Origin of the sequence: Rubrivirga sp. S365 (assembly GCF_032248475.1) — a bacterium.
Lineage (GTDB): Bacteria > Bacteroidota > Rhodothermia > Rhodothermales > Rubricoccaceae > Rubrivirga > Rubrivirga litoralis.
The window spans coordinates 2,894,869-2,952,539 of record NZ_JAVTTN010000001.1 but is presented as its reverse complement, the minus strand read 5'-3'; the positions used below and the strand labels follow the sequence as shown (position 1 = coordinate 2,952,539).

The following is a 57,671-nucleotide window of genomic DNA, read 5'->3' as shown; positions in this document are numbered from 1 at the left end:
GGGTGGGGTTCAGAGTTCTGGGGGTTCAGAGTTCGGGGTTCGGTAACGGGGGCGCCCCACTCACGCCGGCGAGGGCGGGGTGGAGGATCGGGCCTGGAACCGAGCCCTCGCAAACGAGCCCGCCCCGCCCGAGGGCGTAGATCCTCCCCACCCTGAACCTCCCAACCCCGAACCCACAAACCCCGCCCGCCCCGCCCCTACCAGAACATCAGCTTCATGCAGAACACCGACCCGCCCGACTTCAGGAACTCGTCGGTCTGGAGCTCGACGACCTCGTAGCCGGCGTCCTGGAGGAGCCGCGTGGTCTCGGTGCAGCCCTGCTGGACCAGGACGTGCGTGCCGTCGGGGCAGTGGGCGTTGCACGCGAAGAGGCCGCGGGCCTCGTCCTCGGGCGCCTCGATGACGCGGTCGAAGTGCGCGCGCAGCGCCTCGATCCCCTCGTCGTCGAACGCGCCCGGGTAGAGCAGCGCGGTCTGCTCGTCGAGCGGGCAGAGGCACGTGTCGAGGTGGTAGAAGTCGGGGTCGTCGAGCTTCAGGGGCACCACCATGAACCCGAGCGCGCGCTCGAGCCGGTCGTAGACTTGGCGGTCGGTGCGGTAGCCGTAGCCGCCCCAGAGGAGGTAGCGGCCGGGGTGCCAGAGCGCGTCGCCCATGCCCTCGAAGTCGCCCGGGAGGTCGGGGTCGAGGCCGCGGACCTCGTAGCCCTCGCCCTCGAAAAAGCGCCGGTAGTGCTCGACCTCCGGCTTCCGCTGCGCCGCGTGCATCCGGCTGATGATGGCGCCACGCTCGCCGCCCGGCGTCTGGTAGGGGAGCGTCTGGTTGGCGCAGAACACCATGTCCGGCAAGCCCGCCGCCCCGTCCAGCACGCTCACGTCCAGGCCCAGCCGCACGTACGCGTCGCGGAGCCGCTCCCACTGGTGCCGCGCGCGGTCGCGGTCGACGTCGCCCACGTTCCCGGCCATATGCGGGTTGATGACGTAGGCGACCTCGAAGTGGTCGGGCGTCGTCAGCAGGACGCGGCCGGGGCGGGGGATCGCGGGGAGGGCGCTGACCTCGAACGAGGGGGCGGCGTCAGACATGGGGCAGACCCAGAGGGCGGGGTGGGGCCGGAATCTAGCTCTATCCCCCAGCCCGTCGACGCGCCGCCCCGCTCCCACGGGTCCCGCGACAGACGCCACAAATGCAGACCGCCCCGCCCCCAGGAGCGGGGCGGGGCGGCGTATCGCCGTGGGGCGGGGCGGCTAGTCCGCGCGCGCGGCGTTCAGGAAGGCCGTCGTCAGGAACGCGTCGACCTCGACGCCGCCGTCGCGGGGCTCGACCGTGGCCCGGTCGAGGACGTCGAGCGCGGCGGGCTCGTCCTTGACGCCCATCTTGGCCGCCGCGATGCCGCCGCGGAGCGCGTCGGCCACGTCGCCCGTGTCGGTCCCGGCGCGCGTCACGACGAAGGCGCGGACGGGCACGCCGTCGTCGCCGAACGTCATCGACAGGACGACGCCGTCGGCGGCGCGCGCGGCGAGCGCCGCGGGCGGGGCGTCGGAGGGGAGGTCGCCACCCAGGCGGTCCAGGCCGCGGGCCACGAACCACGCGCCGTCCGGGTGCTGGACGCGGTCGAGGAGGGCCTGGAGCTCGGCGCTCGGCGCCTGCCCGTCCGTCCCCAGCCGGCGGATCATCTGGCCCAGCGTGGCCTCGTCGCCGCCGAGGATCATCTGGTCGTTGACGAGCGCGAACCCGCCCCGCCCGCCGTCGTCGCTCTGGGCGAGGTAGACCGGGAGGCCCTCGACGTCGGTCGCCGTCAGGTCGAGGTCGGGCTGGGAGGCCACGTACTGCTCGATCCGGTCGCGGTCGAACCGGCCATACGCCACGAACGCCGCCCGCGGGCCGCCCTCGGACGCCGCCACGTAGACGCGGTCGAGGTCCGTGTCCGGGTCGAACCCGGTCTGGCGGACGAACGTGTCGAAGTCTTGCGCGCCCCCGCCGCTCATGAACCCGAGCCCCGCCCCGCCCGTCATGGCGTCGAGCGCGGCGCTGCCGCGGGCGGCCTGGAAGTCCATCATGCCCACCATGTCGGCGGAGGCGGGCAGCAGCGTGAGCGCGTCCGTCGTCTGCGCCGTCGCGCCGACGCCCGGGGCGACGGCCGTGTCGGTGCAGCCGCTCACGAGCCCGAGGGCGGGGAGGAGGGCGAGCGCGGCGAGCGCGCGGAGCGTGCGGGTCATGGCGAGTGACGGGTTATGAGTGACGAGTGACGGGCGGGAGCTCTCGGCCAGCCTGTTCCGCTGGATGAGGGCGGGGCGGCGGAGGCGGCGGGCTCATCACCCGTCACTCGTCGCCCCTCACCCTAGTAGTCCTTGCGCGAGAAGAGGGCGAAGGCGCCCGCGTAGCACACCGCGCCAAAGGCCAGCGACGAGAGGAGCGGCGTGAGGCTGGCTACGGGCTGCCCCGTGGCGAGTTGCGGGACGAGCGACGTGCCCACGCTCCCGAACTTGGGGAGCACGGCGTAGAGCCCGACCACGAGCGGCCGCCACACGCGCGAGACCTGGTCGGCCAGGTTGGGGATCGCCAGCACCAGCGTCACGAACAGGAGCGCGAGCGTCGCAATCAGCGAGAGCGGGGCGGACCCGCTCCACACGCCGACGAGCGCGACGACGCCGTAGAGCACGGCGAACATCCCGAACACGGCCCCGATCGCGAGCAGGAACCGGGGGTTCCAGATCCCCGACTTGATCGACATCACGAGCCAGACCGCCCCGAACAGGTACACCGTCAGCGCCAGCATCACCACCCAGACGCCGGCCAGCCGCCCCGCCAGGACCTTGGAGCGCGAGAGCGGCTTCGTCAGGAGCACGTCGACCTGGCCGCGCTCGACGAGCGAGGCCACCAACCCGCCCGTAGCGAAGAGCGCGAGCAGGATGCCGATCCAGTAGGCCGCGCCGGCCACGAACGTCTGCGCGCCGAACACGAGGCTCTCGAGGAGCGAGCCGCCAAAGGCCGGCGGCGCCGCCTCGGTCATCGGCTCGCCCGTCACGGGGTCGATCACCGGCCGGCCGTCGCCGTCCAGCACGAGCGTCTCAGACGCCCCGGCGTCCTGGCCGAACAGGCGCGCGCCGGCGAGCGAGCCGTCGACGACGTCGAGCTGGAGCGCGAACGCAAGCACAACCCACACGAGCGTGGCGACGACGAACAGGCCGACAACGACCTTCCGGGCACGGAGCTCGCGGAGCGTGAGGAGGAGGAGGCCGACCATGTTGAGGAGAAGAGGGCGGAAGAGAAGAGGAGAAGAGAGAGAAAGAGAAGAGGGCAGGGCGGGGCGGAAGCCGCCTCTCCTCCTCTACACCTCTTCTCCTCTCTTCTCCCTCGGGCGGGGTGGGGCGTCGTCGTGCGTTACGACCTCGACGAACAGCTCTTCGAGCGACTGGCGGACCGGCTCGACGGCCTCTACGTCCACGCCGTCGGCGCGGAGCCGATCGAGGACCGCGCCCAGCGCGCCGCGGTCGGGGACGACGACGTGGGCGAGCGCCAAGCCGTCGGCGCGCGGGGCCGGGTCGGGATCGACCACCCCGCCCAGGGCCTCGGCCGTGGGCGGCGGAAGCGGCGTCGTCAGGAGCCGCCACGCGCGGCCGACGCGCGTGAGGTCGTCGACGGTCCCCTCGCGGACGAGTGCGCCGTCTTTGAGGATGGCCACGCGCGTGCACACGCGCTCGACCTCGCTCAGCAGGTGGGAGTTCAGGAACACCGTCACGCCGTCGTCGCGGAGCGTCTCGATGAGCTCGCGGATCTCGCGGCGCCCGACCGGGTCGACGCCGTCGGTCGGCTCGTCCAGGAACACGAGGCGCGGCCGGTTCATGAGCGCCTGCGCGATCCCCAGCCGCTGGAGCATCCCCTTCGAGTAGGTCCCCACCTTCCGGTCGGCCGCCCCGCCCAGGCGGACGAGGTCGAGGAGCGCGGGCGCGCGCCGGGCGCGCTTGTCGGCGTCCACCCCGCCCACGCGGGCGAACAGGCCGAGCGTCTCGCGGCCCGTCAGGAACGGGGGGAAGCGGTGGCCCTCGGGGAGGTACCCCACCTCGCGCCGGGCGTCGGCGTCCGAGACGGGGCGCCCGAGGAGCGTCGCCTCGCCGGCCGTGGGGCGCACGAGCCCGAGGAGCAGCTTGACGAGCGTGGTCTTGCCGGCCCCGTTCGGCCCGAGCAGCCCGAACGTCTCGCCCGGTCCCACCTCCAGGTCGAGCGGGCGGAGCGCCTCGACGGGCGTCCGGCCGCCGTACGTCTTGGCGAGGCCGGCGGTGCGGAGAACGGCCCCGTCGGGCGGGGGGGCAGACGCGTCGGTCACGGGCACACTCAATGAGGCGAGGGCGGGGCGGGGTGGCGGAGGTGCCCTCGACGGCGGAGCCGCCGCCGAGTTTCGGGCCGATCCGAAGGGCGGGACGTGCGGATGGCCGCCCCGCCCCTCACCCTGGCTGCGCCGACCTGGCGGCTGTCCCTCTCCCAGCGGGAGAGGGAACGTCGTAGAGGCCGCTCGGGCGGGGCGGAGGATGGCGCACGAACTCAAAGAACTGGCAGTACGGTGCGGACGGTGCAAGGGGCTCGGCCAGCTTGAACCGCATCCAGTACCCGGTACCTCGTACCCGGTATCCCACCCCGCCCGGGTCAGTCCGCGCCGGCGGCCGCGGCGTCTTCGGGAGAAGCCGCCGCCCCACCCGAGGAGCGGACGTAGACGGTCCGCCGCGGGAACGGGATCTCCACGCCGGCCTCGGCCAGCCGCTGCTTGACGAGCGTGCGGATCGCGCGGTCGGCCGCGAACTGCTCGCCGGGCCGGACCTGGACGATGATCCGGGCCGTCACGCCCGAGTCGTCGAGCGAGAGGAGGCCCTGGACCTCGGGGGCGTCGTCGACCATGGCGTCTTTGGCCGCGTCGGTCGCCGCCCACTCCTCGGCGACGGCCTCGAGCACGCGGAGCGCCTCGTGCGCGTCCTGCTCGTAGCTCAGGGCGACCGTCACGACCACGCGCGCGAACCCGACCGACTGGTTCCCGAACGTCCGCACCTCACCGGCCGGCACCATGAGGAGCTCGCCCGAGAACTTCCGCACCTTGATCAGCCGGAGCCCCACGTACTCGACCGTGCCCACGTCGTCGCCGATACGGATGAGGTCGCCGTTGCCGAGCGTGTCGTCGAAGAGGAGGAAAAAGCCCGAGATCACGTCCTTCACGAACGTCTGCGCCCCGAACCCGATCGCCAGCCCGGCGATCCCGGCGCCGGCCAGGAGCGCCCGGATGTCGAACCCGACCATCGACAGCACGGTGATGCCGGTCACGGTCCACACGGCGTAGCGGGCGACCGAGCCGAGAAGGTCGGCCACGGTCAGGACCCGCTGGCGCCGCTTGTCGAGCGTCGGGGCCATCTGCGCCCGCTTGACCCATCGCCGCTTGATGCGCTCAAAGAGGCCGAGCAGGAAGAGGGCCGCCGTGATCACGACGACCACCTGGATCACGGTCCACCCGATGTTGAGCCAGAACGCCTCGCTGGTGAGCCGGTCTCGGAGGCCGACGATCACCTCGGCCGCCGTCTTCGCCGCCTGCTTGACGGAATCCTGAACGGCGACCTCTGGCGAATCGGGGCGGAGCGGGTTGAGCTGCATCGGTCGGTTGGTCGGGGCGGTCCCCCAGCGTAGCGCCGCCCCGCCCCGGACGGTTCGCGGGGCGGGGCGGGCGGAAGGACGTCGTCGTCGCCCCGCACGCTCGGGCGGGGCGGGGTGGTCCTAGCGGAGCGCCGCGAGCCCGGGGAGCGTCTTGCCCTCCATAAACTCCAGCATCGCCCCGCCCCCGGTCGAGACGTGCGTGACGGTGCCGGCGAGCCCGCTCTGCGTCAGCGCCGCGACCGAGTCGCCGCCGCCGACGACGGTGAGCGCGTTGTTTTTGCGGGTCGCGTGGGTGAGCGCCTCGGCGATGGACAGCGTGCCGGCCGCGAACGGGACCATCTCGAACACGCCCATCGGCCCGTTCCAGATGACGGTCGACGCCCGCTCGACGACGTGGGCGTACTGCTCGCGCGTCTGCGGCCCGATGTCGAGGCCCATCCACCCGTCGGGGATCTCGCCCTGGATTACGCGCGTGTCCGCGTCGGCCGCGAAGCGGTCGGCGACGACGTGGTCGGTAGGGAGCCGGATCGTGTCGCTGAACTGCTCGACCAGGCGGAACGCGTCGTCGGTCCGGTCGGCCTCGACGAGCGAGTCGCCGACCGAGTGGCCGAGCCCGGCCAGGAACGTGTAGGCCATCGCCCCGCCCACGATGAGCGTGTCGACCGCGGGCGCGAGCGCCTCGATGACGCCGATCTTGTCGGACACCTTGGCCCCGCCGAGCACGGCTACGAACGGGCGCTCGGGGCGGTCGAGAGCGCGCGTGAGAAAGTCGACCTCGCGGCGGAGCAACTCGCCGGCCGCCGTCTCGGCCACGTGATGCGCCACGCCCTCGGTCGAGGCGTGGGCGCGGTGGACCGAGCCGAAGGCGTCGGAGACGAACACGTCGGCGAGCTGGGCGAGCCGGGCGGCGAGGTCGTCGTCGTTCGCGGTCTCGCCGTCGAGGAACCGCGTGTTTTCGAGGAGCACGACCGCCCCGCCCCCGCCGCCCTGCGCGCTGGCGATGCAGGCCTCGGCTTTTTCGCCGACCGTCTCGTCGCAGAACGTGACGGGCGCGTCGAGGAGCGTATCCAGGTGCTCAGCCACGGGGCGCAGCGAGAGCGCTTCGTCGCGGCCCTTCGGGCGGCCGAGGTGCGACATCAGGACCGGCGTCCCGCCCGCCTTCAGGATGGCGCGGATCGTCGGGAGCGCCGCGCGGACGCGCGTGTCGTCGGTGATCCGCCGGCCGCCGGCGCCGTCGTCCTCCATCGGCACGTTGAAGTCGACGCGGACGAGCACGCGGCGGCCGGCGAGGTCGAGGTCGGAGAGAGACTGCATAGAAGCTGGGGACTGGGGGACTGGGGACTTCCGTGGCGACGAGGGCTGTTGCCAGTCCCTTTAGTCCCTGGTCCCCGTAGTCCCTGCTACGCCATCAGGCGCTGGACGAGGTCGACGGTCCGGTTGGCGTAGCCCCACTCGTTGTCGTACCACCCGACGACCTTGACGAGCCGGCCGTCGGCCATCGTCGACGGCGAGTCGAGGACGCACGAGTGCGCGTTCCCCACGATGTCGACCGACACGAGCGGGGCGGTCGAGTACTCGAGGACGCCCTGGAGCGGGCCGCTCGCCGCCGTCTGGAAGGCGTCGTTGATCTGATCCACCGTGACGTCCTTCTCGAGGATCGCCGTGAGGTCGGTCAACGACCCGTCCGGCGTGGGGACGCGGACGGCGAACCCGTCGAGCTTGCCGGCCAACTCCGGGAGCACGAGGCCCACGGCCTTGGCGGCGCCCGTCGTCGTCGGGATCATCGAGAGGGCCGCTGCGCGCGCCCGGCGGAGGTCCTTGTGCGGGGCGTCCTGGAGCCGCTGGTCGGCCGTGTAGGCGTGGATCGTGGTCATGAACCCCTTTTCGACGCCGAACGCGTCGTTGAGGACCTTGACCATGGGCGCGAGGCAGTTCGTGGTGCAGCTCGCGTTCGAGACGACCTCCTCGTCGCCCGTCAGCTGGTCGTCGTTGACGCCGAGGACGACCGTCGCGTCGACCTCGCCGGAGGCCGGGGCCGAGATGACGACCTTTTTCGCCCCGCCCTTGAGGTGGAGCGCCGCCTTCTCACGCGTGCGGAACACGCCGGTCGACTCGACGACCACGTCGCAGTCGAGGTCGCCCCAGGGGAGCGCGGCCGGGTCCTTTTCGGAGAACACGCGGAAGCGGTCGCCGCCGACGACGATGCCGCCGTCCTCGGCCGTCACCTCGCCGGGGTAGACGCCGTGGACCGAGTCGTACTTGAACAGGTGCGCGAGCGTCTCGGCGTCGGTCAAGTCGTTGACGGCGACGATGTCGAACTGGTCGCCGCCCCGCTCGAGGATGGAGCGGAAGACGAGGCGGCCGATGCGACCGAATCCGTTGATGCCGATTTTGATGGCCATGCTGACGAGGGGCGGGGTGGGAGAGGAGAGTCAGAGGGTAAGCGGGGCGGGCGCGCGGAGGTCCGCCCGGTTCGATGAAAACGTCCGCAATAGGGCGGGGCGGGGTGGAGCGGGGCAATTCGGTGGGCGCGGCCGGCCGCCCCGCCCTCTACCTTCTGGCCGACCGTTCGTCCCGCGACTCCCGACGCCGGCGGCCTGCCGAGCTCCGACCCCGATGGCCCAGATCAACCCGCCCAAGCGGCTCGCGTCCTCCCGCGAGGGCGACCTCCGCGAGGACCACCTTACCGACGCCTACGCCCGCTCGACCTCGTTTTTCGACGAGCACCGGACGGCGATCGTCGCGGTCGTCGTCGGCCTCATCGTCCTGGCTCTCGTCGTCATCGGCTACCAGACGTGGCGGGCGGCGCAGTCCGAGGAGGCCCAGCAGTACCTCGGGGCCATCCTCGTCGAGTACGAGCGGGGCAACTACCAGGCGGCCCTCGACGGGACCGACGCGACGCCGGGCCTCCTCGAGATCGCCGACGACTACGGCTCGACGGCGACCGGCGAGCAGGCCACGTTCTTCGCCGCCGACGCCCTGTTCCAGCTTGGGCGCCTCGACGAGGCACGCGCCATGTTCGAGGACTACGACGGCGGCGGGCTCCTTGAGGCCAGCGCGCTCGCGGGCCAAGCCGCCATCTACGAGGTCGAGGGCGATCCGGCGCGCGCGGCCGAGCTCTACGAGCGCGCCGCCGGCGTCTACGACTCGCCGGCCTCCGGCCCGGCCTACCTCCTGGACGCCGGCCGCGCCCACCTTGCCGCCGGCGACGCCGCCGCGGCCGAGGGCGTGCTCCAGCGCGTCCTCGACGAGTACGGCGACGCGCCGGAGGCCGAGGCCGCCCAGGTCGAGCTCGGCCGCGCCGAGGCCGCCGCGACGGCCGCGGGCACGGCCACCGGCGACGTCCGCCCCGCCCCGGCGGCGGCCGACACAGACGCGGCGGCCGGGGCGCCGGCCCCGGGCCTCCAGGTCGAGGAGGTCCAGTAGGGGCGACCGGCGGTCGCCCGGAGACGGGCGCCGCCCCGCCCACGCAAACGGGGGCGGGGCGGCCGGGCGTGGCGGTCAGGTCGGAGGCGGGGCGGCAGTGTCCGCTCCGCCCTGCGTAGATCGCCGGCGCGGGCGGGGCGGGCACGCCCCGGCGTCGCGTTAGCTTGGGCCGCCCCCCCGACCGCCCCGCCCCGCCCGTGCCCACGATCCTCCTCGCCGACGACGAGCCCGCCAACCGGAACGTGCTCCGCCACGTCCTCGAACTCGAAGGCTACGACTTCGAAGAGGCCGCCGACGGCGAGGAGGCGCTCGCGAAAGCGCTCGGCGGCGGCATCGACCTCGTGCTCCTCGACATCAAGATGCCGAAAAAGGACGGGATGGAGGTGCTGCAAGCGCTCCACGAAGCCGAGGCGACCGTCCCCGTCGTCATGATCACGGGGCACGGGACGGTCGAGACGGCCGTCGAGGCGACCAAGCTGGGCGCGGTCAATTTTCTCGAGAAGCCGCCCGACCTCAACGACGTCCTCGTCACGGTCCGCAACGCGCTCTCGATGGGCCAGCTCCAGGTCGAGAACAAGCGGATGAAGCAGACCGTCCGCGACCAGGCGACTGGGGGGCTCACGCCGATCGTGGGCGAGAGCCTGGCCATCAGCCGCATCAAGAGCACCGTCGAGCGCGTGGCGCCGTCCGAGGCCCGCGTGCTCATCACCGGCGAGCCCGGGACCGGCAAGGAACTCGTCGCCCGGTGGGTCCACGCCCAGAGCCAGCGCGCGGACGGCCCGCTCGTCGAGGTCAACTGCGCGGCGATCCCGTCGGAGCTCATCGAGTCCGAGCTGTTCGGGCACGAAAAGGGGGCCTTCACGGGCGCCACCAAGCAGCGCGTGGGCAAGTTCGAGCAGGCCGACGGCGGCACGCTGTTCCTCGACGAGATCGGCGACATGAGCCTGGACGCCCAGGCCAAGGTGCTCCGCGCGCTCCAGGAGAGCCGGATCACGCGCGTCGGCGGCGATCGCTCGATCCCCGTCGATGTCCGCGTGGTCGCGGCCACCAACCGCGACCTCCTCGCCCAGGTCGACGAGCACCGCTTCCGCGAGGACCTCTACCACCGGCTCTCGGTCATCCTCATCCACGTGCCCCCGCTCCGCGAGCGCCGCGAGGACGTCCCGGCGATCGCCCAGTTCATCCTGGAGCAGGTCATGCGCCGCAACGGGATCGAGGACAAGGACCTCGCGCCCGAGGCGCTCGACCGGCTCCGCCGTCTGGACTGGCGCGGCAACGTCCGCGAGCTCCGCAACGTGATCGAGCGGCTGCTCATCCTGTCCGACGGCGACGCGATCACGGCCGAGGACGTCGACCGCTTCGTGGCCCCGGGCGGCGCGCGCGGCGACGCCTCGCTGGGCCTCATCGACCGCTACGAGTCGTTCTCCGACTTCCGCGACCAGGCCGAAAAGCTGTTTATCGAGCGGAAGCTCGAAGAGCACGGGTGGAACGTGTCGCAGACGGCCGAGACGATCGGCATCCAGCGCTCGCACCTCTACAACAAGCTGGAGAAGTACGACCTCTCGCGGCCCGAGTAGGGTTCTGGGTTCGGGGTTGAACAGGTCGATTCCAAGGTCCCACCCCGCCCGCCCGCCCCGCCCGTATGCCCTCCCATCCCCAAGCCACGTGGCCGGCGCAGTCCACCCCGACCTCCTGAACCCTGAACCGGCCCCGGGCGGGGCGGGGCGGACCGTCTTGGAGGCCCGTGGGCTGGGCAAGCGCTACCCCACGGCGACCGGCGGCCTCGACGTGCTGGCCGGCGTCGACGTCGAGGTCCGCTCCGGCGAGCTCGTGGCCGTCGTCGGCGAGAGCGGGACGGGCAAGAGCACGCTGCTCCACCTGCTCGGCGCCCTCGACCGCCCGACGGCCGGGACCGTCCGCTACCGCCCCGCCCCCGACGCGGGGGCGCCGGAGCCGCCCTGGGAAGACGTGTTCGCGCTGAACGACGAGGCCCTCGCCGCCTTCCGCAACCGGGCCATCGGGTTCGTCTTCCAGTTCCACCACCTGCTCCCCGAGTTCGACGCGGTCGAGAACGTGGCGATGCCGGCCCTCATCGCCGGCGGCTCGCTGGGCGGGGCGGCGCCGCGCGCGCGCGACCTGCTCCGCCAACTCGGCCTGGGCGACCGGCTCACGCACCGGCCGAGCCAGCTCTCGGGTGGCGAGCAGCAGCGCGTGGCCGTCGCGCGCGCGCTCATGAACCGGCCGGGCGTGGTTCTCATGGACGAGCCCTCGGGCAACCTCGACACCAAGACGGCCGGGCGGCTCCACGACGAGCTCCGCCGCCTCAGCCGCGCCGACGACCAGGCGTTCGTCATCGTCACCCACAACCCCACGCTCGCCGCCCTCGCCGACCGCACGCTGACGCTGGAGGGCGGCCGCTTGGTGGAAACGGCCTCGTAAGGGCGGGGCGGGGGCCGATCACCCTGCCCGCGAACCGTCTGCAGCGGATGCGCCGTGGCCTCCTCCGCTGCACGGGCGGGGCGGTTACCGTGAGGGCGGGGCCGTAGAGCGTCGCCCCGCCCGACGGTGAGCCGGCGCGCTGGGGCGGGGCGGCTTCTGCTCCCTCCGCTGTGGTGGAGGGCGGGGCGGCCCGCGCGAACCCCCGCCCCGCCCGCGTTCGTAGGGCACCGACACCCGCCCCGCCCCCGATGACCGAGACCCTCGATCTGCCCACGCTCGACCCCGCACGTTTGGCGCCCGCCGAGATCGCCCGCGTCGGGTTCGTCCGCGAGCCCGTCGACCCCGCGCTCGACCTGTTCGAGGAGATCGAGCGGCTCAAGCGGGAAAAGAACGCGGTCCTCCTGGCCCACTACTACCAGGAGCCCGACATCCAGGACACGGCCGACTTTATCGGCGACTCGCTCGGGCTCGCCCGCGAGGCCGCGCAGACGGACGCCGACGTCATCGTGTTCGCCGGCGTCCACTTTATGGCGGAGACGGCCAAGATCCTCAACCCGAGCAAGACGGTCCTCCTGCCGGACCTCCACGCCGGCTGCTCGCTCGCCGACAGCTGCCCGCCCGACGCCTTCGCCGCCTTCCGCGCGGAGCACCCGGACCACCTCGTCGTCAGCTACATCAACTGCTCGGCGGCCATCAAGGCGCAGACGGACATCATCTGCACGTCGTCGAACGCGGAGCACATCGTGCGGCAGATCCCCGAGGACCAGCCCATCCTCTTCGCGCCCGACCGCAACCTCGGCCGGTGGCTCATGAAGGAGACCGGGCGGGACATGCTGCTGTGGAACGGGGCCTGCATTGTACACGAAATATTCTCCGAGCAGAAGCTCGTTCGCCTCAAAATCAGGTATCCAAATGCCCCGGTATTGGCTCACCCCGAGTGCGAGGAGCCCGTGCTCCGTCTCGCCGACCACGTCGGCAGCACGTCGTCGATCCGGCGGTTCGCGGCCGAGTCCGACGCCGACACGCTCATCGTCGCGACCGAGTCCGGCATCCTCCACCAGATGCAGAAGGACAACCCGGGGAAGACGTTCGTGGCCGCCCCGCCCGACAACGGGTGCGCGTGCAATGACTGCCCCCACATGAAGCTCAACACGCTCGAGAAGCTCTACCTGTGCCTGAAGCACGGCCATCCGGAGTTGGAGATGGAGGAGTCGCTAAGGATCAAGGCCTTGCGGCCCATCGAACGGATGCTCGAGATGAGCGCGGGCGTGCGCTAGGACCGCCCCGCCCGCGTACAAAAAACCGCCGGCGGTCGTAGGACCGCCGGCGGTTTTCAGATCAGGCCAAATCAGGCTTCTCTACGGGGAGAAGGTCGGATCGCTAATCGCGAATCTCGCCTTGAGGAGCGTTCGAGCCGCCTGAGGCTGCCCCGCCCCCGCCGGCGGTGAAGGAGATTCCGAAGAGAGAGAGAAGGAAGGAGACCATGAGATCCAGGGAGTGGTGGGAGGACAGTAGAATGTATTCCCTAGGTGGAACGAGGAGGCCCCCAACTTGGACGATGTAGAACATCGAAGTTCCTCCAAGCCTCTTCTAAACCAAGGGAGACGGAGGGGGTGTGGTTAAGTCGCGGGATGTGCGCGGCGATACGAGACACACCCCGCCCCACTCGGTAGCCGGTTCTGAGGCTGCCGTAGGACCTGTGCTCCCACGCCTTCCCCTCGTCCTGCTCGTCTTCGCTGTTGGAGGTGCGTCGGCACAGACGCTCCCCTCCCCACGCGAGGGCACGGTGTACCGGAGCCATACATCGTCGTGGGACACATACGAGGCGCACAACCAGAACTGGGGCGTCACGCAGGGGCCGACGGGCCTCGTCTTTGTTGCCAATGGTCAAGGGGTCTTAGAGTTCGACGGCGAAGACTGGCGGCTTCACGAGCTTCCGAAAGCGGAGGCCGCGATGGTTCGGTCGGTTGCCGTTGGGGCGGACGGTCGGACGTACGTGGGCGGGGCGGGAGACCTCGGCCGGCTCGTTGCAGACTGCAGAGGGTTCCTCCAGTACGAGAGCCTCCGCGAGCACTTGCCCCGAGACGAGCAGAACTTTTCCGACGTTTGGGCCACCCACGCGACTCCTGAGGGTGTCGTGTTCCAAACCGACGAGGGGCTGTATCGGTGGGACGGCGCCCGCTTCCAATTGTGGTTCACGTCGACCCGGTTCCAGACGTCCTTCCTCGTCGATGAGGTCGTTTACGTGTGGGAAGAGAACGTGGGCATCAAGCGGCTTCAGGGAGGCGACCTCCGCCTTGTGCCCGGCGCCGAGTGGTTTGCCAACCGGAAGATTGACGGCCTGCTCCCCCATGCGCAGGGGCTCGTCGCCGTCGTCCGCGGCGAGGGCCTCGTGCGGCTCCACGACGGCCGCGTCACGCCGATGGGCGGGGCGGGGTCCGACTACCTCGTCCGCTACCGCCCCTACTCGGCCGTCGCCGTCCCGGACGCTTACGGGCGGGGCGGGAGCCTGTACGCGGTCGGGACCTTGGGCGGCGGCGTCGCCATCATCGCACCGGATGGCGGCCTCGTCCGCGTCTACCGCGAGGACGTAGGCCTTTCCGTCGAGGACTACGCGGTCGACCTCCACGCCGACCGTCAAGGCGGGCTGTGGGTGGCGACGCTCAACGGGATTACGTGGATCGACCTGTTTAGTCGGTACACTGCGTTTGACCGGGCTTCGGGACTCCTCGGCAGCGTCTACCACGTCAACGAGGTGGAGGGGGCGCTGTACGCCGGCACGGCGCTCGGGCTGTACCGGCTTGTCCCCGGAGCGCTCGGGCGCCCCGGCGGCACGCCGGCCTACGCTCGCTTCGAACCCGTCCCGGGGATACCGGAGCAGGCCCAGACGTGGCAGATTACGCCGACGGCGGCGGGCGCGCTCGTCCCGACAGACCGGGGCGTGTTCCAGGTGCGCGAGGGGCGGGGGCGCCAAGTCACCGCCGACCTTGCGTTCGCCGCGCTCGTGCCTAGCGCCCGCCCCGCCCTCGCCTTTGTCGGGCTCAAGGACGGCGTCGGAATCCTTCGGCTCCGCGGCGATCGGTGGGTGAGGGCGAGGCGGCTGGACGGAGTCGAGGGTGAGACCCGCTTTTTCTACGAGGGGCCGGGCGGGGAGGTCTGGATGGCGCAGACGGCCGGCGACGTGTACCGCGTGACCGGCCTGGACACGGGCCGGCTGCACGTCGAGCGGTTTACCGAAGCGAACGGGCTGACAGTCGGGGGCGCTCCGATCAGCGGCGTCGGCGATGAGGTGCGGATCTCCAGCCGCGAGGGCGTGTTTCGGATGCGGGTCGAGAACGAGCGGCTCCGCCTGACGCCGGTCCCGGCGTTTCGGGACGTCCAGGGCACGTACGGCCTGTTCACCCTGGGCGACCGCTCGTGGCTCTCCCAGGACGGCGTCTTCCAGACCGTCGAGGGCGGAGACGGCGCGGGCGGGGCGGCGAGCGGCCTCGCCCTCCGGGGCGTCCAGGTCCTCGGCGTCTCCGAGACGGCCGGCGGCGTCCTGTGGGTCGCGACGGCCGACGGGCTCGTCCGCTACGACCCCCGCGTGCGCCAGATTGGCCGCCCCGCCCCCGCGTTCCTGCGAGCCGTGACCGACCGCCACCGCGAGGCGCTCTGGGGCGGGGCGGCCGCGTGGTCGCCTGACCCCGACGACCCGGACGAGCGCGACCTCGTGCTCCCGTTCGGCCAGCCCGACGAACTCCGGTTTGTGGCCGCCGCCGCGTTCTTCGGCGACGTGGGCGAGGTCGAGTACCAGTTCCGCCTGGACGGCTACGCCGACGAGTGGAGCGCGTGGGGGCCGGAGCGCGTGACGACGAACACGAATCTCTGGGAGGGCCAGTACACCGTCCGCGTCCGGGCGCGCGACGGGTACGGCCGTGTCAGCGACGAGGCCCGGTTCGGGCTCCGCGTGCTGCCCCCGTGGTACCGGACGTGGTGGGCGTTCACGCTGTACGTGCTCGTCGTCTGCGGGCTCGTGTGGGCGCTCGTCGGGTGGCGGCTCCGCCAGCACCGGAAGCGGCTCGACGTGCAGCGGGCGCGGAGCGCGCGGCTCCAGCGGCTCTCGGACCGGCTGGCGGGCTTGAACGCCCGGATCCGCGACGCCGACCGGCTCAAGGTGGACCTGCTGGCCAACACGAGCCACGAGTTGCGGACGCCGCTGACGGCCATCCTGGGCTACTCCGAGATCCTCCTCGATGAGGCCGAGGGCGAAACGCGCACGCTGGCCGAGAGCATCCACCGGGGCGGCCGGCGCCTGCTGGGGACGGTCAACGGGCTGCTCGACATGTTCAAGCTCCAGTCGGGCACGTTCGAGGTCCACGCCGAGCCGGTCGACGTCGCCGCGGCCGTGGGCCAGAGCGTCCGCCTGCTCCAGCCGCTCGCCGCCGAGCGCGGGCTCGACCTCGCCGTGCTCCCCGAGGGGCGGCCCCTCCCCGCCCACCTCGACCCGGCGCTCCTCGACCGCGTCGTGACCAACCTGGTCGGGAACGCCATCAAGTTCACCGACGCCGGCCGCGTCGTCGTGCTCCTCGACGGCGACGACCACGCCGTCCGCGTGACGGTCCGCGACACCGGCGTCGGGATCGCCGAGGGCGACGTCGAGCGGCTGTTCGAGCCGTTCGAGCAGGCGTCGAGCGGGTTCGCCCGATCGCACGAGGGGACCGGGCTGGGCCTGTCGATCGTCCGGCAGGTGGTCGGGCTCGTCGGCGGGAGCGTCCACGTCGAGAGCGCGGTCGGGGAGGGGACCTCGGTCGAGGTCGTGTTCCCCCGCGAGTGGGAGGCGCCCGAGGCGCAGACGGCCGGGCTCGACCCGTACGGCGGCGACCTCGGGGGCGCCTACCTGCTGGCGCTCGACGTGGGCGACGCCGCGGCCGCCTTCTTGGACGGCCGGCTCGGACCGGCCGGTCGGCTCCGGCTCGTGCCCACGCTGGCCCGGGCGCTCCGCGAGGCGCGCACGACGGTCTACGACGTCGTCCTCGTCGGGGCCGCCCCGCCCCCCGTCGAGCGCAAGCGCGTGGCGCTCCTCCGGTCCGTCTCCGGCTACGAGCGCGTGGCCGTCGTGCGCGTGGGCGGGACGGCGCTGGACGCCGAGGGCCTCCGCCGCCGCGGGTTCACGGACCAGCTGCCCGGCCCGTTCGACGCCGCGCGGGCCGCGGTCCTGCTCGAGCGGGCGCTCGGCGAGGTCCCCGAGCTTGCCGAGGCGTAGGGCGGCCGCCCCGCCCTCGCCGCCCACCCCGCCGCCTTGCGCGCGGGCGGGGCGGTCCCGGATGGCGGCCGCCCCGCCCCGCAGCATCCCCCGAGTAGGTACGGGGTACACGGTACGGGGTACACGGTACGGGGTACACGGTGCGGGGTACGGCTCTGATACCGGCTCTGGAGGTTTGTGCGCCACCCCGCCCTCGTCCTGGCTGCGCCGACGCTGCGCGGTGTCCCTCTCCCGCGGGAGAGAGCACCTCGTAGACAGGCAGCGGGCGGGGCAGCGTACGGCGCACGAACCCAGCGATCTGGTATGAGAGAGCTTCTCGGGCCGCGTACCTCGTACCCCGTACCCTGTACCCTGTACCCTGTACCCTCGAAAGCCTAGTCCAGCACCACGCGGAGGCCGACGAGCGGCTCGAACCGGCGCTCGACGAGGAACCGGCCCGGCTCGTCTACGCCGTCGGCCGCGGTCAGGAGGCGGTAGCCGTAGCGGGAGCGGACGAAGACCTCGCCGGCCCGGCCGACGGGGACGCCCACGTCGAGGACGAGCGCGTTCTGGTCGCCCAGCGACCGGAACAGGAGGTCGATAAGGCCCCGGAACCCCTCGCGCTGGAGCTCGAACGCGAGTCGCGGCCCGCCCACCACGCGGCCCGCCACGCGGATCCCGTAGGCGCTCGCGTCGTCGGGGCCGAGGTGGCGGCGGACATGCTGCGAGACCTCGACGGACCCGAACGCGACCACGCCCAGGTCGAGGACGAGGTCGACCCCGCCGCTCAGGCTGTCGAGCGGGGTGCCGGCGAGCTCGATGTCAGCGTCGTCGTCGAAGAACGTCCGGTCCACGACGATCCGGTCGGACGCGTTGCTGACGGTGTAGAACGGGCCGACGTAGCCCGGCACGAAGTCGGCCGACGACACGAAGACGGCGGCGCGGGCGCGGGCGCGGAGGCCGTTGAGGTCCTCGGTCGCCAGGTCTACCCCGCCCCCGACCGTGCCGCCGTGGCCGAGGTAGCCGCCGGCCGTCACGAACGGCGCCGCCGAGAGCACGCCGTCGCCGAACAGGAGCCCGCGGACGGTCGCCTCGGCGCCGGTCAGCGACGAGTCGCCGGAGAGGCCCGGGGCGCCCAGGTCGTGGACGACGGTGAGCCCCAGCGCGAGGTCGCGGGCGGGGCCGAGGCGGAGGCCCGTCACGAGCGACGCCTCCCCGCCCACGACGCCGTTCAGGCGGAGGTCGTCGACGAAGGCGCCGGCCGTGAGGCGCCGCCCCGCCACGGCCGCCTCGGCGCCCAGCGTCCGCTCGTCGTAGGCCGTCGTGGTGCGGTAGCCGCGGACGAGGGCGCCCGTGCCCAGCGTCATGCGCTCGGTCGGCCCGAGGCGGGCGTAGAGGCGGCTCGTCGCCGTCGGGTTGAGGCGGACGTAGCGGACGGCGCGGAGGGCGTCGTACGCCTCGTCGGCCTCGGGGTCGTACAAACCGCCGGCGGCGGGGTGGACCGTCGTCCCGACGCCCAGGCTGAACCGCCCACGCGCCGCCTCGACCTCGGCGCGGACGGCGCCGCGCCACGTGTCGGGCAGGTAGGCCGGGCCGCCGTACACCCCGCCCACGACGACGGCCGGGGCCGGGCCGTCTCCCAGCGGCCCGCTCCCCAGTTCCATCACGTCGCTGGAGGACCCGAACGCGAGCGGCTGCCCGGCCGCGAGGGCGGGGAGGAGGGCGAGGACGACGACGAGGAGCGGGCGCACGGCGGGCGGGGCGGGGCGGGGCGGGGAAGCTACCCCGCGCGGGCGGCACGGTCGCGGCGCCACCCCGCCCGCCGGCACCTCAGAACCTCGCGCGGGAGACCGGGTAGGCACGGACCGCCCGCCGCTCCATGCCCGCCGACCGCCTCCCCCTGTTCCCGCTCGGGCTCGTCCTGCTCCCGGGCGAGCCCGTCCCGCTCCACATCTTCGAGCCGCGCTACCGCGAGATGGTCCGCGTGTGCCTCGACGGAGATCAGCCGTTCGGCGTCGTGTACGCGTCCGAGACGGCGCTGGCCGCGGTCGGGAGCGCGGCCCGCATCGCCGACGTCACGACGACCTACGACGACGGCCGCCTCGACATCGTGGCCGTCGGCGAGTCCCGGTTCCGCGTCGTCGAGGTCCACCGCGACCAGAGCTACCTCACGGCCGACGTCGAACGGGTCGAGGACGAGGCCGAGGACGACGACTCGAAGGCCCGCCAGCGGGCGATCGCGCGGCATATGCGGCTGCTCGAGATGGCCGGCGAGGAGCCGCGGATCGACCGCTACAACGGGGTCGACAGCGTGTCGTTCATGATCGGCCGGAACGCCGGGCTCGACCTCGACGACAAGCAGCGGCTGCTCGAGATGCAGACGGAGGAGGCCCGCATCCGCTACCTCGCCGACCACCTGGGCTCGCTGCTCGTCCGCCTCAAGCAGGTCCGCGAGCTCCGCGACCTCGCCCGCGGCGACGGCCACGCCGAGGGCTTCCCCGACCTCGGCGGCGACGGGTAGGCCGGGAGGGTACCGGGTACCCGGGGGCGGGGCGGTCCCGCCGACCGGGGCGGTGGATAACTCGGGGGGCAACCACCCCGCCCCGCCCTTGACGCCGCGGGCGGGGCGGCCCTCATCTTCCCGTACCCCGTACCCCGTACCCCGTACCCCGTACCCCATGACCCACGGAGACTATCAGATCGACACCGTCGAAACCGGCCGCCTGGGGCTGGACGGCGGGGCCATGTTCGGGATCGTGCCCAAGCCGCTGTGGGAGAAGCGGATCGCGCCCGACGACCAGAACCGGATCCCGCTCGCCATGCGGTGCCTGCTCCTGCGCGGCCACGGCCGGACGGTCCTCGTCGACACCGGCGTGGGCGCCAAGGGCGACGACAAGTTCGAGCGGATCTACGCCGTCGACCACGAGCACTCGGCGCTCGGCGGGTCGCTGGCGGCGCTCGGCGTCGAGCCCGGCGACGTGACCGACGTGGTCCTCACGCACCTCCACTTCGACCACGCGGGCGGGGCGACCGAGCGCGGCCCGGACGGCGCCCTGCGGACGGCGTTCCCGAACGCGGCCTACCACGTCCAGCGGGCGCACTGGGAGTGGGCGCACGAGAGCGTGCGCGAGCAGGCCTCGTTCCTGGCCGAGAACATGGACCCGATCGAGGCCTCGGGCCAACTCGTCCTCGCTGACGGCGAGGTCAGCCCGTTTCCCGGCGTCTCCTACGTGCTCGTCCACGGCCACACGCGGGCGCAGCAGCTCATGCTCGTCGAGGGCGGGGCGGCGGAGGGCGGACCGCAGACTGGCGGGGCGGCCGCCCCGCTCCTGTTCGCCGCCGACCTCCTCCCGACGGCGGCGCACGTCCCGCTGCCCTGGGTGATGGCCTACGACATCGAGCCGCTCCAGACGCTCCGCGAGAAGGAGCGGGTGCTCACGCGGGCCGCCGACGAGGGCTGGACGGTCGTCTTCGAGCACGACGCCGAGGTGGCCGCCGCCCGCATCGAGCGGACCGAGAAGGGGTTCCGCGCGGCCGACGCGCGCGCGGCGCTCTGACGCCGCCCCGCCCGACGCGGGGGCGGGAGGAGGCAGGCCGGGCGGGGCGGGAGACCGCACCCGAAGAGCGGACCCCGCCCCGCCCGTGCCGCCCCGCTCGGGCGTTGGCGGAGCGGGTGCGGCACATCGTTTGAACGGGGGATGGGCGTCCTGCTCCACCCCGCCCTGCGACGGCGGGGCGCCTGCGTCGTCACGAAACGTGGCGGCCCGGGTGAAACCGTAACGGTGCCCGCCCATGCGCTCTCCCACACCGGCCGTCCGCGCCGCCCTGTTCGGCCTCGTCGTCGTCATGCTCGTGGCGGTCGCCGGGGCCGGGCTCCACCTGGCGGCCGTCGAGCGGGACGCCGAGGCGGCCGCGGGCACGGCGCTCCTCGCCCGGGCCTCGACCGTGGCCGCCGCGCTGGACGCCGCGCCGGGCCGGGCCAGGCGCGACGCGCTCGCTCCGTTCCAGGCGCCCGGTGCGGACGGCCGCCTCGTCCTCCTCGACGACCGCGGCGGCGTCCTCGCGGCCACCGACGACGCCCTCGCGCGCTCGGTCGACTGGCGCCGCGTGCTCTCGGCGGGGTCAGGCTCGGTGCGTACGGTGCGTGGGCGGGGCGGCAATCTCGTCGTGGCGCTCCACGCGGCGCCCCGCACGGGCGGGGCGGTCGTCGCGGCCGTGCAGCCGCGCGCGGCGGCGGCCGGGAGCGCCGTGGTCGAGGCGCTCGTGGCGGCGCTCGCGCTCGGCGGTCTCCTCGCGGCCTCGCTCGCGGGCATGGCGTGGTACGCCGGCCCGCGGGCGTCGAAGGACCTCGCGCTCCTGGGCGAACGCCTCGCCCACGGCGGCGGCGACCCGGCCGCGCTCGTCCGTCACGGCGCTCGCTCGCTCGGCCCGCTCGCCGAGGCGCTGACGCCCCTGTCGGACCGGCTGGCGGCCCAGGACCGCGAGGTGAGCGGCGCGCACGCGCACGTGGCCGCGCTGTACCAGACGAACCCGCACTACGTCGTCCTGTGCTCGCTCGGGGGCACGATCGTCGAGGCCAACCCGGCGTTCTACGCCGCCACTGGGCTCCCGCCCGACGTCGTGCGGGGCGGCCCGTTCGATGCGCTCCGCGAGACGTTCCCCATCGAGCCCCTGCTCGAGGCCGCCCGGCGGAGCCTCCGCGAAGGGAGCGCGATCTCGGGCGTCGAGTACGCCATCGTCGACCGCGACGACGAGACGCGCCCGGTCGAGGTCTCGCTCCGCGCGTTCTCGCTCGACGGCGACGACGTCGTGGTGATCCAGGCGACCGACCTGGCCCGCCAGAAGACGCTCGAACGCCGCGTGGCCGCTTTTAGCGACACGCTCGACCTCATGGTCGACCAGCGCGTGCAGCAGCTGACAGCCGGCCAGCAGGCGCTGCGGACGGTCCTCGACGCCGCTGGCATCGCGATCGCCTCGTTCGACGGGGGCGGGGCGACGAGCCGCTGGAACGGGGGCGCCCGCGCCCTGACCGGGCGCTCCATCGCCGAGGTCCCCCACTTTGCCGCCGTCACGTCGGTGTTCGGGCTGGACGCGGCCGAGCGGACGGCGTTTGCACAGTGGTTCTGGAGCCCGTCGGCCGAGCCGTTCGTGGCGCGGCACGCGGTCGGCGAGGGGGCCGAGGCCCGCACGCGCCAGGTCGTCTGGCAGCGCGTCCACGCCGACGTGTCGGGCCGGTCCGACCTCCGCACGTTGGTCGGCGTCGAGGTCCCGGCGTCCCTCGCCGTCGCCCCAGAGCGGGCGGGCGGGGCGGGGCGGTCGCCGGCGGTGGCGGCCCCGGAGGCCGCGGCGTAGCGGAGCCGCCGCCCCGCCCGGCCACCCCGCCCGACCAAGTGGGGCGGGGCGGGCGAGGGGCGCGGCCGTCCGGCGCTAGATTTGGGCGCCCGCCTTGCCGCCCCGCCCATGCCCCCGCCCACCGTCCTCCTTGTTGGCCCCGACGCCGAGCAGTGGGCGGCCCGCGCCGACGCCGACGTGACGGCGGCTCCCGACCTCGACGCCGCCCGGGCGTACCTCGCCGGGACCGTGTTCGACGCGGTCTGGGTGCAGGACGGGCTCCCCGTCGCCGGCCTCCGGGCGCTCCGCGACGCGCTCGGCCTGGCGACGACCGTCGGGGCCGTCGCGTCGTACGACGACGTGGTAGGCCACCTTGCACGGGCGGGCGAGCCGGCAGCCGGCGGACGGGCGGGGCGGTCGACGAGCGATGAGCGCCAGGCGCTCGTCGAGCTTCGGGACGAGATGAGCCGCGTGGCCCACGCGCTCAACAACCCGCTCTCGGTGATCGCGGGGAACGCTCAGCTGGGGCTGGAACTAGGGAACGCGCTCGGGCTCGACCCCGACGTGCAGGCCACGTTCGAGGAGATCCAGCAGGCAGCCACCGATCTGGGCGACTTGTTCAGCGAGGTGGCCGCGCTGCGCGCCCGGATCGACCGGCTCCTGTCTTGACGGCCGAGCGGTCGGGCCGTTGCGCCGCCCCGCCCGTAACGGGAGCGCGACCGGGACACGAATCAGGCGGGGCGGGAGGCCCCGGAAGACGCCCTACGTGGTGGGACGGTCTGAGGCGAGCGGTTTAAGCAGGGGCGGGGGCGGGCCGATAAAACGGGGGTCCGGCAGCCGCGCCGGCTTTCCCCCGACCCCCCCGCTCATGCCGTCCGCACCCATCAACCCGGCGCACGAGGTCGAGCACATCGACCGCGTCACCGCCGCCCTCAGCGGGCGCCCCGAGCCGGTGAGGCTGCGGTGGGACCGGGCGCTCGACCACCTCGGGCAGGCCCGCGTGTACGACGCGTTCCTCGAGTTCAACGAGCTCCTCAAGGGCTCGCTCGACCCGCTGACCCGGACGCACGTCCAGCTCCAGGCCATCCGGTGCCTCCGCGACGCGCCCGTCGAGCGGGTCAAGACCGAGCTCGCGCTCGTCGAGCCCCAGGACGCGTTCCAGACCATGGTCCTCGACTACCGCCTGGGCTGGCTCATGCGGCACCGGCTGATGAGCTTGGCCGCCGCGCTCCAGTACTTCGACCGGGTCCGCGAAGAGGCCCGCCGGCTGGGGAGCCGGCCGTGGGAGATCGCCGCGCTGCTCCAGAAGGCGACGACGCTCATGGCCGAGGGCGGCCACGAGCAGGGGATGGAGGTGTGCGCGCGGGTGTACAACCTGAGCCGGCGGAACGGGCTCGTCGAGTACATCCCGAAGTCGCTCATCTACAAGGGCTACGCGCTCGTCAAGCTGGGCCGGCACCACGCCGGCGAGGAGGCGCTCCAGAAGGCGTTCGAACTGGCGACGCGCAACGACCTCAAGGCCGAGCAGGGGCTCGCGCTCCACCAGCTGGCCCAGATCTACCACTACGACTGCAAGTTCTACGGCCTCGCGCTCGAATACTACCAGCAGACCCGCGACGTGCTCGCCGGCGTGCCGGTGTGGCCGTCGCTGCTGGAGCGCATCGGCGAGGACGAGGCGCTGGCCCAGCGCGAGCTCTCCGAGCTCGACATCGCCAAGATCCTCGGGCCGATCCCCATCAACAAGCTCCGGCAGGAGTACCTCACGAGCCTCGTCAACGGGTTCGTCGGCATCCCGGGCATCGACAACCGGAGCCAGCTGGGCGAGCGGATCGGGCTCACGCGGCAGGCCATCCATCGGAACATCAACAGCTAGAGCCCCCTCCGGGTGGGTACGGGGTACCGGGTACGAGGTACGATCCGATCTGATCTCGGCGCGCTCGTACCGAGTACCCGGTACCTCCCTGCACGTTGCTCTAGACCGCCCCGCCCCGCGCCCGCCGTTCCGGGCGGGGTGGCACGGCCGGGGCGGGGCGGCAGGCCTGGGAGCGGGGTGGTCTCTGCCGCTCGTTGCCCCGCGGCCGTCCCCGCGCAGGCGCCGGCTGGCGGACGGCCCGGGGCACGCCCGGACGCCTTGCCGCCCGTCCCACCCCGCCCCTATCTTTTCCGTCCCCACCGCGCCCCGGCGAGACCCCATACGAGTTCGTGCTACGCCTGCGTAGGCCGCCCTACGCGTTCCTAAGGACCCCCAGCCTTGCTGGCCTGCACGCCCTCATGCCGCGTCTCGTCGCCCTCTGCGCCTTGTTCGTCGCCGTTTCGGCGGCGGCCCAGACCGGGCAGACGTACCGGTCGGCCGAGCCCGACGGTGCCAGGCTCCGCGTCGTGGCCGAGGACGCCGCGTCGCTGACCGTCGAGGTCACCGCGGACTGGGCGGCGCCGCTCGCCGAGGTCGTCGGGCGGGGCGGCTCGCCGGCGTCGCTCGCCCTGCTCGCCGCGGCCGGGCGCCCCGTGCTCACGCACGGCGTCGACCTGATGACGGCCGCCCCGCCCCCCGCGACCGTCGTCGCGTTCGAGGGCGAGGAGGTGCGGCTGGACGCCGCGACGGCCGAGGCACTGGCCGGGTTGGCCCGGCCCGCCGCCGAGGTCGTGAACGTGGGCCGCTACCGGCGTCGGCTCGTGGGCACGCTGGCCATCGCCGTGCTCCGCGTCGAGGGCGACCGCCTCATCCGCACCCGGCGCGCCGTGGTCCGCGTGCCGCGCCCGCCGGTCACGGCCGCGCTCGCGGCGGCCCGCGTGGGCGGGGCGGCGCCGGTCACGCGGAGCGTGCTCGACGAGGGCACGTGGTTCAAGGTCCCGGTCTCGCAGGCCGGCGTCTACCGCATCGACGCGGCCTACCTCCGTGACGGGCTGGGCGTCGAGAACGTCGACCTCGCCCGCGTCCAGGTCTACGGCACCGGCGCCCGCATCCTCCCCGCCCCCAACGCCGCGCCCCGCCCGCGCGATCTCCTGGAGGTCCCCACGCTCGCCGAGGGCGGGGCGGTCCTGTTCTACGCCGAGGGGCCGACGTTCGCCGACGCGCCGTCGTGGTGGGACTGGGTGCCGGCGACGGCGACCGAGGCGGGGTACTGGAGCCACGACATCAGCCCGTTCTCGCGCGTCTCGTACTACTTCGTCCGCGTCGACGCGCCGGCCCCGCGCCGCCTGGGCGCCGCCGCGTTCCCCGAATGGCCCGACGCCGCCCCGCTCGCGACGGTCGCGGACCGCGTGTTCTACGAGGAGGACGTGACCAACTGGGAGCGCGACGAGAGCGGGTCCGGGCTGGACTGGTTGGGGCCGGACTTCGCGCAGGCGGGGGGGCAGATCACGGTCCTCCAGGGCGTCGACCCGCCCGGCCTCGGCGCCGCGCGCGTGTCGTACCGGGCGCGCGTGGCGGCCCGCGCCAACCCGCCCGTGACGATCACGGCGAGCGTCGACGGGCAGGCGGTCGCGACGGCCCGCCCGCGCCGCGTCTTCGACCTGACGGCCTCGGCCGAGCGCAACCTGATCGAGGACGCGTTCATGGACTGGAGCGTCGAGAGCCCGTCGAGCCTCGCCGTCACGCTCGCAAAGGCGGGCGGCAACGCGGGCGCGTTCGCGTGGCCCGACTGGGTCGAGGCCGTGGTCGAGCGCGCGCCGGTCGCCGCGGGCGGGGCGCTCGCGTTCCCCACGCCGGGCGGGCGGGCGGGGCGGTTCGAGGTCGCGCTCCAGGGGTTCGCGTCCGAGCCCGAGGTCTGGGACGTCACGGCGCCCGACGCCGTCCGCCGCCTGGGCGTGCGGGCCGCCGCGGGCGCGTGGCGCGTCCAGGTCGAGGCCACCGACCCCGACCGGCCCCGCGAGCTCTACGCCTTCACCGCGGGCGCCGTGCGCACGCCGGCCGGCCTCGCGGGCGGGGCGGTGGCCGTGCCCAACCAGAACCTCCACGGCGTGACCGGGGCGCCGGCCTACGTCGTCGTCGCGCACCCCGCGTTCCTGGACCCGGCGCGGCGCCTCGCCGAGCGGCGGCGGACGCGGGACGGGCTCGAGCCGGTCGTGGTCACGACCGACCAGGTGTACAACGAGTTCGCGGGCGGGGCGCCCGACATGCGGGCCGTCCGCGACTACATGAAGTTCCTCTACGACCGGGTCCCGGCCGAGAGCGCGCCGCGCTACCTCCTCCTGTTCGGCGACGGCCACTACGACTTCCGCGGCCTCAAAAGCCCGGCGCCCAACTACGTCCTCCCGTACGAGACGGAAAACATGTTCAGCCGGACGGACTCGTACACGTCCGACGACTACTTCGGCCTCCTCGACGACGACGAGGGCGACTGGGAGAACGACCGGAGCGGGCGCCAGATGCTCGATGTCGGCGTCGGGCGGCTCCCGGTGCGGACCGCGCAGGACGCCGCCGCGGTCGTGAACAAGATCGTCCGGTACGAGGACCCGGCCACGTTCGGGCCGTGGCGGGGCGAGTTCACGTTCGTCGCCGACGACCAATTCCCGAACCCGTGGGACACCGACCTCCACGTGCTCAACGCCGACGTCACGGCCGAGCAGACGCAGGCCCGCGACTCCAGCGTGACGCTGGCCAAGATCTACGGCCCGTCCTACCCGCTCACGCGGACGGCCCGGGGCGCCCGCCGGCCCCAGATGAACGAGGCCATCGAGGAGGCCGTCAACCGCGGCACGCTCGTCTGGAACTACAGCGGCCACGGGAGCCCCGACAAGCTGGGCGACGAGAACTACCTCACGCGCGAGATGGTCGAGCGGTTCGATAACCCCGACCGGCTCCCGGTCTTCGTCACCGTCACGTGCTCGGTCGGCAAGTTCGACATCCCCGACCAGCAGAGCCTGGCCGAGCAGATCCTGCTCCGGCCCGACGGGGGCGGCGTAGCCATGCTCACGACGGTCCGGCTCGTGTACACGAACACCGACCCCGGCCCGGACAACAACTTCGGCCTCAACATCGAGCTCTCGCGCCAGATGGTCGCGCGCGAGCCCGACGGCCGCCCCGCCCGGCTCGGCGACGCCCTCGTGCGGACCAAGCGGGCGCTCGTGACGGGCAGCATCAACCCGCGCAAGTTCAACCTCCTCGGCGACCCCGCGCTCCGGCTCGGGCTCCCCGAGCGGCGCCTCGACGTAGCCGCCCCGCCCGTACTCACGGCGTTCGAGCGGGCCACGGTCTCGGGCCGGGTGCTCGGTCCGGACGGCGCCCCCGACCCCACATTCGCCGGCGAGGTCGACGTCACGGTCTACGACGCCGCCCGCGTCGTCGACCTCCCCGAGGACACGTGCGCGCGGCGGACCGGCGGCCGGTGCTACACCGATTCCGACGACGAGGGCGTCCGCGGCGAGTACGTCGACCAGACGGCGCGGATCTACGCCGGCCGCGCGCGGGTGGAGGGCGGGGCGTTCTCGACTGAGTTCCTCGTGCCCCAGGACGTGTCCTACTCGGGCCTCCCCGCCCGCGTCGTGGCCTACGCGGCCGGCGCGGCGGCCGACGGCTCCGGCGTGACCGAACGCCCCCGCGTCTCGGCCGAGGCCGGCACGCGGCCCGACGACGGGGCCGGCCCCGAGATCCGCCTGTTCGTCGGCGACTCCACGTTCGTCGACGGCGGCGAGGCCCCGCGCGGCGCCCCGCTCGTGGCCCGGCTCTCGGACCCCAGCGGGATCAACACGGTCGGTGCCGGGGTGGGCCACGAGCTGCTCCTGACGATCGACGGCGACGCCGCCTCGGCCGTCGACGTGGGCCGGTTCTACCAAGGCGACCTGGGCACCTTCCGCTCGGGGACCGTCCGCGCCCCGCTCCCCGACCTCGCCCCGGGCGAGCACACGCTCCAGCTGACGGCCTGGGACGCGCTCAACAACGCCTCGACGGCCGAGATCCGCGTCGTCGTGGTCGAGGAGGAGCTGGCCGTCGAGAACGTGTTCCCCTACCCGAACCCGACGGCCGGGCCGACCCGGTTCACGTTCGAGCACAACCAGCCGGCGGGGACGCCAGCCGAGCTCCAGGTCCGCATCTACACCGTCGCCGGCCGGCCCGTCCGCACGATCGACGGCGACGAGGCGCTCCCCGGCGGCGTCCTCGTCGGGCGCACCGTCCAGGTCCCGTGGGACGGGCTGGACGACGACCGCGACCGGCTCGCGACCGGGGTCTACCTGTTCCGCCTCCGCCTGGCCGCCGGCGACGCGGCCGGCGGCTCGCGCGTCGTCGAGCGCGTCGAGCGCCTCGCCATCATCCGCTAACGCCCGTTCTCCGCTTACCGCCCCGCCCGGGGCTCCTCCCCATGACCCGCTCCCGCCTCACGCTCCTCGCCGTCGCCCTCGGCGCCGCGCTGGCCGCGCCGCCGGCCGACGCCCAGAACCGCCAGGTCCTGACGACGGCCGTCCCGTTCCTCCAGATCGAGCCCGACAGCCGCGCGGCCGGCATGGGCATGACCGGCGTGGCCCTCGCCGACAACGCCTACGCCCCGTTCTGGAACCCGGCCGGGCTCGCCGAGCAGGACGGCGCCCAGGTCTCGTTCACGTACGCCCCCTGGCTCCCGGCGCTGGGGACGGACCTCGCGTACAACTACCTCACGGGCGTCTACGGGCTGGGCTCGGCCGGTACGCTCGGCGGCCACTTTACCTACTTCGACCTGGGCGAGCAGATCGCGACCGACGAGCGGGGCGAGTCGCTGGGCACGTTCTCGTCGTACGAGATCGCCGCCGGCGTCTCCTACGGGTACCCCGTGACCGAGAACCTCTCGGTCGGGACCGGCGCCCGGTTCATCTACTCGAACCTCACGGGCGGCGCCAGCCTCGGCCCCTCGACGCCGGTCGACGCGGCCGCCTCGTTCGGGGTCGACCTGGGCGTCAAGTACACGGCCCCCGACATCGGGCTGGGCGAGTCGTCGCGGCCCTCGGTCGCATTCAACCTCGCCAACATGGGGCCGCGCATCTCCTACACCGAGAACAACGACTTCCCCGACGCCATCCCGACGACGCTCCGGTTCGGGGGCGCGCTCGACACCAAGATCGACGAGTTCAACCGGATCATCGTCGCCCTCGACCTCAACAAGGTCCTCGTCAACGGCGAGGTCAACGAGGAAGGCCGGCTCGAGTTCGACCCGTTCTACAAGGCCCTCTTCTCGTCGTGGGGGTCGCGCGAGGTGGCGTCCACGTTCGACCCGGAGGGACGGACGTGCGACGAGCGCCGCGAGGATCCCGAGGCCCCGCAGTGCGAGACGATCAGCGCGCTGAAGTCGCTCACGCTGGGGGCTGGGCTCGAGTACTGGTACAACGACCTGCTCGCGCTCCGCGGCGGGTACTTCTACGAGGACCCGGCCAACGGGAACCGCCAGTTCCTGACGCTGGGGACCGGCATCCGGTACAGCCTCGTCGGTGTCGACATCTCGTACATCTACGCGCTCGAGGAGGAGTCGCCGCAGTCCAACCAGCTCCGGTTCTCGCTCCTACTCAACATCCCGCGCTAGGGGAGGAATGGGGGATGGGAGGGATGAGCAGACGGTTTTCCTTCGCCCGCCCCGCCCCCGCGTTGCAGGCCGTCCGCCGCCCCGCCCGCGTCCGTGGGCGGGGCGGAGCGCGGTTGAGGCCCCCGCCCCGCCCGCACGCGCCGCAACGGGCGGGGCGGAGCGGGGGACGCTGCGCATTCCCTCATCCCTCCATCCCCCATCCCTCCATCCCGTGACCGCCCCGCCCCTCGTCGCGCTCGCGGCGGCCGCCGCGTTTGGGGCGGCCGCCTACGGCGCCCGCGCGCTGACGGCGGGAGGGGCGGTGGCCGGGGCGGCGCTCGCGTGGATGCTGCTGGCGTGGGGCGGGGCGGCGTGGGCGGCGCCGGCGCTGACGTTCTTTGTGCTGTCGAGCGCGCTCTCGCGGGCGGGGCGGCGGCGGAAGCGGTCGGCCGAGGCGCTCGCGGCCAAGGGCGACCGCCGCGACGCAGCGCAGGTGGCGGCCAACGGGGGCGTGGCCGCGGCGTGCCTCGCGGTCTGGGCGGTCTGGCCCGCCGCCCCGCTCTACGGCGCCTTCGTGGGCGCGTTCGCGGCGGCGGCGGCGGACACCTGGGGGACCGAGATCGGGACGTGGGCCGGCGGCCGGACGCGCCGGCTGGGCGTCGGCGGCCGCGTCCCGCCTGGGACGTCGGGCGGCGTGTCGGCGGCGGGCACGGCGGGCGCCGCGGCCGGGGCACTCTCGGTCGCGCTCGCGGCCGTCCCGTTCGCGCCGGCGCTCGGGGGCGGGGCGGCGCTGGCCGTCGCCGCGGCGGGCCTCGCGGGAGCGTTCGCGGACACGGCGCTCGGGGCGACGCTCCAGGCCCGCTTCCGCGCGCCGGACGGGTCGCTCACGGAGCGCTCGACGGCGGCGGGGCGGGCGCTCCCGCTGGCGGCGGGGCGGCGGTGGCTGGGGAACGACGGGGTCAACCTGGCCTGCACGCTGGTCGGGGCGGCGCTGGGGGCGCTGGTGGTGGGCGGGGTGGGGTAGGGGCGGAGCGCTCGGACGGGGGGGCTGGCCGCTGCCGCCCTGCCCGCGGAGTCCGCCCCGCCCGCCGTCTCGTGGGCGGGGCGGGGCGGGGCCGCGTACGGACGGGCGGGGCGGGCCGTTGGGGTGGAGCGGGTGGCCCCGCGCCGCCGAGGCCCGGCGGTAGCTTCCGCCGACCCACCTCGCCCCCTACGCGCCCATGCCCTGGTACCGGAAGCTCCACTGGCAGATCATCCTCGGCCTGCTGCTCGGGCTCGGGTTCGGCGTCGTCGCGGCGGCCGAGGGGTGGGGGCCGTTCGTGGACGCGTGGGTCCAGCCGTTCGGGACCATCTTTATCACGGCGCTCAAGCTGATCGCCGTCCCGCTCGTGCTCGCCAGCCTCATCACGGGCGTGGCCTCGCTGTCCGACCTGCGGAAGCTGTCGCGGATCGGGGGCAAGACGATCGGGATCTACATGGTCACGACGGCCATCGCCGTCACGCTCGGCGTGCTCCTGGCCGACCTCATCCAGCCGGGCAAGGCGTTCTCGCCGGCCCTCCGCGACGACCTCGTGTCCGCGTTCGGGGCCGACAGCCAGGCCCGCGTGGCCGACGCCGCGGCGGTCGGCGAGCGCGGGCCGCTCCAGTTCCTCGTCGACGCCGTGCCGGAGAACGTGTTCGCCGCCTTCGGCGACAACGCGAACATGCTCCAGGTGGTCGTCGTGGCGCTGCTGCTGGGGATCGGGCTGGTCCAGGTGCCGAAAGAGCGAGGCGCGCCGGTGCTGGCCTTTTTCGAGGGGCTGAACGACGTGGTCATCCGGCTCGTCGACCTCGTCATGCTGCTGGCGCCCATCGGCGTGTTCGCGCTCCTGGCCGACACGATCGTGAGCGTGGCCGGCGACGACCCGGGCCGCATCCTCAGCCTGCTCTCGGGGCTCGGGTGGTACTGCCTCGTGGTGCTCCTCGGGCTGGGCATCCACACGGTCGTCGTCTACCCGACGTTGCTCCGGCTGTTCACGCCGCTCGGGCTCAAGACGTTTTTCCAGGGGATCGGGCCGGCCCAGCTCGTCGCCTTTTCGACGTCGTCGAGCGGGGCGACGCTGCCGGTCACGATGGAGCGGTGCGAGGAGAAGCTGGGGGTGTCGGAGGAGGTCTCGTCGTTCGTGCTCCCGCTCGGGGCGACCATCAACATGGACGGGACGGCGCTCTACCAGGCCGTCGCCACGTTGTTTATCGCCCAGGCGTTCAGCCTCGACCTGGGGCTAGGCGCCCAGGTCACGATCGTGCTGACGGCCGTGCTCGCGTCGATCGGGACGGCGGCCGTGCCCGGGGCCGGCATCATCATGCTCGTCATCATCCTGGAGTCCGTCGACGTGCCGGCGGCCGGGATCGCCCTCATCCTGGGCGTCGACCGCATCCTCGACATGTGCCGCACGGTCGCGAACGTGACCGGCGACGCGACCGTCGCGACCGTGATCGCGGCGAGCGAGGGGCAGCTCCGGCCGCCCGACCTGTCCGAAGACCGCGACCGCGTCGTGGCCACCCCGCCCCAACCCGCCGTCGCCTGATGACCCGCCCCGCCCGCCTGCTCGCCCTCGTCCTTGTTGCCGCCCCGCTCGCGGGCGCTCCGTTTGCGGGCGGCGCGGCGCGCGCCCAGGCGGCGGCGGACGCCCCCGCCGAAGCGGGCGGGGCGGCGCTCGGCGCGGCCGAGCGGGCGGCGCTGGGGATCGAGACCGACGCCGGCGCCGCGCTCTACGCCCAGGGCCGGGCCGACGCGCTCGCGTTCCGCCTGGACGACGCCCGCCGCGCGTTCCGGCGCCTCGGCGAGCTCGAGCCCCGCTCGACGGCCGGCGTCTACGGCCTCGAGTCGGCCGCGCTCTGGGCCTCGCTCGCCGCCGAGGACGACGCGGCGCTCGACCGCTTCTACGTGCTCAACGACTCGCTCGCGGACCTCGCCGACCGGGCGTCGACGCCGGCGGGGCGGCTGGCCGCGGCGACGGCCCGGCTGCACCGGGCGATCGCGATGGGCCGCCAGGAGCGGTACGCGCGGGCCGGGCTCGCCTTCCGCGACGCCTGCGGCCGGTTCCGCGACCTGGGCGCCGCGGCCGGGCCGGACGCCGACTTTGGGCGGGGCGTGTGCGAGGTGGCCGCGGGCGCCATCCCCCGCCAGTACCGCTTTCTGGCCCGCCTGCTCGGGTTCTCGGGGAGCGTGGCCGGCGGGCTGGAGCGCCTGGACGCGGCGGGGCGGGGCGGTGGGGCGCTGGCCGCCGAGTCGGTCATCGGACTCGCGATCTCGGACGCCACGCTCAACGAGCGCCGAGGGGGCGGGGTGGCGCGCGTCGAGGCGCTCGCGGACGCCCACCCGGACAGCCCGCTCGTGGCCTACCTCGAGGGCTACCTCCTGCTCCTCGACCGCCGCGCCGAGGACGCCGAAGCCGCCTTCCGCCGCGCCCGCGCCGCGCTCGACGCGCCGGGCGTCACCGACATCCCGCTCGTCGACGCCAACCTCGGCATCGCCCTGTTCCGGCAGGACCGCTTCGACGAGGCCCGCGAGCTGCTGGAGGCGTTCGTGCGGACGTACCGCGGGCCGTCGCTCGTGGCGCAGTCGACGCTCATGGCCGGCGTCGCGGCCGAGATGGAGGGGGACCGCCGCCGCGCCGAGGCGCTCTACCGGCGCGTCCGCGCGACGCGCGACTACGACTCGGACCTGTCGGCCGAGCGCGAGGCCGAGCGCCGCCTGGAGGCGCCGATGACGGCGTCGGAGCGCGCGCTCCTCCTGGGCAAGAACGCGTTCGACGCCGGCCGCTACGACGACGCGGTCCGCGTGCTCCAGCCCATCGTGACGGGCGCCGACCTCCCCGCCGTCGACCGCGCCGAGGCCGCGTACCGGACCGGCCGGGCCTACCAGGCGACCGAGCGGTGGGCCGACGCGCTCCGTCACTTTACGCTGGCCATCGACAACCCCGGCGACCCGCTCGCCAAGTGGGGGCCGTGGGCGCTCTACCACACGGGCGAGGTGTACGAGGCGCAGGGCCAGACGGCCGAGGCGCGCGAGGCGTACGAAGGCGTCCTCGACAACGAGACGGAGTTCGACTACCACAAGTCGCTCGAGCAGCGGACGCGGGCGGCGCTCGAACGCCTCGGCCGCTAGGCTCCGCCGCCTGGGTGGGGCGGTCGCGCCTGGTCTCGCCCTCGCGCCCCGCGCCGCCCTCCCCGCCCGATGCCGCCGACTCCGCTCACAGTCCTCCTGGTCCTGCTCGCCGCTCTGGCGGCGCCCGCGGCGGCCCAGACCGCCCTGACCCCGTGCACGCTCTACGACGCGGGCGGGGTGGCGCAGGCGGGGCCGCCGCTGGACCGCCCCGCCCTGGCCGAGCGGCGCGGCGGCGCGGCGACCGTCGTTCGGACGGAGGGCGGGGCGGCCACGTTCGAGGTGACGTACGCGGGCTTTACGCCGCAGGCGCAGGCGGCCTTCCAGGCGGCCGTCGACGTGTGGGCCGAGCACGTCGCCTCGCCGGTGCCGATCCGCATCGACGCGCGGTTCGAGTCGCTCGGGGCAAACGTGCTGGGTTCGGCCGGGCCGCAAATCGTCCCCGATCCGCCCGGGGCGCCGGCCCGGAACACGTTCTACCCGACCGCGCTCGCGAACGCGCTCGCGGGGCGCGACCTGCTCCCCGGCGCCTCCGACATCGAGGCCACGTTCAACAGCGACTTCGACCGCTTCTCGTTCGCGCTCGACGGGGCCGTGCCGGCGGGGCAGTACGACTTCGTTACGGTCGTGCTTCACGAGTTGGGCCACGGCCTGGGCTTTCTCAGCTCGGGCCGCGTGGACGACGGGAGCGGCGACGCCGAGTGCGGGGCGGGCACGGCCGGCGTCGGATGCTGGGGCTACCCGGCCGCGCTCGCCGACCTCCCGCTCGTCTTCGACCGCTCGGTCGAGGACCGGGCGGGGCGGCCCTTCCTGGACCCCGGCGTCTACCCCAACCCCTCGCGCGCGCTGGGCGCGCTGCTCCAGAGCGGGGACCTCTACGTCGCCGCCCCGACCGTCGTCGCCGTCCACGGGGGGACGCGCCCCGAGGTGTGGGCGCCCGAGCCGGCCCAGGTGGGATCATCGTTCTCGCACTGGGACGAGGTCGCCTTCGGGGCCGGGACGCCGAACGCGCTCATGACGCCGCGCATCGGCACGGGCGAAACGTACCGCGACCCGGGCTCGATCACCTGCGCCTTTTTCCAGGACATGGGCTGGCGCCTGGGCGCGGGATGCACGCGGCTGACCGGAGGCGGGAGCGTGTCCGCCGCCGCCCCGCCCGCCCCGCCCGCGCTCCTGGCCGCCGGACCCAACCCGTTCCGCGGCGCGACGGCCGTCCGCCTCCAGGTGCCAACGGCGCAGCACGTCTCGGCCGTCCTGGTGGACGCCCTCGGGCGCGCCGTGCGGACGGTCCACGACGGCGCCGTCGGGGCGGGGCGGACCCGGCTCCGCGTCGACGCGGCCGGGCTCCCGGCGGGCGCCTACTGGCTCCGCGTCCAGACGGAGGCGGGCGCGACCGGGCTCCCGCTCGTCCACGTCCGGTGAGGCGCGCGGCTCTAGTGGCGCTCCTCGCGCTGGGCGGGGCGGCGCTGAGCGGGGCGGCGGCGCAGACCGCCCCGCCCGAGACGCGCGGGCCGGTGCGGTGCGTGCTCCCGGTCGTCGAGACGAGGGCCGCGGCCCCGGGGGCGGGGCGGCGGGCGCGTGGGGCGCCGTGCGATCCGGCCGAGCGGGGCGCTGCGTTCGAGGTGACGTACATGGGCTTTAGCGCCGAGGCGCAGGCCGCCTTCCAGGCCGCCGTCGACACGTGGTCGTGTCTTGTCCGGTCGGACCAGACGGTCCGCATCGCGGCCGAGTGGACGGGGCTGAGCGCGACGACGCTGGGCTCGGCCGGGCCGCGCCTCGTCCGCAACGCGGACGGCCTCCCCGCCCGCGACGTGTGGTACCCGGCGGCGCTCGCGGACCAGCTCGCGGGGCGCGACCTGGAGCCCAAGGCGCCCGACGTCGAGGCGTCGTTCAACAGCGATTTTCCGGCGTGGCACGTCGGGCTCGGGCCGACGCCGCCCGACCAGTTCGACCTCTACACGGTCGTGCTCCACGAGATCGCCCACGGCCTGGGCTTCGTCGGCGGGCTCTCGGTCGAGGACGGCGTCGGCGTCGTGGGGCGGGACGACCTCCGGGGTCCGTTCGCGTACGACCTCCACGCCGAGGACGCGTTCGGCACGCCGCTGCTCGACACGCGTGCCTACCCGGCCCCGTCGGCGCGCCTCGCCGCCGCGCTCACGTCGTCCGTTTGGTTCAGCGGCCGGGCCGTCCGCCGCGTGCGGAACGCGCCGGTCGCGCTCTACGCCCCGGCCCGCTGGCTCCCGGGCGGCTCGTACTCGCACCTCGACGACGTGGCGTTCGAGCCGGGCTCGCGCGACGGCCTGATGTCCCCGTTCGTCGCGCGCGGCGAGGCGGTCGACCGGCCGGGCGACGTGACGTGCGCCGTCCTCGCCGACGTCGGGTGGACGCTCGCCGGCGCGTGCCGCGCGGCCGTCGGCGACCTCGCGCCCGAGCGGGGCGGGGTGGAGGTGGTGCAGACCGGCCCCAACCCGTTCCGCTCGCGGACGTCGCTCCGCGTGGTGAGCGCGGCGCCGGGGCTCGCGCGGGCTGTCCTCGTCGACGTCCGCGGGCGCCGCGTGGCGGACCTGGGCACGACGGCCGTTCTCCCGGAGCGCCCGTTCGAGGTCGTCGTCGAGGCGGCCGGGCTGGCGACGGGCGTCTACGTCGTGGACCTCCGTGTCGGAGCGGGGCGGGTGGCGGTGCCGCTGACGGTCGTGCGGTAGGGCTTGACCTGGGCGGGTCCCTCTCCACCCCGCCCTTGTCCCGCGGGCGGGGTGGCGTACGTTCTACCTCTGATCCCGCCCGTGGTCGCCGACATGAGCGCCTCGACCCTCACCGTCACCGCCCTCGTTTCGGTCGTGCTCGCGTGGGTCGGCCTCACCATCTGGAATCAGGCTGCCCGCGCTCGGGTCGACGACATGGGGCCGGAGATCGCGATCGCCTTCCAGACCTACTTCGCCCCGTACGCCGAGCGGGGCGAGCTCGCGCCCCCGGCCTACTGGGACTTCCGCCTCGGGCGGGTCGTCGAGTACCCGCCTGGCGTGGCGGAGTACGTTCCGGGCGAGGGTACGGAGGGGATGACTCCCGAGTCTGACCTCGTGGCCGTGGCCGTACGCGAGGACGCGGCGACCGGCGAGCGCTGGCCGGTGTGGATGTGGGGCGTGTGGGTCGGCGCCGTCCCCCCGCTCCTGTTCCACGGCCTGTTCGGCGTGGCGTCGCTGGGACTCCTCGCCCTCTGGCTGCGGCTCCGCGCCGCCGGCTGACGCGCCGCGGTGAGCGCGGGCGGGGCGGGCGCGCTGTGGCAAAGACGCCGCCCCGCCCGGGGCCACCCCGCTCGGGCGCTGGCAACGGTCGGCGACGCTTGGTTGGGGCCGCCCCGCTGTCGTCCGCCCCGCCCGCCGCCGTTGCCCCGCGCCGTTGCATGGGACGGCGCTACTCCACCGGCACCACCTGCCCCGTCCCGTCGACGGTGAAGCCGGCCGGGGGCGGGGTGGTCGGGAAGTCCGAGATCGAGACGCCCGTGGCCTCCGATCCCGCCCAGTCGTCGGGGACGTAGTGCGTGTGGCTCCCGTGCGAGATCCCGTGCCACCCGCGCGGGCTCACGACGCCGGTCTCCGACGCCCGCAGCCCGAGCACGTCCGACAGCGCGAACCCGACGAGGACGGCGAGCGCGACGAGGACGACGAGGCGGACAGTCCGGCGGGGCGGCATGGCGGGGACCAGGAGGCGGCCCGGAGAGTACGCCCCGCCCCGCCCCGCGCTCCCCGAACATCCCGTGACCTCGCTCGCCCCGCCCGCCGCCTCGGACCGCCCCGCCCGCGTCGTCCTGCTCATGGGCGTCGCCGGGGCGGGCAAATCGACCGTGGGCGTGGCTCTGGCCCGCGCGCTGGGCTGGGACTTTGTCGACGCCGACGACCACCACAGCGCGGACGCGCTGGGCAAGATCGGGCGGGGCGAGGGGCTCACCGACGCCGACCGCGCGCCGTGGCTGGCCCGCCTCGGCGCGCTCGTCCGCCGCCGCCTCGGGGACGGGCCGCCGACGGTCCTCGCGTGCTCGGCGCTCCGGGCGCCGTACCGCGAGGTGCTCGGGGCGGGGCGGCCGGGCGTCGTGCTCGCCTGGCTCGACGTGCCGCCCGACGTCCTCGCCGACCGGCTGACTGACCGCGAAGGCCACGTGGCGGGGGCGGACCTGCTCCCCAGCCAACTCGCCACGCTCGAAGCGCCCGCCGGCGCGCTCCGCCTCGACGGCACGGCCCCGGTCGCCGAGTCGGTCCGCGTGCTCCAGCGCCACGTGGAGTCTCAGACCTAACGGTATAGAGGTGAGGCTCCAGCGGCGTCTAGGAAACGGCGCGCGTGTCGACCGCCTCCTTCTGCCGGTACAGGTCGAGGTAGCTCGGGACCTCGTAGCGGTCGCCGTAGATAGCCTTCATCCGCTCCCAGCGGAGCTTGCACGCGAGCCGGAACGCCGTGTCCTCGCCGTAGCGCCGGATCGAGAACGACGTGCCCCGCGCCACGCCCGGCTCGGGGCTCCACGACACGGCGTAGACCTCGTGCGGGACGCCCCGGCGGTCCCGCTTCGTGGTCCGCGAGATGCCGACGACGCCGGTCGAGTTGTTCCGGTTGCGGTGGACGAGCCGCCGGCGGGGCGCCGGTGGCGGCAGTTGGTCGACCTCGCTCTCGAGCGTCTCTCGGTAGGCGAGGGCGGCGTCGAAGGCGGGCTCCGGGCCGCCCAGCTTGCGGTCGGAAAACAGGCGCGAGTACGTCCGCCCGTGGCGGTAGACGCGGACCTGCCAGCCGTGGGTCGAGTCGGAGTCGATGCGGATGATGCCTTTGGCGCGGGGCATGGGGTCGGGTGTGAGCTCGGCCGGCGCTCGAGGAGCGAGCACCCCGATAAACTAGGGGGTTGGCCCTGCACCACGGCCTCGTGCTCCTCCACCCCGCCCGCCGGCTCCGCCCCGCCCGCCCCTCGTCCTCGCCGCGCCGACGCTGCGCGGTGTCTCACTCGCAGAAGCGCGGGGCGAGGTGGCGCCGCAACCCGCCGTCCGGCGTCAGTGGTGGCGGCCCTTCCACGCGATCCGCGGGCGGAGCACGAGCGCGACCGGCAGCGTGACGAGGTAGGCCGCCATGAACGCCTCGACGCCCAGGAGGTCGCGCAGGCGGACGCGCGTCCCGGTCCGCCGGAGGACGGCGCGGAGCAAGGTGGCGTCGGCGAGCCCCTTGGCCGCCAGCGCCACCCCGCCCGCGAGCGGGGCCGCGGCGAGGGCCGCGAGCGGGAGCGCGTGCGAGACGAACAGGGCACCGTAGACCGGGTAGATCCAGCCCTTGCCCGCCAGCCCGCCCCGCGCCCACCGCCGCCGCTGCACGTACGTCGCCGCCACGCCGTCGATGGGGAGCGTCCAGACGAGGGCGTCGGGGTCGAGGAAGAACCGGACGCGCCACGGCGTCCGCTCGGCCACGGCGCGGACGAGCACGAAGTCCTCGGTGACGGAGACGGGCAGGGCGGGGTAGCCGCCGACGGCCTCGTACGCCGCGCGCCGCACGCCCATGTTGTTGCCCATCCCCGTCGCCGGGTGCCCGGCCTCGGCCAGCCCGCTCACGGCGCCGAGCAGGAGCGACCAGTCCAGCACCTGCACGCGGTCGAACCCGTGGGCGGGGCGGGGGCGGATCTGGGCCAGCCCGCACACGACGCCGGCCTCGCCGTCCGCGAACCGCCGGGCCGTCTGCCGCGCCCATGTCGGGACCGGCGCGCAGTCGGCGTCGGTGACGAGCACGACGTCGGCCGACGTCGCCTCGATGGCCGTGTGGAGCGCCCACGCCTTGCCGCGGAGCGGCCCCTCGGGGTCAGGCACGCGGAGGTAGCGGACCGCCGGGCGGGGCGGCTCTGCTCTGCTCGCCTCGCCCGCGTCCGCCCCGCCCGCGGCGGCCGGCGCCGCCGACCGGCGCGCGTACCGGCGCACGACCGCGGCCGTCCCGTCGGCCGAGTGGTCGTCGGCGACGACGACCTCGAGGCGGTCCGGCGGGTAGTCCTGCGCGAGGAGCGCGTCGAGGCACCGCCCGATCGTGGCCTCCTCGTCGCGGGCCGCCACGACGACCGTGACCGACGGGAGCTCGGCCTCGGGCACGGCGGGCGGGGCGGGCACCGGGCGCCGCGCCCGCGCGGCCAGCCACCCCACGAAGGCGACGTAGCCCCCGGCGACGACGGCGAGCGAGGCGGCGAGGGCGCGGGGCGGGGCGGTCACGGCGCGGGCGGGAGTGCGGGAAACTGCCACCCCGCCGCGGCGAGGCGCGGGAGGGCCAGGTCGAGCGCGGCCGCGGCCCGCTCGGCCGGCGCCCCGTCGTGGAACACGGCCACGCCGCCCGGCCGCGCCAGCGCGACCGTCTCGGCGGCCAGCGCCTCCGGCGACCGCGCCAGGAAGTCGCCCGGCATGAGGTCCCACAGCACGAGCCGCCGCCCCGCCCCGCTCGCCGGTTTGCGGTCCGCGCGGCACCACCGGACGAGCCCCGGCGTCACGCGGCCGTACGGCGGGCGCACGTCGCGGACCGCCCCGCTCGCCACGTCCTCCAGCACCCGCTCGGCCCGCTCGAAGCCGGCCCGGACGCGCGCCGGCGCCGCCCGCCACGCGCTCACGTGGTCCCACCCGTGGTTGCCCACGCGGTGCCCGGCCTCGACGATCTGGCGGACGAGGGCGGGGTGGCGCGCGGCGGCCGGCCCCGACAGGAAAAAGACGGCGCGCGCGTCGTGCCGGGCCAGCGCGTCCAGCCAGCGCGGCGTGCCCTCGGGGTCCGGCCCGTCGTCGACCGTGAGGTAGAGGCGCGGCCGCCCCGCCCGCCGCTCGGGGCCGCGGACGACGGCGCCCGGCACGAGCGGGCCGAGCGCGCGGGGGAGCAGCGAGTCGCGGGCGCGCTGGACGGTCACCGGGCGGGGTGGGGGAGGAGCGGGGCGGGGCCGCAAGATCCGACCGCCCCGCCCGGCGTGCGCAGGCGACGGGGCGCGGGCGGGCACGGCGGCTACTGCGGGACGGCCCGGCCCTTCCACTCGAACCCGCCGAGCGGCCCCAGGACGGCGACGAGGAGCGAGTGCGGGGCGTGGAGGACGAGGTGGAGCGGGTACGCCGGCAGCAGCCCGCGCTGCCCGAACCGCCGCGCGGCCGGGACCAGCACCGCGAGCTCGGCCGCCGCTTTGACCGCGAGCGCCGCCGCCACCCAGGGCCAGAACGACGGCACGACCACGAGGGCGAGGAACGACGCCGTCAGCGCCGCGAAAAAGGCGACGAGAGCCAGCAGCATCCGCTGGAGCCGCCACGGGTAGTGCGCCCCCTTCGACGCCCACCGCTTCCGCTGGTGCACGAACGCGCGGACGTTCCGCACGGGGTCGGTCAGGACCACGGCGCCCGGGTCGGCGCAGAAGCGGACGTCGAGCGGCGTCCCGTACGCGATCTTCTGCATGAGGAGCTCGTCGTCCCCGCTCGTCACGTGGTCGATCCCCGAGAAGCCGCCGAGCGCCACGAACGTCTCGCGCCGGTAGCCCACGTTCGCCCCGTTCGCGAGGTGCGGCTGCTCGGCCCCGATCGCGCCGGCCCCGCACGCCATGACCCCGAAAAAATCCAGCGCCTGGACCCGCTCGAACAGCCCGTCGCCCGGCGCCAGCCGGTAGGCCACCGGGCCGGACACGAACGCCACTTCCGGCCCCTCGAACTGCGCCGCGAGCGCCCGCGCCCAGCCGCGCGGGACGACGCAGTCGGCGTCGGTCGTGAGGATGATCTCGCCGCGCGCGTGCTCGATGGCCTTCTCGATCGCCCGCTTTTTGTGCGCCCGGTCGCGCCGCCGGTTCTCGGGGATCTGCACGAGCCGGAGCCGCCCCGCCCCCTCGGACTCGGCCCACTGGTCCTCGGGGAGCTCGCCGCCGGCCACCGCGAGCGCCGGCGCGAGCGCCATCCGCTCGCGGACCACGGCCGCCGTCCGGTCCGAGCTGTCGTCGTCGACGACGATGACCTCGAGCTTGTCGCGCGGGTAGTCGACGGCCAGGACCGAGTCGACGCACGGCCCGATGGTGTCCTCCTCGTCGCGGGCCGGCACCACGACGGTCACGCTGGGCAGCGCGGCGTCGGGCGGGGCGGCCAGCGCGTCCGTCTCGCGCGCGGCGCGGGCGAACCCGCGCGCCCACACCCCGAGGCGCCAGGCGTAGGCCAGCGCCAGCGCCACGAGCAGGAGGCCGGCCACCGTCACGCGGCGACGCGGCCCCGTGCCGCCACCCCGCCCACACGTTCCGCCTCGCGCGCAGCCACGCGAAGCCGGAGCAGGAATGGCACGCCGGCGAGGGCGGGGAGGACCAAGTTGAGGGCGAACAGGGCCAGCGACGCGTCGAGCGCCGCCGCCGGCGCCACGCCGTAGGCGCCGAGAAAGAACACGGCGGCCCCCTCGCGCACGCCCAGGTCGCCCAGCGTCACCTGGGGCACGGCGCTCTTGGCGAAAAAGACGAGGGCCACGCCCAGCGCCACCCCGCCCAGCGCGGCGCCGGGGTCCACGGCCCGCACGAGGAGCACGAACTGGGTCGAGAACACGAGGTAGCGGAGCCCCGAGAGCGCGAGCAGCGTGACCGACTCCTCGCGCGGGATCCGGTCGAACGCCGCGACCGCCCGCCGCACGGGCTCGAACGGGAGCACGGCCGAGAGCGCCGCCCGCGCGACCGACGGGAACGCGATCGCGACCACAAGCGCCCCGGCCCCCAGCGCGCCCACGCCGACGACGGCCGGCCAGAGCGGCGACGGCGCTACGGCGTCGCGGAGGTACGGCCCCAGCGCGGCCAGCCCGCCCACGAGGCACGCCGCGAGCGTCGCCATCCGCTCGCCGAACGTGAGCGCCGCCGAGGCGCCGGGCGGGACCGCCCGGAGGTAGACCGCGCGGCCCACGTAGTCGCCCACGCGGCCCGGCGTGAGCAGCCCGAGCGGGTACGATCCCACGACGGCCCGCAGCGCGTCGCGGTGCCGGACCTCGGGCGCCAGCCGCCGCACGAGCCGCCCCCATCGGTAGGCCTCCAGTCCCACGTTGACGGGCACGAGCGCGAGCGCCGCGAGCGCCCACCCCCACTCGGCGTCGGCGAACGCCCGCCACACGTTGGCGGGGTGGGCCAGGCGCACGAGCACGGCGACGGCGACGACGGCGAGCACGCCCTTCAGGGCGAACAACCAGCGAGGGGCTCGGGGCACGGGGGGACGGGCGGCCAAGAAAGGGGCGCCCAAAAGGTAGGGCGCGGGCGGGGCGGCCACGCCGAAGAGCCGGTGCGGATGGGAAAGTGGAAAGTGGAGCGCGCGGGCGGGGTGGCGCCGTTTTGTTCCGCCCCGCCCAGACGGGGCCGTAGAAGGCGGCGCCGAGCCCGAGCCAGGGCAGCGGCAGTCCCCCTCCTGGACACCGCGAAGCGACGGCGCAGCCAGGAGGGGCTAGGGGTGGTGGACGACGAGGGCGGGGTGGTCGGAGACAGAGGCCGCCCCGCCCGACGCCGCCCCGCCCACCGATGGCGTCCGTAGGGATTCGTAGGGACACGACTTGTCGTGTCCGACGCGGGCGGGGCGGTTCCCATCGGCACCGCCCCGCCCGGAGGCGGCACGGGCGGGGTGGTGCCCATGCCCGCGCCCCCGGCCCGACGAGCCACCCCGCCCTCGCGTTCTGCGGGCGGGGCGGGCATCTTCTGCTCGCCGCTCGCCGCCCTACCGGAACAGCGGCCGCACGTCGCGGAGGTCGTACGTCACCTGGAGCGAGGCGGCCGTCACCCCGCCCGGGCCGACGCCGAGCACGCCGCCGAGCAACATGCGCCCCGCTCGGAGGTCGACGAGCGAGAGCCCCAGCGCCAGCGACGGGCGGAGCGGGGCGTGGCCGTCAGCGGCGGCCTCCGCCCGCTCCTCGAACGAGACGGACGCCTCGAACTGGTCGAACACGTCGTCGTAGACGTTGCCCAGGTAGCCCATGACGAGCGCGTCGACGCCGTAGAGCCCGAGCGCGTCGAGGACCGGGAGCCGCACGCCGGCCCCGACCGCGACGAGGTCCCGGCCCGTCAGCCGGTCCTGGCGGAAGGCCGTCGCCACGCGGTCGTCGAGGACGGGGAGGTAGAAAAACGGAATCGCGCCGTCCCCGTCGTCGTCCACCCTCCGCGTGAGCACGCCGATCCCGCGGACCACGACGGCCGCCCGGCCGCCGAGCGGGACGTAGGTCGTGGCCGAGGCCGACAGCCGGTTCAACTGGAGGTCCGACCCGTCGAGGGCCACGAACCGCCGGGCCTCGACCAGCGCAAACGTGCCCGAGCGCGTGTACCCCGGGTCGTCGCGGAGGTCGGTCGCCACGCCGACCCCGGCCGAGAGCCCGTAGCGGCTCTGATCGGCCGCCACCGCGACGGCCGCCTGCGAGGCCGGGTCGAGCGTCGAGAGCGGGATCTCGCTGTCCTCGCCGTTCACCCCGCCCGAGCGGTCGTAGAGGAACCGGAGCCCCGGCTGCACCACGAGCGCCGTTGTGCGGAACGGGTAGAGGCCCACGCGGCCCTCGATGCTCACCGCGTCGTGCGAGAGGTACAGCTCGTTGGCGGTCAGCGTGTTCGGCCCGAGCCCGTAGTACCGCCGCCGGCCCGTCGTCGACCCCGAGGCCGCGACCAGGCCGTAGACGCGGCTGTGGTACGGGTCGCCCGTGAACACAGCGACGGTAGCGTCCTGGTAGCGCGCCTGGAGCCGGGTGTCCACGGCGATCTGGCTGCCCGCCCACCCCGCGTTCTCGACCGTCGCCCCGACGGCGACGCCGAGCCCGAAGTTGGCCGAGTAGAGCGGCGAGAGGCGCGGCTGGACCTGAACGCCGGGGCCGGCCGCGCTCCGCCCCGCCCCGCTCGGCGCGTCCATCGAGTCGGCGGGCGGGGCGGGCGCGTGGAGGAGGACGCCGAGGAGGAGGACGAGGGCGGTGGGCACGGGCGGGCGGGGTGGGGCGGGTACAGGGTACGGGGTACGAGGGCCGCCCCGCCCGCCTCGGCCGTTCCTGTCCGACGCCGACGCTGTAGCGGCGTTGCATGCAACGCCGTGTCAGAATTGACCGCCGGGGCGGGGCGGGTGCACGCCGTCGCCCGGGCAGGGTGGGCGCGCTCCGGTGCGTGGGCGGGGCGGCCGTCGTCCTGGACCCTCCCGCCCCTGGCCGCCCCGCCCGTCTCCCGGCGAGCGGGGCGGAGGCGACGCGCCCGGTATCTTCGGCGCTCCCTACCCCGCCCCTGCATGACCGTCCTCGTCGTCGGCGGCGGCGGCCGCGAGCACGCGCTCGTCTGGTCGCTCGCCCAGAGCCCCCGCCGCCCCCGCCTCCTGTGCGCGCCCGGCAACCCCGGCACCGCCGTCTGGGCCGAAAACGTGGCCGTCGGCGTGGACGACCTCGACGGCCTCGTCGCGCTCGCGCTGGCCCGGGCGGCCGACCTCGTCGTGGTCGGCCCCGAGGGGCCGCTCGTGGGCGGGCTGGCCGACCGGCTCGCCGAGGCCGGCGTGGCCGTCGTCGGGCCGAGCGCGGCGGCGGCGCGGCTGGAAGGCTCGAAGGCGTTCGCCAAAGACGCGATGGCGCGGTGGAACGTGCCCACGGCCGCGTCGGGGACGTTCGGGCCGGGCGCCGCCGACGAGGCCCGCGCCTACGTCGACGGCCACGCGCTCCCGGTCGTGCTCAAGGCCGACGGGCTCGCGGCGGGCAAGGGCGTCGTCGTGGCCGAGACGCGCGAGGCTGCGCGCGGGGCGCTCGCCGCCCTCCTCGAAGGCGGGGCGTTCGGGGCGGCCGGCTCGACGGTCGTCGTGGAGGAGTTTCTGGAGGGCGAGGAGGCCAGCGTGTTCGTCCTCACCGACGGCGACGACTACGTGGTCCTCCCGGCGGCCCAGGACCACAAGCGGATCGGCGAGGGCGACACCGGCCCGAACACGGGTGGCATGGGCGCCTACGCGCCGGCGCCCGTCGTCACGCCCGATGTGCTGGACGAGGTCGAGCGCCGGATCGTTCGCCCGGTCTTGGACGGGATGCGGGCCGAGGGCTGCGCCTACCGCGGCGTCCTCTACGTGGGCTTGATGATGACCGCCGACGGCCCGTCCGTCATCGAGTTCAACTGCCGGTTTGGGGACCCCGAGGCGCAGGTGGTCCTGCCGCTCCTGGCGTCGGACCCGCTCGACCTGTTCGAGGCCGCCGCGCAGGGCCGCCTGGGCGGCGTCGAGGTCGAGACGACGGGCGGGGCGGCGGCGTGCGTGGTCCTGGCCTCGGACGGCTACCCCGGCGCCTACGGGGTGGGCCGCGTGATCGACGGTGCCGAGCGCCCGCACGACGAGGCCCTCGTGTTCCAGGCGGGGACGGCCCGCGACGTGGCCGGCAACCTCGTCACGGCCGGCGGCCGCGTGCTCGGCGTGACCGGGCGGGGCGGCACGCTCGGCGACGCCCTCGACGCCGCCTACGCCGCCGCGGACGCGCTCGGCTTCGAGGGCAAAACGCTCCGCCGCGACATCGGCCAGAAGGGGCTCGCGCGCCTCGCCGGGTGACCGCCGCCCGCCCCGCCCGCCGCCTCACCGCCCCGCCCCGACGTGGCGGAGCCGGGGCGGGGCGGCTCCCGCTCGCCCTCGCCGTCGTGCTCGCCGCCTGCGCGCCCGCCCCGCCCGCCGGCCCAGGAGCCGCCGCCCCAGACGCTGCCGCCCCGCCCGGACTCTTCGGGGATGCCCGCGCGCTCGCCGTCGGCGGCGGCGCGCTCTGGGTCGTCGACGGCGCCGAGTCGGCCGTCGTAGCCCTCACCCCGGACGGCCGCGTCGTCGGAATTTTGGGCGGGGCGGGGACCGGCGACGGCGCGCTCCTCGACCCGACCGACGTGGACCCGACCAACGGGCAGGCCGTGTTCGTGGCCGACCCGGGCTCGGGCACCGTCACGCACTTTACGGCCACAGGGCGGGCCGCCGAGACCGTCGCCGTGCCCGACGTGGACCCTGCGCGGGCGGGGCAGGCCGTCGGCCCCGCGCTCCGCGACCTCCCGCGCGGACGCCCGACGGCCGTCGCGGCGGCGCCCGACGGAGCGCTCTACGTGGTCGAGGCCGGGCGCGGCCTGGTCCTCCGCCTGAACGCCCAGCGCGGCGTCGAGCGCGTGCTCGGCGGACCGGCCGCCGGCGGGGCCGCGCTGCGCCGCCCGGTCGGCCTCGCCGTCGGCGGCGACGGCACGCTCTACGTCGCCGACCGCGGGCGGGGCGGCGTCCAGGCGTTCGACCCGTTCGGAGCGCCGGGCCGGTTCCTCCCGGCGCCCGACGGCGGGCCGGTCGCCGTCGGCGTAGCCGGCGACTCGCTCGTCGTGGTGGCGCCGCGCGCCGTCGCCGTGTGGGGGCGGGGCGGCGAGCCGCGCGTGCTGCCCTGGGACGGCGCCGCCCCGCTCGTGGACGCGGCGCTCGTCGGGGGCGGGGTGGTCGGGCTGACGCGGACGGCCCTCGTGCGCGTGGGCGGGTAGGCGCCGCCCCGCCCGCGCTGGCGCCGTGGGGCGGGGCGGGGTGGTCCAGAACGACGGCCGCCCCGCCCGTGCGGCGGCGGGCACCCGCCCCGCCCGGGTGACGGCGCACCCGCCCCGCCCCGGCGGTCGATTCCAGCCCGGCGTTGCATGCAACGCCGCTACGACATCAGCTTTGGGCAGGGGCGGCCGGGGTGGGCGGGGCGGCCGTCCACCCTGAACCCCGAACCCCGCCCCGCCCGCCCGCGCAGGGCACGCCGGGTCGGATTGCCGCCCCGCCCCGGCCGACGCTAGGTTCCGGCCCCTGCCGCCGCGCCCGCCCGACGTCCGCTACCTCCCCGACGCCCGCGCCCGGGCCTGCTCTGCTGAGGTGCGCCCTCGTCCTGCTCTGCCTCGCCGCCGCGGCGCCCGCGTTTGCCCAGACGGGCGGGGCGGCCGTCCGCCGCGACACGTTCGCGCTGGCGGCGGGGCAGACGGCGGCGCAGCTCCGCGCGCGGCCGCTGCCCGGCACGGCGACGGCCGCCGTCTTCCGCGACACGGCGTTCGTGGCCCTCGACGCCGACGCGTTCTCGGTCGACGCGGCGGGGCGGTTCGCGCTCGCCGAAGCGCCCGAGGCGCTCGTCGTCGTCGCCGTGGCGTACCGCGTGCTCGACGCGCCCGGGCCGGTCCGCGCGCGGCTGCCGCCGGCCGACTCGCTCCGCGCGCTCTACGCGCCGGACACGACGCGGGCGGGGCGGCCGGAGCCGAGCGCGGCGGCGGCGCGGCCCCCGCCCGCCATCCGCACGCGGGGGTCGATCACGCGCGGCGTCGTGGCCGGGTCGAACCGCGACGTCTCGGTCACGTCTGGGCTCCGGCTCGCGCTCGACGGCGACGTCGCGCCCGGCGTCGCGCTCCGCGCCGCGCTCACCGACGAGGACACGCCGATCCTTCCCGAAGGGACCACGCAGCAGCTTTCGGACCTCGACCGGGTCTACGTCGAGGTCGACGGCCCCGGCGTCCGCGCGCGGCTGGGCGACGTGGACCTCGCGCTCGCGGGGACGGCCTTCGCCCCGCTCGAACGGCAGGTGCAGGGGGCGCTCGTCGAGGCGACCGTGCCCGCGTTCGGACTCGTCGCCGGCGGCCGCGTGGTGGCGTCGGGGTCGGCTACGCGCGGGCTGTTCAGGAGCCAGGACATCGCGGCCATCGAAGGCGTGCAGGGGCCGTACCGCCTCGACGGGCGGGGCGGCGAGGCGTTCGTGGTCGTGGTGCCGGGGTCGGAGCGCGTCTACCTCGACGGCCGGCTCCTCCGGCGCGGCGCGGGCGCCGACTACACGGTCGACTACGGGACGGGCGAGCTCACGTTCACGCCGGCCCACCTCATCACGGCCGAGCGCCGGATCACGGTCGACTTCGAGTACACGGCGGGCGGGGCGGGGCGGACGCTCGCGGTCGGCGGCGCGGACCTCGCTCTCGTCCCCGACGCTGCCGGCGTGGGCCGCGTGCGGCTGGGCGCCCGCGTGCTCCGCGAGGCCGACGGCGCCGGCTTTGCCGAGTCGCTGGGGCTCACGCCGGCCGAAGTCGCCCAACTCCGCGCCGCCGGCACCGACGACGTGCTCGTGTCGGGCGCCCAGCGCGTGCCGACGTTCGACGCGCAGAGCCCGTTCGTCCTCTACACGACCCGCGACACGGTCGTCGCCGGCGAGCCGGTCCAGATCTTCGTGCCGGCCGCCCCGCCCGACACCGCGTTTTTCCGCGTCCGCTTTTCGCGCGTGGCGCCCGGCGCCGGCACGTACCGCCGCGCGAACCGGGTGCCGGGCGTGGTGCAGGCCCGGAACGGCGTGGTGTACGAGTACGTCGGGCCGGGCCGCGGCGACGCCCTCCCCGCCCGCGTCCTGCCGCGCCCGACGTCGCGGACGCTCCTCGACCTGACGGCCGCGGCCGACGTGCTCCCGGGGCTGGAGGCGTTCGGCGAGGTCGCCCGCTCGGTCGACGACGCGAACACGCTGGCGCCCGGGGGCGGGGCGGGCGCCGGGGCCTACGAGGTCGGGCTGCGGCTCGCGCCCCGCGACGTCGGCGGCGGCGCGCTCTCCGGGACGCTCCGCCACCGCGCCCGCGCCGACGCGTTCCGCCCGCTCGACCGCGTCCGCGGCGTCGACTTTAACCGGCGGTGGAACCTGGCCCGCGCGGGGACCCCGTTCGGGTCGGCGCTCGACACGCTGGGCGAGACCGTGACCGAGGCCGCCGTGCGGTGGGCGGTCGCGGGCGGGGCGGCCGAGGCCGAGGCGGGGCGGCTCGCGCTGGGCGGGTTCCGGTCCGACCGCGGCGCGCTGGGCGTCCGGCTGGGGCAGACCGAGCCCGGGCCGCTCGGGCTGGACCTCGACCTCCGTCTGGCCGGCGCGCGCTCGGGCGGGGCGGGCGCGCTCGCCGAGCGGCTGGGGACCGGCTTTTTCCGCGAGGGCCGCGCGCTCGTCTCGCGCGCGGTCGGGCCGCTCACGCCGTCGGTCGCCGTCAAGCACGAGCGCCGCGAGCAGGGCGGGGAGGGCGCCGCCCCGCCCGCGGGTCCGCTCCTCCAGGACTCGCTGCTCGCGGCGAGCTACGGGTTCTGGGCCGTCCGCCCCGCCCTCTCCGCGACGTTTCCCGGCCTCGACGCGGCGGCGTCCGTCGAGCTCCGGCAGGAGTCGGAGCCGTTGGGGCCGCGGGGCGGGGCGGCCCCGCTCGCCGACGCGGCGCGCGCTCTGACGGTCGAGACGACGGCGCGTGCGCGCCGCGGGACCGCCCAGGCCGACGTCCGCGTGGCGTACCGCCGCAAGCGGTACCGGAGCGAGTTCGGGGCACTGGGGCGCGAGGACGCCCAGTCGGTCGCCGTGCGGCTGGGCGCGCGGGCCGCCCCGCTCCGCCAGGCCGTCCGCCTCCGGGCCGTCTACGACGCGCTGACGGAGCGCTCGCCGATCCGCCAGGAGACCTACGTGCTCGTCGGCGCCGACCTGGGCGAGTTCGTCTGGCGCGACGGCGGGGGCGAGCCGCGCGCGGGCGAGCCCGACGGCGTGGCCCAGGTCGACGAGTTCTTTCCCGAGACGACGCCGCTCGAAGGCGAGTACCTGCGGACGTTCGTGCCCAGCCCCGAGCTCGTCCCGACCGTCGGCGTGGGCCTCGACGTGCGGCTCGACGTCGAGCCCGGCCGGCTCGCGTCGGGCGACGGCCTCGCCGCCCGCGTCGCCCGCGCCGTCGCCCTGCGGACGACGCTGGACGTCGACGAGCGGACGCGGAACCCGGACGTCCTGGCGGTCCTCCTGCTCGCGCCGGGCGCGCTCCAGCAGACGGGCGGGGCGGAGGCGGGGACGGTCAACGGGCGGTTCCGCGTCGAGCAGGAGCTCGTCCTGTTCCCCGACCGCCCGGGCGCGGGCGGCCGCCTCGTGGCCGAGCACGCGCGGTCGACGTCGCAGCTGGCCGTCGGGCTAGAGCGCCGGCTCGTGCAGGCGCTCCGAGCCGAGGCGACGGCCCAACTCCACCCCGCCCTCCGCGCGCGCGTCGAGGCGGCGTGGACCCGGCGGCAGACGCTGAGCGAGGCGTTCGCGAGCCGGACGTTCGACCTCCGCGGCGTGTCCGCCGAGCCGTCCGTCGTGTGGACGCCGACGCGCGCGCTCGCCGTCACCCTCGCGCCCGTCCTCGCCGATCGGACCGACGCGCTCGCGCCGGCCGACCGCCCGAGCGGGGCGGCCGTCGTCCGCGTGCCCGTCGAGGCGCGGCTCACGCGGGCGGGGCGGCTCTCGGTCGCCGTCCGCGCCGAGCGCGCCGACGTCCGGCTGCGGGGCGAGGCGCCGGCCGGGCTCGCGCTCTTCGAGCTGACTGAAGGCCGCGGCCCGGGCACGTCGTACCTCTGGGGCGCCGACGCCCAGGTCGGGCTCAGCGACGCGCTCCGCGCCACGCTCCGCTACGACGGCCGCGCCCCGGCCGACGCGCCGGTCGTGCAGACAGTCCGCCTGGAGCTGTCGGCGACGTTTTGAGGGACTGGGGACTGGGGACTGGGGACTGGGGACTGGGGACTGGGGACTGGGGACTGGGGACTGGGGACTGGGGACTGGCGCGCGGGTCCGCGGCGCCCGTTTTGTTCCGCCCCGCCCGCGGGCCAGTGAGCAGCGGACGGCGAGCAGCGGGCGGGGCGGCTGCGTTGAGCACGTCGCCGTCCCGAGGCGGCGGCAGTTCCCCTCCTGGCCAGGAGGGGGTAGGGGTGGTTGTCGGGCGGGCGGGGCGGTCAGAGAAGGCGCCGCCCCGCCCGTCACCGCCCTGCCCAACCACCGGCACCCGTAGGGACACGACTCGTCGTGTCCGAAGCGGGCGGGGCAGTCATGAATGGCGCCGCGCCGTCCGATGCCACCCCGCCCCGCCCAGACGCTGCCCGACCTGGGCGGGGCGGGCGTGTCCCAATGCGGACACCATGCATGGTGTCCCTACGAATCCGGCCCGGTCCGTTTCCTGCGGGCGGGGCGGCCGCGTTGTGCCCGCTGCCCGCTGCCCGCTGCCCGCTGCCCGCTGCCCGCTGCCCCACGCAGACCGTGTCAAATACGCCGGCACCGGCGGCCCGTAACACTGGCGCAACACGCGGGCGGCACCTTCCCGCCGCCCCGCCCCCGGACCCCATGCAGTTTTTCAGCTTCATCACGGGCGCCAAGCCCCCGCTCATCGAGCGGAGCCTCCGCGACCTCGGCGCCATGCTCGACACGAGCGCGCGGATGTTCGAGGCCGCCACCGACGGCCTGCTGGACAACGAGCCCGTGGCCGTCGACCTCGCCGCGCTCGACGACGTGGTCAACGACCACGAGCAGGCCATCCGGCGGGCGGTCCTGGAGCACATCGCCGTCGACTCGCGCGCCGAGACCTCGCTGAGCCTGCTCCTCGTCTCGATCGTCCAGGACGCCGAGCGGTGCGGGGACCTCGCCAAGTCGATTGCCAAGGCGACCGACCTCGCCGACGCCCCGCGCATGGGCCGCCACGTCGAGGCGCTCCGGCCGGTCCGCGACCGCGTGCAGGCGACGTTCCCGCGCGTCCGCGAGGCGTTCATCCACGGCGACACGCGCGTGGCCCGGGCCGTCATGGAGGAGCACGACCGGACGAAGGCCGAGGTCGCCGGATTTCTCGCGCGCCTCGCCGCCGCCGACGACGTGAGCGCGAACCTCGCCGTCGTGCTCGCCGTCGGCTCCCGGATGATCGGGCGGACGTCGTCGCACCTCTCGAACATCATCTCCGCCGTCGCCCTCCCGTTCGACCAGGTCCGCAACGCGCCGACCTGGGACCCGAGCGCCTGACCGCCCCGCCCCTATGACGCCGACGACCGCCGACGCCGACGACCTCCCCCTCGACGCGGCCACGGCCCTCCCGCCGGTCGACCGCGCCGACGTCGACCCGGCCACGCCGCCGCCGGCCGACACCCCGCTCTGGCTCCGGCTCGTCGCGCTGGCCGCGGTGATGCTCCTGTTCGTCGTCGCCCTCGAAATGATGGGAGACGGGATCAAGGGGCTGGGTTCCGACTTTGCCGAGGGCCTGCTCCGCGCCACGTCAAACCCGCTCCTCGGGCTCGTCACCGGGATCGTCGTCACCAGCCTCGTCCAGTCGTCGTCGACGACCACGTCGCTCGTCGTGACGCTGGTGGCGACGGGCACGCTCTCGGTCCCCAACGCGATCCCCGTCATCATGGGCGCCAACATCGGGACGACGGTGACGAATACGATCGTCTCGATGGGCCACATCACGCAGCCCGACGAGTTCCGCCGCGCGATGGCCGGGGCGACGGTCCACGACTTTTTTAACTGGCTGAGCGTGGTCATCCTGCTCCCGCTGGAGCTCGCCTTCGGGCTCATCTCGCGGCCCGCGACCGCGCTCGCCGCCGCGCTCCCGGGCGTCGACTCGGCCCGGCCCGGCGACACGCCGTTCGAGGCCATCGCCGGGTTCGTGTCCGGCCTCCTGGGCGGCGTAGCGTGGCTGACGGCGCTCGTCGGCCTGCTCTTCCTGTTCGTCGCCCTCCGCTACCTCGTCGTCATCCTCAAGGGGTTCTTCCTGCGGCGGAGCGAGGGGGCGCTCGACAAGTACGTGTTCGGGAAGCCGCTCGTGGCCATGGCGTTCGGGTGCGTGCTCACGTTCCTCGTCCAGTCGTCGTCGATCACGACGAGCCTGGTCATCCCGCTCATCGGGGCCGGCGTGCTCACGGTCCGCCGCGTGTTCCCCTACATGCTGGGCTCGAACGTGGGCACGACGGCGACGGCGGTCCTGGCCGCGCTCATCGCGGTCGCGAGCAGCGAGCCCGAGGCGCAGGCCGGCCTCATCGTGGCCCTGTGCCACACGTTCTTCAACGTGTTCGGGATCGCGCTGATCTACCCGCTCCCGTTCCTCCGCGAGATCCCGATCCGCATGGCCGAGTTCGTGGGCGAGCTCGCGTTCAAGAACCGGGCGTACGCCGTGGCCTACCTCCTGGGCCTGTTCTACGCGCTCCCGCTGGCGCTGGAGTTCATTCTGTGAGGGCAACGGGCAGAGAGGGCGCCGCCCCGCCCGCGGCGTTTTGGGCGGGGCGGGCGGCGTAGGGACACCACGCGTGGTGTCCGCATCCGGGCGGTTCGGGCTGCCCACCCCGCCCCACTGCACCGGCGGGACGACCGACCGCCCCGCCCGACAAAAAAGACCCCCGCCGGGCCGGGGCCGGGCGGGGGAAAACCTGCGGGACGACGCCCGGCGGGCGGGGCGGTCTACTGCTTCTCGACCGTCACCTTGTCCATCGTGTCGCCCTGCTTGATGGAGTCGACCACGTCCTGGCCCTCGACGACCTTGCCGAAGACGGTGTGCTTGCCGTTGAGGTGCGGCTGCGGGTCGTGCGTGATGAAGAACTGGCTGCCGTTCGTGTTCGGGCCGGCGTTCGCCATCGAGATCACGCCCTTCTCGTGCGTGAGCGGGTTGCCCTTCGTCTCGTCCTCGAACTTGTAGCCCGGGCCGCCGGAGCCGGTCCCGGTGGGGTCGCCGCCCTGGACCATGAAGTTGGGGATCACGCGGTGGAACGTGAGCCCGTCGTAGAACCCGTCCTTCGCGAGCGTCACGAAGTTGTTGACGGTCTTGGGCGCGTGCTGCGCCATGAGGTCGAGGACGATGTCGCCCTTGGGCGTCGAGATCGTCGCGCGGTAGGTCGCGTCGGCGTCGATCGTCATCTCGGGCGGGGCGGAATACTGCTGAGCCATGTCGGGTAGGGTGGGGGAGAGGGGAGGCGGGCGTACGCGGGCGGCCGCGCGCAGGTCCGCCGGGCCACCCCGCCCGCCCGCGCCGGGCGGGGCTCGTGTCGCAGCGCCGGGCGGGGTGGCGGGCCGTTCGACACCGGGCCAGAACTCGCCGCCCCGCCCCCGGGAGGCGCGCGGGCGGGGCGGGGTGGAGGTCCGTGCTACGGCGTGAGCACGTCCGACGCCGCGCGTTCGAGGTCGAACTGGCGCGCGGCGAGGCGGGCGTAGAGGCCGCCCTGGGCCACGAGCGCGTCGTGCGTCCCGCGCTCGACCACGCGGCCGGCGTCGAGGACCAGGATGCGGTCGGCGTCGCGGACCGTCGCCAGGCGGTGGGCGATGACGAACGTGGTCCGCCCGCGCATGAGGACGGCGAGCGCGTCCTGGACGGCCGCCTCGGACTCGGCGTCGAGCGCGCTCGTGGCCTCGTCGAGGAGCAGGACCGGCGGGTCCTTCAGGAGCGCCCGCGCGATCGCGACCCGCTGGCGCTGGCCGCCCGAGAGCTTCACGCCGCGCTCGCCGACCTCGGTCGCGTAGCCGCCCGGCAGGCCGAGGATGAAGTCGTGCGCGTGGGCCGCGCGCGCCGCCTCCTCGACCTCCTCGACGGTCGCGTCGAGCCGGCCGTAGCGGATGTTCTCGAGGATCGACGTCCCGAACAGCTCGACGTCCTGGGCCACGACCGAGACGGCCTCGCGGAGGCTCCGCACGGTCACCTCGCGGACGTCGCGGCCGTCCACGAGGACTGCGCCGGCGTCGACGTCGTAGAACCGGGGGATGAGGTTGAGGAGCGTCGTCTTGCCCGCCCCGCTCGGCCCGACGAGCGCGACCGTCTCGCCGGGCGCGGCCTCCAGCGAGACGCCGCGCAGGATGGGCTCGTCTGGGTCGTACCCGAACCACGCGTCGCGGAAGGTGACCGCCCCGCGCACGCGGCCGAGCGGGGTGGCGCCCGGCGCGTCGGCGATGTCGGGCTCGGTGTCGAGCAGGTCGAACAGCCGCTCCGACGCCCCGGCCGCGCTCTGGAGCGACGTGTAGATCCGCCCCGCCCCGCCCACGGTCCGTGCGATGTTGAGGGCGTAGACGATGAACGCCACGAGGTCGCCGGCCGTGAGGCGCCCCGCGATCACCTCGCGCCCGCCGAACCAGAAGATGACCACGAGCGCCGTCATGAACAGGAGGCCGACCGAGCTCCAGAAGGCGGCCACGATCCACGCCCGCCGCTTGGCCGTCCCGAACAGGCTCTCGACGGCCGTCCCGTAGCGGTCGACCTCGTAGGCCTCGCGCGCGAACGCCTGCACCACGCGGACCGACGAGATGGCCTCCTCGGCGATCGCCGTCGTCTCGGCCAGCCGGTCCTGGATGGTCCGCGACAGCTTGCGCACGACGAGCCCGAACGACCGCATGGCGACGGCGACCGGCGGGACGACGGCGAAGACGACGAGCGAGAGCCGCCAGTTGAGGTAGAGCATGAGCCCGACCGACCCGACGAGCGTCAGCGTCAGGCGGAGGCTCTCGGCGAGGTCGCTCGTCGCCGCCGACTGCACCTTCGAGACGTCGTTCGTGAGCCGGCTCGTGATCTCGCCCGTCCGCTGGTCGGAGAAGAACCGGAGCCCGAGGCGGTGGAGCGACTCGTAGAGCGTCCGCCGGAGGTCGGTCACGACGCGCTCGCCGGTCCACTCCATGAGGTACGTGCCCCCGAACCCGAGCACCGCCTGGACGGCGAACAGCGCCAGGAGCCCGACGGCGAGCGTGTTGAGGAGCCCGCCGTCGGACGCCTCGAACACGCTGTCCAGGAGCCCCTTGAGCCCGAGCGGGACGACGAGCCCGGCCGCCGTCGAGAGCAGCGTGAGCACGATGGCCACGGCCAGCCGCCCCCTGTAGGGGCGCGCAAACTGGAGGATGCGGCCGAGCGAGGCGGTGAGCGGGACGCGGCGCCGGTCGTCGTCGGGGGCCGCGCCGTTGGCGGCGGGGGCGGGGTGTCGAGCCATGCCGGCCCAACGCGCCGGGGCGGGGCGGGGGTTCGGACGCGCCGTCTTCGGCGGCGGCGTAGCATGGCCGCCCCGCCCAGTGCCGCCCCGCCCGACGCCGCCCCGCCCGCCGATGGCGTCCGTAGGGACACGACTCGTCGTGTCCGGGGTGGGCGGGGCGGTCACGAACGTCGCCGCCCCGCCCGCCGTCGCCTCGACTGGGCCGCCCCGCCCAGATGCCGCGGCCCGACGGCGTTGCATGCAACGCCGCCCCGCCCGCGCACCCCGCCCCGTGACCGCCGCCCCGCTCCCCGTCTGCCTCGACGTCCCCGAGGGCGCCCGCCCGCTCGTGGCGTACGGGCTGGAGGAACTGCTGCGCGGCCTGGGCCTCCGCCCCGAGCCCGCCCGGCGCGGCGACGCCCGCCTCGTCGTGTCCGCGGGCGGGGCGGCCGGCGCCGGCGCGCTCGGCCTGACCCTGACACCCGAAGCCGCCGCCGCCCTGGCTGCGCCCCGCCCCGCCCGCACCGAGGCGCTCGGGTGGGTCGAGATCGACGCCGGCGGCGGCCCCGAGCGGTGGCCGCTCCCGGTCGGCCCGCCCGGCGACCGCCCCGCCCTAGGCCGCGGGGGCGGGGCGGACCTCGTGGCGTCGGCGGCGTGGTGGCTGGCCGGGCTCCAGGAAGCGGCGACGGCCGCGCGCGACGTGCACGGCCGGTTCCCCTACGGCGCCTCGCTCCAGGCCGCGCTGGGCGACGCGCCGGGCGGACCGCTCCGCCCCGCCGTCGACGCCTACCGGGCCGGGCTGGGCCACGCGCTCCGCCGCCTGGGCGTCAGCGTTCCGGGGCGAGCGTGGGGCGCGGGCGCGACGTGGGCCGTTGCCCTGACGCACGACCTCGACGGGCTCCGCACGCGGCGGCTCCGGGCGCTCGCCGGCGCGCTCGGGCGGGGCGGGGCGGGGTGGCTCCAGGCGGGGCGGCGGGCGCTGGGGCCGGACGTCCGGTGGCAGAGCGCGCTCGCCCTCCGCCGCCTCGCCCGCCGCCACGGCGCGCGGTCGACGTGGTTCGTAAAACCGGCGGCGTGGACGGCCGAAGACCTGCCGGCCGACCTGGGCGCGGCCCGCGTCCGCCGCTTCCTGCGCGGGCTCGAAGCCGAGGGCCACACGGTCGGGTGGCACCCGGGCTACGGCGCCCACGACCACCCCGCCCGGCTCCGCGCCGAGCGCGCTCGGTTCGCCGACGCGCTCGGCCACGCCCCGCGCCTCGCGCGGACGCACTTCCTGCGGTGGACGGATCCGACGACGCCGCGGCTCCTCGCGCGGGCGGGCGTCCAAATCGACAGCACGTTGGGCTTTTCGCAGCACGAGGGGTTCCGCCGGG

Annotated in this window: 43 protein-coding genes (2 of these 43 only partly in view); 25 read left to right on the top strand and 18 right to left on the bottom strand. The window is 75.1% G+C overall.

Annotated elements, in window-relative coordinates; translation table 11 throughout:
• From RQM47_RS12950 to gap, 8 genes are all read right to left on the bottom strand, one after another.
• Positions 1-13: the 5' end (the start) of a TIGR04283 family arsenosugar biosynthesis glycosyltransferase gene (locus RQM47_RS12950; protein WP_311661732.1), read on the bottom strand. Its footprint begins 710 nt before the window's first position; 13 of the gene's 723 nt are visible here — the first part of the coding sequence; it begins with the start codon at positions 11-13; the stop codon falls past the left edge of the window.
• A gap of 184 nt (positions 14-197) precedes the next feature.
• On the bottom strand, positions 198-1,079 hold the full coding sequence (locus tag RQM47_RS12945; protein WP_311661585.1) for a dimethylarginine dimethylaminohydrolase family protein: 882 nt from the start codon (positions 1,077-1,079) through the stop codon (positions 198-200).
• A gap of 162 nt (positions 1,080-1,241) precedes the next feature.
• Complete coding sequence (locus RQM47_RS12940; RefSeq protein WP_314009243.1) at positions 1,242-2,213, bottom strand: hypothetical protein; 972 nt, start codon at positions 2,211-2,213, stop codon at positions 1,242-1,244.
• 122 nt (positions 2,214-2,335) lie between these two features.
• Complete coding sequence (locus RQM47_RS12935) at positions 2,336-3,241, bottom strand: ABC transporter permease (RefSeq protein WP_314009242.1); 906 nt, start codon at positions 3,239-3,241, stop codon at positions 2,336-2,338.
• Between the two features lie 84 nt (positions 3,242-3,325).
• A complete protein-coding gene (locus RQM47_RS12930; RefSeq protein ID WP_314009241.1) occupies positions 3,326-4,321 on the bottom strand; it encodes an ABC transporter ATP-binding protein in 996 nt (331 codons plus the stop codon).
• Positions 4,322-4,638: 317 nt separating this feature from the next.
• The gene (locus RQM47_RS12925; RefSeq protein ID WP_314009240.1) at positions 4,639-5,628 is read right to left on the bottom strand and encodes a mechanosensitive ion channel family protein; all 990 of its coding nucleotides are present in this window, start codon (positions 5,626-5,628) and stop codon (positions 4,639-4,641) included.
• A 120-nt stretch (positions 5,629-5,748) separates the two neighbouring features.
• Complete coding sequence (locus tag RQM47_RS12920) at positions 5,749-6,942, bottom strand: phosphoglycerate kinase (RefSeq protein ID WP_314009239.1); 1,194 nt, start codon at positions 6,940-6,942, stop codon at positions 5,749-5,751.
• Positions 6,943-7,028: 86 nt separating this feature from the next.
• Positions 7,029-8,030, bottom strand: coding sequence for a type I glyceraldehyde-3-phosphate dehydrogenase (gap, locus tag RQM47_RS12915; protein ID WP_311661595.1), 1,002 nt, complete (start codon positions 8,028-8,030; stop codon positions 7,029-7,031).
• 214 nt (positions 8,031-8,244) lie between these two features.
• Between gap and RQM47_RS12910 the strand changes: the two genes are divergently transcribed.
• The 5 genes from RQM47_RS12910 (at position 8,245) to RQM47_RS12890 (ending at position 16,738) form a co-directional block, all read left to right on the top strand.
• Entirely contained in the window at positions 8,245-9,054 is an 810-nt protein-coding gene (locus RQM47_RS12910) for a tetratricopeptide repeat protein (protein ID WP_314009238.1), read from the top strand.
• Positions 9,055-9,251: 197 nt separating this feature from the next.
• Positions 9,252-10,631: a sigma-54 dependent transcriptional regulator gene (locus tag RQM47_RS12905; RefSeq protein WP_314009237.1), complete on the top strand. Its 1,380-nt coding sequence runs from the start codon at positions 9,252-9,254 to the stop codon at positions 10,629-10,631.
• 115 nt (positions 10,632-10,746) lie between these two features.
• Positions 10,747-11,493 carry an ABC transporter ATP-binding protein gene (locus RQM47_RS12900; protein ID WP_409945979.1) on the top strand — a complete coding sequence of 249 codons (747 nt, stop codon included), beginning with the start codon at positions 10,747-10,749 and terminating at the stop codon, positions 11,491-11,493.
• 248 nt (positions 11,494-11,741) lie between these two features.
• Complete coding sequence (gene nadA / locus RQM47_RS12895; protein ID WP_311661601.1) at positions 11,742-12,770, top strand: quinolinate synthase NadA; 1,029 nt, start codon at positions 11,742-11,744, stop codon at positions 12,768-12,770.
• 422 nt (positions 12,771-13,192) lie between these two features.
• Complete coding sequence (locus RQM47_RS12890; protein WP_314009236.1) at positions 13,193-16,738, top strand: HAMP domain-containing sensor histidine kinase; 3,546 nt, start codon at positions 13,193-13,195, stop codon at positions 16,736-16,738.
• 374 nt (positions 16,739-17,112) lie between these two features.
• On the opposite strand, the gene RQM47_RS12885 is transcribed toward RQM47_RS12890, so the two are convergent.
• Positions 17,113-18,468, bottom strand: a complete 1,356-nt coding sequence (locus tag RQM47_RS12885) for a hypothetical protein (RefSeq protein WP_314009235.1) — start codon at positions 18,466-18,468, stop codon at positions 17,113-17,115.
• A 128-nt stretch (positions 18,469-18,596) separates the two neighbouring features.
• On the opposite strand from RQM47_RS12885, the gene RQM47_RS12880 reads away from it, so the two are divergent.
• The 13 genes from RQM47_RS12880 to RQM47_RS12820 all read left to right on the top strand — a co-directional run bounded on the left by RQM47_RS12880 (position 18,597) and on the right by RQM47_RS12820 (position 36,903).
• Positions 18,597-19,238, top strand: coding sequence for an LON peptidase substrate-binding domain-containing protein (locus tag RQM47_RS12880; protein ID WP_314009234.1), 642 nt, complete (start codon positions 18,597-18,599; stop codon positions 19,236-19,238).
• A gap of 157 nt (positions 19,239-19,395) precedes the next feature.
• Entirely contained in the window at positions 19,396-20,274 is an 879-nt protein-coding gene (locus RQM47_RS12875) for an MBL fold metallo-hydrolase (RefSeq protein WP_314009233.1), read from the top strand.
• A 235-nt stretch (positions 20,275-20,509) separates the two neighbouring features.
• Positions 20,510-22,069 carry a PAS domain-containing protein gene (locus RQM47_RS12870; protein ID WP_314009232.1) on the top strand — a complete coding sequence of 520 codons (1,560 nt, stop codon included), beginning with the start codon at positions 20,510-20,512 and terminating at the stop codon, positions 22,067-22,069.
• A 108-nt stretch (positions 22,070-22,177) separates the two neighbouring features.
• A complete protein-coding gene (locus RQM47_RS12865) occupies positions 22,178-22,717 on the top strand; it encodes a histidine kinase dimerization/phospho-acceptor domain-containing protein (RefSeq protein WP_311661612.1) in 540 nt (179 codons plus the stop codon).
• A 199-nt stretch (positions 22,718-22,916) separates the two neighbouring features.
• Positions 22,917-23,921 carry a tetratricopeptide repeat protein gene (locus RQM47_RS12860; RefSeq protein ID WP_311661614.1) on the top strand — a complete coding sequence of 335 codons (1,005 nt, stop codon included), beginning with the start codon at positions 22,917-22,919 and terminating at the stop codon, positions 23,919-23,921.
• Positions 23,922-24,319: 398 nt separating this feature from the next.
• Positions 24,320-28,306, top strand: a complete 3,987-nt coding sequence (porU, locus tag RQM47_RS12855; RefSeq protein WP_314009231.1) for a type IX secretion system sortase PorU — start codon at positions 24,320-24,322, stop codon at positions 28,304-28,306.
• Between the two features lie 41 nt (positions 28,307-28,347).
• The gene (gene porV / locus RQM47_RS12850; RefSeq protein WP_311661617.1) at positions 28,348-29,535 is read left to right on the top strand and encodes a type IX secretion system outer membrane channel protein PorV; all 1,188 of its coding nucleotides are present in this window, start codon (positions 28,348-28,350) and stop codon (positions 29,533-29,535) included.
• A 211-nt stretch (positions 29,536-29,746) separates the two neighbouring features.
• Complete coding sequence (locus RQM47_RS12845) at positions 29,747-30,538, top strand: DUF92 domain-containing protein (protein ID WP_314009230.1); 792 nt, start codon at positions 29,747-29,749, stop codon at positions 30,536-30,538.
• 196 nt (positions 30,539-30,734) lie between these two features.
• Entirely contained in the window at positions 30,735-32,081 is a 1,347-nt protein-coding gene (locus RQM47_RS12840; RefSeq protein ID WP_314009229.1) for a dicarboxylate/amino acid:cation symporter, read from the top strand.
• The gene (locus tag RQM47_RS12835; RefSeq protein WP_314009228.1) at positions 32,081-33,664 is read left to right on the top strand and encodes a tetratricopeptide repeat protein; all 1,584 of its coding nucleotides are present in this window, start codon (positions 32,081-32,083) and stop codon (positions 33,662-33,664) included. Before RQM47_RS12840 ends, RQM47_RS12835 begins: the two co-directional genes overlap by 1 nt.
• Before the next feature lie 69 nt (positions 33,665-33,733).
• Positions 33,734-35,083, top strand: coding sequence for a hypothetical protein (locus RQM47_RS12830; RefSeq protein ID WP_314009227.1), 1,350 nt, complete (start codon positions 33,734-33,736; stop codon positions 35,081-35,083).
• Entirely contained in the window at positions 35,080-36,363 is a 1,284-nt protein-coding gene (locus tag RQM47_RS12825) for a hypothetical protein (RefSeq protein ID WP_314009226.1), read from the top strand. The genes RQM47_RS12830 and RQM47_RS12825 overlap by 4 nt, the downstream gene beginning before the upstream one ends.
• Before the next feature lie 93 nt (positions 36,364-36,456).
• Positions 36,457-36,903 (top strand): hypothetical protein, encoded by a 447-nt coding sequence (locus RQM47_RS12820; RefSeq protein ID WP_314009225.1) that lies wholly within the window; start codon positions 36,457-36,459, stop codon positions 36,901-36,903.
• A gap of 169 nt (positions 36,904-37,072) precedes the next feature.
• Here the strand turns inward: RQM47_RS12820 and RQM47_RS12815 are convergent, their stop codons facing one another.
• Positions 37,073-37,351, bottom strand: coding sequence for a hypothetical protein (locus RQM47_RS12815; RefSeq protein WP_311661627.1), 279 nt, complete (start codon positions 37,349-37,351; stop codon positions 37,073-37,075).
• A gap of 64 nt (positions 37,352-37,415) precedes the next feature.
• Here RQM47_RS12815 and RQM47_RS12810 point away from each other — a divergent pair, with 64 nt between their 5' ends.
• On the top strand, positions 37,416-37,949 hold the full coding sequence (locus tag RQM47_RS12810; RefSeq protein WP_311661629.1) for a gluconokinase, GntK/IdnK-type: 534 nt from the start codon (positions 37,416-37,418) through the stop codon (positions 37,947-37,949).
• A 28-nt stretch (positions 37,950-37,977) separates the two neighbouring features.
• Here the strand turns inward: RQM47_RS12810 and RQM47_RS12805 are convergent, their stop codons facing one another.
• The 6 genes from RQM47_RS12805 to RQM47_RS12780 all read right to left on the bottom strand — a co-directional run bounded on the left by RQM47_RS12805 (position 37,978) and on the right by RQM47_RS12780 (position 44,583).
• A complete protein-coding gene (locus RQM47_RS12805; RefSeq protein WP_311661631.1) occupies positions 37,978-38,484 on the bottom strand; it encodes a hypothetical protein in 507 nt (168 codons plus the stop codon).
• A gap of 204 nt (positions 38,485-38,688) precedes the next feature.
• Positions 38,689-39,879, bottom strand: coding sequence for a glycosyltransferase (locus tag RQM47_RS12800; protein ID WP_311661633.1), 1,191 nt, complete (start codon positions 39,877-39,879; stop codon positions 38,689-38,691).
• Positions 39,876-40,556 (bottom strand): polysaccharide deacetylase family protein, encoded by a 681-nt coding sequence (locus tag RQM47_RS12795; RefSeq protein WP_311661635.1) that lies wholly within the window; start codon positions 40,554-40,556, stop codon positions 39,876-39,878. The genes RQM47_RS12800 and RQM47_RS12795 overlap by 4 nt, the downstream gene beginning before the upstream one ends.
• 92 nt (positions 40,557-40,648) lie before the next feature.
• Positions 40,649-41,860, bottom strand: a complete 1,212-nt coding sequence (locus RQM47_RS12790) for a glycosyltransferase (RefSeq protein ID WP_314009224.1) — start codon at positions 41,858-41,860, stop codon at positions 40,649-40,651.
• A 2-nt stretch (positions 41,861-41,862) separates the two neighbouring features.
• Positions 41,863-42,846 carry a lysylphosphatidylglycerol synthase transmembrane domain-containing protein gene (locus tag RQM47_RS12785; RefSeq protein ID WP_311661639.1) on the bottom strand — a complete coding sequence of 328 codons (984 nt, stop codon included), beginning with the start codon at positions 42,844-42,846 and terminating at the stop codon, positions 41,863-41,865.
• Between the two features lie 498 nt (positions 42,847-43,344).
• Positions 43,345-44,583, bottom strand: a complete 1,239-nt coding sequence (locus RQM47_RS12780; protein WP_311661641.1) for a hypothetical protein — start codon at positions 44,581-44,583, stop codon at positions 43,345-43,347.
• 297 nt (positions 44,584-44,880) lie between these two features.
• Between RQM47_RS12780 and purD the strand changes: the two genes are divergently transcribed.
• The 5 genes from purD to RQM47_RS12755 all read left to right on the top strand — a co-directional run bounded on the left by purD (position 44,881) and on the right by RQM47_RS12755 (position 53,594).
• Positions 44,881-46,164 (top strand): phosphoribosylamine--glycine ligase, encoded by a 1,284-nt coding sequence (purD, locus tag RQM47_RS12775; protein ID WP_311661643.1) that lies wholly within the window; start codon positions 44,881-44,883, stop codon positions 46,162-46,164.
• Positions 46,161-47,108: a hypothetical protein gene (locus tag RQM47_RS12770; RefSeq protein WP_314009223.1), complete on the top strand. Its 948-nt coding sequence runs from the start codon at positions 46,161-46,163 to the stop codon at positions 47,106-47,108. The genes purD and RQM47_RS12770 overlap by 4 nt, the downstream gene beginning before the upstream one ends.
• Positions 47,109-47,251: 143 nt before the next feature.
• Positions 47,252-51,088 (top strand): hypothetical protein, encoded by a 3,837-nt coding sequence (locus tag RQM47_RS12765; RefSeq protein WP_314009222.1) that lies wholly within the window; start codon positions 47,252-47,254, stop codon positions 51,086-51,088.
• Positions 51,089-51,721: 633 nt separating this feature from the next.
• Complete coding sequence (locus tag RQM47_RS12760) at positions 51,722-52,387, top strand: PhoU domain-containing protein (RefSeq protein ID WP_311665742.1); 666 nt, start codon at positions 51,722-51,724, stop codon at positions 52,385-52,387.
• Between the two features lie 13 nt (positions 52,388-52,400).
• Entirely contained in the window at positions 52,401-53,594 is a 1,194-nt protein-coding gene (locus RQM47_RS12755; RefSeq protein ID WP_311665740.1) for a Na/Pi symporter, read from the top strand.
• A gap of 224 nt (positions 53,595-53,818) precedes the next feature.
• On the opposite strand, the gene RQM47_RS12750 is transcribed toward RQM47_RS12755, so the two are convergent.
• Both RQM47_RS12750 and RQM47_RS12745 read right to left on the bottom strand, forming a co-directional pair.
• Positions 53,819-54,301: a peptidylprolyl isomerase gene (locus tag RQM47_RS12750; protein WP_311665738.1), complete on the bottom strand. Its 483-nt coding sequence runs from the start codon at positions 54,299-54,301 to the stop codon at positions 53,819-53,821.
• A 197-nt stretch (positions 54,302-54,498) separates the two neighbouring features.
• Entirely contained in the window at positions 54,499-56,559 is a 2,061-nt protein-coding gene (locus RQM47_RS12745) for an ABC transporter ATP-binding protein (RefSeq protein WP_311665736.1), read from the bottom strand.
• Between the two features lie 31 nt (positions 56,560-56,590).
• Between RQM47_RS12745 and RQM47_RS12740 the strand changes: the two genes are divergently transcribed.
• Positions 56,591-57,671: the 5' portion of a hypothetical protein gene (locus RQM47_RS12740; protein WP_314009221.1), read on the top strand. Its footprint extends 395 nt past the window's final position; only the first 1,081 of its 1,476 coding nucleotides appear in the window; it begins with the start codon at positions 56,591-56,593; the stop codon falls past the right edge of the window.

What these genes read in the sequence shown, in the direction of transcription:
- RQM47_RS12945 (WP_311661585.1), bottom strand. Translation starts at nt 1,079, where the DNA reads ATGTCTGACGCCGCCCCCTCGTTCGAGGTCAGCGCCCTCCCCGCGATC.
- RQM47_RS12940 (WP_314009243.1), bottom strand. Translation starts at nt 2,213, where the DNA reads ATGACCCGCACGCTCCGCGCGCTCGCCGCGCTCGCCCTCCTCCCCGCC.
- RQM47_RS12935 (WP_314009242.1), bottom strand. Translation starts at nt 3,241, where the DNA reads ATGGTCGGCCTCCTCCTCCTCACGCTCCGCGAGCTCCGTGCCCGGAAG.
- RQM47_RS12925 (WP_314009240.1), bottom strand. Translation starts at nt 5,628, where the DNA reads ATGCAGCTCAACCCGCTCCGCCCCGATTCGCCAGAGGTCGCCGTTCAG.
- RQM47_RS12920 (WP_314009239.1), bottom strand. Translation starts at nt 6,942, where the DNA reads ATGCAGTCTCTCTCCGACCTCGACCTCGCCGGCCGCCGCGTGCTCGTC.
- gap (WP_311661595.1), bottom strand. Translation starts at nt 8,030, where the DNA reads ATGGCCATCAAAATCGGCATCAACGGATTCGGTCGCATCGGCCGCCTC.
- RQM47_RS12910 (WP_314009238.1), top strand. Translation starts at nt 8,245, where the DNA reads ATGGCCCAGATCAACCCGCCCAAGCGGCTCGCGTCCTCCCGCGAGGGC.
- nadA (WP_311661601.1), top strand. Translation starts at nt 11,742, where the DNA reads ATGACCGAGACCCTCGATCTGCCCACGCTCGACCCCGCACGTTTGGCG.
- RQM47_RS12880 (WP_314009234.1), top strand. Translation starts at nt 18,597, where the DNA reads ATGCCCGCCGACCGCCTCCCCCTGTTCCCGCTCGGGCTCGTCCTGCTC.
- RQM47_RS12875 (WP_314009233.1), top strand. Translation starts at nt 19,396, where the DNA reads ATGACCCACGGAGACTATCAGATCGACACCGTCGAAACCGGCCGCCTG.
- RQM47_RS12870 (WP_314009232.1), top strand. Translation starts at nt 20,510, where the DNA reads ATGCGCTCTCCCACACCGGCCGTCCGCGCCGCCCTGTTCGGCCTCGTC.
- RQM47_RS12865 (WP_311661612.1), top strand. Translation starts at nt 22,178, where the DNA reads ATGCCCCCGCCCACCGTCCTCCTTGTTGGCCCCGACGCCGAGCAGTGG.
- RQM47_RS12860 (WP_311661614.1), top strand. Translation starts at nt 22,917, where the DNA reads ATGCCGTCCGCACCCATCAACCCGGCGCACGAGGTCGAGCACATCGAC.
- porU (WP_314009231.1), top strand. Translation starts at nt 24,320, where the DNA reads ATGCCGCGTCTCGTCGCCCTCTGCGCCTTGTTCGTCGCCGTTTCGGCG.
- porV (WP_311661617.1), top strand. Translation starts at nt 28,348, where the DNA reads ATGACCCGCTCCCGCCTCACGCTCCTCGCCGTCGCCCTCGGCGCCGCG.
- RQM47_RS12840 (WP_314009229.1), top strand. Translation starts at nt 30,735, where the DNA reads ATGCCCTGGTACCGGAAGCTCCACTGGCAGATCATCCTCGGCCTGCTG.
- RQM47_RS12835 (WP_314009228.1), top strand. Translation starts at nt 32,081, where the DNA reads ATGACCCGCCCCGCCCGCCTGCTCGCCCTCGTCCTTGTTGCCGCCCCG.
- RQM47_RS12830 (WP_314009227.1), top strand. Translation starts at nt 33,734, where the DNA reads ATGCCGCCGACTCCGCTCACAGTCCTCCTGGTCCTGCTCGCCGCTCTG.
- RQM47_RS12820 (WP_314009225.1), top strand. Translation starts at nt 36,457, where the DNA reads ATGAGCGCCTCGACCCTCACCGTCACCGCCCTCGTTTCGGTCGTGCTC.
- RQM47_RS12815 (WP_311661627.1), bottom strand. Translation starts at nt 37,351, where the DNA reads ATGCCGCCCCGCCGGACTGTCCGCCTCGTCGTCCTCGTCGCGCTCGCC.
- RQM47_RS12805 (WP_311661631.1), bottom strand. Translation starts at nt 38,484, where the DNA reads ATGCCCCGCGCCAAAGGCATCATCCGCATCGACTCCGACTCGACCCAC.
- purD (WP_311661643.1), top strand. Translation starts at nt 44,881, where the DNA reads ATGACCGTCCTCGTCGTCGGCGGCGGCGGCCGCGAGCACGCGCTCGTC.
- RQM47_RS12760 (WP_311665742.1), top strand. Translation starts at nt 51,722, where the DNA reads ATGCAGTTTTTCAGCTTCATCACGGGCGCCAAGCCCCCGCTCATCGAG.
- RQM47_RS12755 (WP_311665740.1), top strand. Translation starts at nt 52,401, where the DNA reads ATGACGCCGACGACCGCCGACGCCGACGACCTCCCCCTCGACGCGGCC.
- RQM47_RS12750 (WP_311665738.1), bottom strand. Translation starts at nt 54,301, where the DNA reads ATGGCTCAGCAGTATTCCGCCCCGCCCGAGATGACGATCGACGCCGAC.
- RQM47_RS12745 (WP_311665736.1), bottom strand. Translation starts at nt 56,559, where the DNA reads ATGCAACGCCGTCGGGCCGCGGCATCTGGGCGGGGCGGCCCAGTCGAG.